The 57,671-nt window shown below is 65.7% G+C and carries 41 protein-coding genes and 2 pseudogenes (1 of these 43 running past the window's edge); 24 read left to right on the plus strand and 19 right to left on the minus strand.

Translation table 11 applies throughout. The features are described from left to right. A pseudogene (locus tag F7R02_RS27525) lies at positions 1-120 on the plus strand (IS30 family transposase); the annotation flags it as partial. On the opposite strand, the pseudogene F7R02_RS12370 reads toward F7R02_RS27525, so the two are convergent. The 3 genes and pseudogenes from F7R02_RS12370 to ggt form a co-directional block, all read right to left on the minus strand. Then, positions 95-639 (minus strand): annotated as a pseudogene (locus tag F7R02_RS12370) (IS5 family transposase); the annotation flags it as partial. The pseudogenes F7R02_RS27525 and F7R02_RS12370 sit on opposite strands and share 26 nt — an antisense overlap. A gap of 290 nt (positions 640-929) precedes the next feature. Further along, positions 930-2,786, minus strand: a complete 1,857-nt coding sequence (locus F7R02_RS12375; RefSeq protein ID WP_170912701.1) for a methyl-accepting chemotaxis protein — start codon at positions 2,784-2,786, stop codon at positions 930-932. Between the two features lie 59 nt (positions 2,787-2,845). Further along, positions 2,846-4,555 carry a gamma-glutamyltransferase gene (gene ggt, locus F7R02_RS12380; RefSeq protein WP_078588694.1) on the minus strand — a complete coding sequence of 570 codons (1,710 nt, stop codon included), beginning with the start codon at positions 4,553-4,555 and terminating at the stop codon, positions 2,846-2,848. 666 nt (positions 4,556-5,221) lie between these two features. Between ggt and ilvC the strand changes: the two genes are divergently transcribed. The 5 genes from ilvC (at position 5,222) to F7R02_RS12405 (ending at position 10,979) form a co-directional block, all read left to right on the plus strand. Then, a complete protein-coding gene (gene ilvC, locus F7R02_RS12385; protein WP_005928690.1) occupies positions 5,222-6,223 on the plus strand; it encodes a ketol-acid reductoisomerase in 1,002 nt (333 codons plus the stop codon). Positions 6,224-6,263: 40 nt separating this feature from the next. Continuing rightward, positions 6,264-7,985, plus strand: a complete 1,722-nt coding sequence (gene ilvG / locus F7R02_RS12390; protein WP_078567015.1) for an acetolactate synthase 2 catalytic subunit — start codon at positions 6,264-6,266, stop codon at positions 7,983-7,985. Beyond that, a complete protein-coding gene (locus F7R02_RS12395; RefSeq protein WP_003483347.1) occupies positions 7,969-8,226 on the plus strand; it encodes an ACT domain-containing protein in 258 nt (85 codons plus the stop codon). Before ilvG ends, F7R02_RS12395 begins: the two co-directional genes overlap by 17 nt. Positions 8,227-8,349: 123 nt before the next feature. Beyond that, positions 8,350-9,420: a threonine dehydratase gene (locus tag F7R02_RS12400; protein WP_005912014.1), complete on the plus strand. Its 1,071-nt coding sequence runs from the start codon at positions 8,350-8,352 to the stop codon at positions 9,418-9,420. Beyond that, positions 9,417-10,979: a 2-isopropylmalate synthase gene (locus F7R02_RS12405; RefSeq protein ID WP_078588693.1), complete on the plus strand. Its 1,563-nt coding sequence runs from the start codon at positions 9,417-9,419 to the stop codon at positions 10,977-10,979. The genes F7R02_RS12400 and F7R02_RS12405 overlap by 4 nt, the downstream gene beginning before the upstream one ends. Before the next feature lie 345 nt (positions 10,980-11,324). Here the strand turns inward: F7R02_RS12405 and leuB are convergent, their stop codons facing one another. From leuB to leuC, 3 genes are all read right to left on the minus strand, one after another. Continuing rightward, the gene (gene leuB, locus F7R02_RS12410) at positions 11,325-12,398 is read right to left on the minus strand and encodes a 3-isopropylmalate dehydrogenase (RefSeq protein ID WP_005928695.1); all 1,074 of its coding nucleotides are present in this window, start codon (positions 12,396-12,398) and stop codon (positions 11,325-11,327) included. A gap of 93 nt (positions 12,399-12,491) precedes the next feature. Next, on the minus strand, positions 12,492-13,139 hold the full coding sequence (gene leuD, locus F7R02_RS12415; RefSeq protein WP_003483355.1) for a 3-isopropylmalate dehydratase small subunit: 648 nt from the start codon (positions 13,137-13,139) through the stop codon (positions 12,492-12,494). A 71-nt stretch (positions 13,140-13,210) separates the two neighbouring features. Continuing rightward, complete coding sequence (gene leuC / locus F7R02_RS12420; protein ID WP_033485058.1) at positions 13,211-14,650, minus strand: 3-isopropylmalate dehydratase large subunit; 1,440 nt, start codon at positions 14,648-14,650, stop codon at positions 13,211-13,213. A gap of 120 nt (positions 14,651-14,770) precedes the next feature. Here leuC and F7R02_RS12425 point away from each other — a divergent pair, with 120 nt between their 5' ends. Then, on the plus strand, positions 14,771-15,655 hold the full coding sequence (locus F7R02_RS12425) for a LysR family transcriptional regulator (protein WP_015463581.1): 885 nt from the start codon (positions 14,771-14,773) through the stop codon (positions 15,653-15,655). Between the two features lie 231 nt (positions 15,656-15,886). Here F7R02_RS12425 and F7R02_RS12430 read toward each other — a convergent pair whose 3' ends face one another. Then, on the minus strand, positions 15,887-18,901 hold the full coding sequence (locus F7R02_RS12430; RefSeq protein ID WP_078588692.1) for a ligand-binding sensor domain-containing diguanylate cyclase: 3,015 nt from the start codon (positions 18,899-18,901) through the stop codon (positions 15,887-15,889). A 216-nt stretch (positions 18,902-19,117) separates the two neighbouring features. Here F7R02_RS12430 and F7R02_RS12435 point away from each other — a divergent pair, with 216 nt between their 5' ends. The 3 genes from F7R02_RS12435 to F7R02_RS12445 all read left to right on the plus strand — a co-directional run bounded on the left by F7R02_RS12435 (position 19,118) and on the right by F7R02_RS12445 (position 21,959). Continuing rightward, positions 19,118-19,771: a TetR/AcrR family transcriptional regulator gene (locus F7R02_RS12435; RefSeq protein ID WP_003483364.1), complete on the plus strand. Its 654-nt coding sequence runs from the start codon at positions 19,118-19,120 to the stop codon at positions 19,769-19,771. A 128-nt stretch (positions 19,772-19,899) separates the two neighbouring features. Continuing rightward, the gene (locus tag F7R02_RS12440) at positions 19,900-20,556 is read left to right on the plus strand and encodes a protein-L-isoaspartate O-methyltransferase family protein (RefSeq protein WP_033485061.1); all 657 of its coding nucleotides are present in this window, start codon (positions 19,900-19,902) and stop codon (positions 20,554-20,556) included. A gap of 20 nt (positions 20,557-20,576) precedes the next feature. After that, positions 20,577-21,959 carry a TolC family outer membrane protein gene (locus F7R02_RS12445; protein WP_007967744.1) on the plus strand — a complete coding sequence of 461 codons (1,383 nt, stop codon included), beginning with the start codon at positions 20,577-20,579 and terminating at the stop codon, positions 21,957-21,959. Positions 21,960-22,241: 282 nt separating this feature from the next. On the opposite strand, the gene waaA is transcribed toward F7R02_RS12445, so the two are convergent. Then, on the minus strand, positions 22,242-23,558 hold the full coding sequence (gene waaA / locus F7R02_RS12450; RefSeq protein ID WP_003483369.1) for a lipid IV(A) 3-deoxy-D-manno-octulosonic acid transferase: 1,317 nt from the start codon (positions 23,556-23,558) through the stop codon (positions 22,242-22,244). A gap of 291 nt (positions 23,559-23,849) precedes the next feature. Here waaA and F7R02_RS12460 point away from each other — a divergent pair, with 291 nt between their 5' ends. Continuing rightward, positions 23,850-24,770: an LpxL/LpxP family Kdo(2)-lipid IV(A) lauroyl/palmitoleoyl acyltransferase gene (locus F7R02_RS12460; protein ID WP_003483371.1), complete on the plus strand. Its 921-nt coding sequence runs from the start codon at positions 23,850-23,852 to the stop codon at positions 24,768-24,770. Positions 24,771-24,859: 89 nt separating this feature from the next. Here the strand turns inward: F7R02_RS12460 and F7R02_RS12465 are convergent, their stop codons facing one another. From F7R02_RS12465 to F7R02_RS12475, 3 genes are read right to left on the minus strand one after another with little or no spacing between them, the layout of a single operon-like run. Continuing rightward, positions 24,860-26,191: an O-antigen ligase family protein gene (locus F7R02_RS12465; RefSeq protein ID WP_078588691.1), complete on the minus strand. Its 1,332-nt coding sequence runs from the start codon at positions 26,189-26,191 to the stop codon at positions 24,860-24,862. Further along, on the minus strand, positions 26,172-27,284 hold the full coding sequence (locus F7R02_RS12470; protein ID WP_078588690.1) for a glycosyltransferase: 1,113 nt from the start codon (positions 27,282-27,284) through the stop codon (positions 26,172-26,174). The genes F7R02_RS12465 and F7R02_RS12470 overlap by 20 nt, the downstream gene beginning before the upstream one ends. Positions 27,285-27,294: 10 nt before the next feature. Continuing rightward, positions 27,295-27,492 carry a zinc-finger domain-containing protein gene (locus tag F7R02_RS12475; RefSeq protein ID WP_003483377.1) on the minus strand — a complete coding sequence of 66 codons (198 nt, stop codon included), beginning with the start codon at positions 27,490-27,492 and terminating at the stop codon, positions 27,295-27,297. Between the two features lie 310 nt (positions 27,493-27,802). Between F7R02_RS12475 and F7R02_RS12480 the strand changes: the two genes are divergently transcribed. Continuing rightward, complete coding sequence (locus tag F7R02_RS12480) at positions 27,803-31,150, plus strand: GH92 family glycosyl hydrolase (protein WP_078588689.1); 3,348 nt, start codon at positions 27,803-27,805, stop codon at positions 31,148-31,150. 338 nt (positions 31,151-31,488) lie between these two features. On the opposite strand, the gene F7R02_RS12490 is transcribed toward F7R02_RS12480, so the two are convergent. Then, positions 31,489-33,798, minus strand: a complete 2,310-nt coding sequence (locus F7R02_RS12490; RefSeq protein WP_078588688.1) for an NADP-dependent malic enzyme — start codon at positions 33,796-33,798, stop codon at positions 31,489-31,491. A gap of 196 nt (positions 33,799-33,994) precedes the next feature. After that, entirely contained in the window at positions 33,995-35,368 is a 1,374-nt protein-coding gene (locus F7R02_RS12495) for a dicarboxylate/amino acid:cation symporter (RefSeq protein ID WP_003483384.1), read from the minus strand. Positions 35,369-35,651: 283 nt separating this feature from the next. Here F7R02_RS12495 and F7R02_RS12500 point away from each other — a divergent pair, with 283 nt between their 5' ends. The 4 genes from F7R02_RS12500 to F7R02_RS12515 all read left to right on the plus strand — a co-directional run bounded on the left by F7R02_RS12500 (position 35,652) and on the right by F7R02_RS12515 (position 42,257). Further along, positions 35,652-36,824: an OprO/OprP family phosphate-selective porin gene (locus F7R02_RS12500; protein WP_003483386.1), complete on the plus strand. Its 1,173-nt coding sequence runs from the start codon at positions 35,652-35,654 to the stop codon at positions 36,822-36,824. 369 nt (positions 36,825-37,193) lie between these two features. After that, a complete protein-coding gene (locus F7R02_RS12505) occupies positions 37,194-39,839 on the plus strand; it encodes a hybrid sensor histidine kinase/response regulator (RefSeq protein WP_078588687.1) in 2,646 nt (881 codons plus the stop codon). A 292-nt stretch (positions 39,840-40,131) separates the two neighbouring features. After that, positions 40,132-41,481 carry an MFS transporter gene (locus tag F7R02_RS12510; RefSeq protein WP_078588686.1) on the plus strand — a complete coding sequence of 450 codons (1,350 nt, stop codon included), beginning with the start codon at positions 40,132-40,134 and terminating at the stop codon, positions 41,479-41,481. 8 nt (positions 41,482-41,489) lie between these two features. Next, positions 41,490-42,257, plus strand: a complete 768-nt coding sequence (locus tag F7R02_RS12515) for a substrate-binding domain-containing protein (RefSeq protein ID WP_078588684.1) — start codon at positions 41,490-41,492, stop codon at positions 42,255-42,257. Here F7R02_RS12515 and F7R02_RS12520 read toward each other — a convergent pair. Next, positions 42,249-43,151 carry a LysR family transcriptional regulator gene (locus tag F7R02_RS12520; RefSeq protein WP_011052303.1) on the minus strand — a complete coding sequence of 301 codons (903 nt, stop codon included), beginning with the start codon at positions 43,149-43,151 and terminating at the stop codon, positions 42,249-42,251. The genes F7R02_RS12515 and F7R02_RS12520 overlap by 9 nt on opposite strands. 310 nt (positions 43,152-43,461) lie before the next feature. Between F7R02_RS12520 and F7R02_RS12530 the strand changes: the two genes are divergently transcribed. The 3 genes from F7R02_RS12530 to F7R02_RS12540 are packed head-to-tail and all read left to right on the plus strand — an operon-like array spanning position 43,462 to position 45,474. Continuing rightward, a complete protein-coding gene (locus F7R02_RS12530) occupies positions 43,462-44,532 on the plus strand; it encodes an aldo/keto reductase (protein WP_078588682.1) in 1,071 nt (356 codons plus the stop codon). 16 nt (positions 44,533-44,548) lie between these two features. Then, positions 44,549-45,094, plus strand: coding sequence for a nuclear transport factor 2 family protein (locus F7R02_RS12535; protein ID WP_078588680.1), 546 nt, complete (start codon positions 44,549-44,551; stop codon positions 45,092-45,094). Between the two features lie 11 nt (positions 45,095-45,105). Next, positions 45,106-45,474, plus strand: a complete 369-nt coding sequence (locus F7R02_RS12540; protein WP_078588679.1) for an Atu4866 domain-containing protein — start codon at positions 45,106-45,108, stop codon at positions 45,472-45,474. Between the two features lie 127 nt (positions 45,475-45,601). Here F7R02_RS12540 and F7R02_RS12545 read toward each other — a convergent pair whose 3' ends face one another. The 4 genes from F7R02_RS12545 to F7R02_RS12560 form a co-directional block, all read right to left on the minus strand. Beyond that, positions 45,602-46,240: a response regulator gene (locus F7R02_RS12545; protein ID WP_003483405.1), complete on the minus strand. Its 639-nt coding sequence runs from the start codon at positions 46,238-46,240 to the stop codon at positions 45,602-45,604. A 309-nt stretch (positions 46,241-46,549) separates the two neighbouring features. Further along, positions 46,550-47,599, minus strand: a complete 1,050-nt coding sequence (locus F7R02_RS12550; protein WP_078588677.1) for an ABC transporter substrate-binding protein — start codon at positions 47,597-47,599, stop codon at positions 46,550-46,552. Further along, entirely contained in the window at positions 47,599-48,984 is a 1,386-nt protein-coding gene (locus F7R02_RS12555) for a sensor histidine kinase (RefSeq protein ID WP_078588675.1), read from the minus strand. The genes F7R02_RS12550 and F7R02_RS12555 overlap by 1 nt, the downstream gene beginning before the upstream one ends. Next, positions 48,977-49,678 (minus strand): response regulator transcription factor, encoded by a 702-nt coding sequence (locus tag F7R02_RS12560; RefSeq protein ID WP_003483413.1) that lies wholly within the window; start codon positions 49,676-49,678, stop codon positions 48,977-48,979. The genes F7R02_RS12555 and F7R02_RS12560 overlap by 8 nt, the downstream gene beginning before the upstream one ends. Before the next feature lie 250 nt (positions 49,679-49,928). On the opposite strand from F7R02_RS12560, the gene F7R02_RS12565 reads away from it, so the two are divergent. The 4 genes from F7R02_RS12565 (at position 49,929) to F7R02_RS12585 (ending at position 54,860) form a co-directional block, all read left to right on the plus strand. Continuing rightward, the gene (locus F7R02_RS12565) at positions 49,929-51,122 is read left to right on the plus strand and encodes an OprO/OprP family phosphate-selective porin (protein ID WP_078588674.1); all 1,194 of its coding nucleotides are present in this window, start codon (positions 49,929-49,931) and stop codon (positions 51,120-51,122) included. 226 nt (positions 51,123-51,348) lie between these two features. Next, positions 51,349-52,677, plus strand: coding sequence for a CitMHS family transporter (locus F7R02_RS12575; RefSeq protein ID WP_003483418.1), 1,329 nt, complete (start codon positions 51,349-51,351; stop codon positions 52,675-52,677). A gap of 170 nt (positions 52,678-52,847) precedes the next feature. Then, positions 52,848-53,588: an acetoacetyl-CoA reductase gene (gene phbB, locus F7R02_RS12580; RefSeq protein ID WP_078588672.1), complete on the plus strand. Its 741-nt coding sequence runs from the start codon at positions 52,848-52,850 to the stop codon at positions 53,586-53,588. A gap of 240 nt (positions 53,589-53,828) precedes the next feature. Further along, entirely contained in the window at positions 53,829-54,860 is a 1,032-nt protein-coding gene (locus F7R02_RS12585; protein ID WP_033485075.1) for a LacI family DNA-binding transcriptional regulator, read from the plus strand. A 125-nt stretch (positions 54,861-54,985) separates the two neighbouring features. On the opposite strand, the gene F7R02_RS12590 is transcribed toward F7R02_RS12585, so the two are convergent. Further along, positions 54,986-56,305, minus strand: a complete 1,320-nt coding sequence (locus F7R02_RS12590) for an MFS transporter (RefSeq protein ID WP_011052309.1) — start codon at positions 56,303-56,305, stop codon at positions 54,986-54,988. Between the two features lie 266 nt (positions 56,306-56,571). On the opposite strand from F7R02_RS12590, the gene F7R02_RS12595 reads away from it, so the two are divergent. Next, positions 56,572-57,671: the beginning of a TonB-dependent receptor gene (locus tag F7R02_RS12595; RefSeq protein WP_167521024.1), read on the plus strand. The gene runs 1,357 nt beyond the window's last position; the window shows 1,100 of its 2,457 coding nt (coding positions 1-1,100); its start codon is at positions 56,572-56,574; its stop codon lies beyond the right edge, outside the window.

Raw genomic sequence — 57,671 nt, forward strand, 5'->3', positions numbered from 1 at the left:
AATCACATCGCGTTACTGATGAACACCCGTCCTCGCCAGACACTGGGCTGGAAAACGCCTAGCGAAGCAATGGAAGCGGAAATCGCCGCCTTCAAATCATCTGTTGCACTTGAATCTTGAGACCGCCACGGTCCATCAACAAATGAATCGGCCGCTCCACTGGCCCCAGGTGTTCAAGCAACGCGCGGCCTGCAGGTGCGTCATGCACGTTGCCAGGCGTCAATCCAAAGGTGATGGCTGTTCGAGCATCTGCGGCAACCATATGAATCTTGGTGTTCCATCCACCGCGAGACTTGCCGACGGCCTGCGGGCCGTTTTTTTTAATGCACCCGTGCCATCGGGATGGACCTTGACGCTGGTGGAGTCCAGCGAGACTGCTTCGATCTTGATGCGCACGATCTGGGACTTCTGCAATTGGGCGAACATCCGGTCCAACACACCCGCCTTGGCCCAACGGTTCATGCGTGTGTAGACCGTATGCCAGTTGCCAAAGCGCTTGGGTAGGCCGCGCCATTTGCAGCCATGCTCGGCAACGTAAAGGATGGCGTTGACCACTTGCAGGTTGGTCATGCTGACATTGCCGCGCTGCGCCGGCAGGCAGTGTTCGATCAGAGAAAATTGTGCTGGCGTGATCTCCATGCCCAATAGTTTAATCGCTCGGGCCATTAGTGTTAACAGGCCCTAATACACGTGTTGTCACAACGGCCTCCTTCGGGAGGCCGTTGTCTGTGTGGCACGGCTAACACGCAATCGGGCGACTGGCACACGGCAGGGCGAAGGCGACATGCACAGACATTTCCACGGCACATCGCACCGCTAGCCTGCAGTCACTACAACAAGAAACCTGCTCTCTCTCCCTGCCGCCGATCTTCGGCGGCTTTTTTTGTCCGGGTTGACGCACAGCAGCCAGGCCCCCGGCCGGGTAACCATCACTCCAGCGTATAACCCACCCGCAAGCCGCCCCAGTGCTTGCCGCCGACGAAGATCGGCGTGGACAGGTCGAACATGATCTGACCGGTATCGCGACGATAGACCTGCAGGCGGTAAGGGTCGGTATGCGCGCCCACGCTGCGCCCAACACGGTCGGTGAACTTGCGCTTGGTGCGGTTGCCGACCAGATCGCGCTTGGCATCGCCGGTCAACGGCTGGGTGAAGCGCAGATTGTGCGTGGGCACATAACCGTCGGGATTGGCGCAGATCGCGAAGACGATCCACGGGTGCGCCTCCAGCAGCGGCTCTTGCAAAGCGGGCAGCAGCTGGTCGCAGAGCGCATCGAAGTCGGTACTGAACTTGGGCGGCTCCACGCCGGCGATCGGCGTATAGGTGCGCGCAAACAATGCGGCTTGCCCGATCTGCCCGCGCGCGATGGCCTGCGCCAGGGCACTGCCGATCTTGCCGGACGTGGCAACGGCCAGCTGCTTGACCAGCGCGTGCCTGGGCACTTGCAGTGGGTCCGGCGGCAACCGGAACAAGCCCACGCAATCGCGCAGGGTTTCGGTGCCGCGCTCCAGCGCTTCGCTGCGTTCGGCCACGTGCGCGGCGTGCTGCAGATTGCTGCGGCCCAACGCCACCACGCCATCTACCGCACGCTCGATCCCGCGAATTTCGCCGTCCTGCGCGTGGATGCGCCCGGCCACCGTGGTCATCGCGCTGCTGGCCTGCCCGAGCACGCGAGTGATGCCATCGAGTACCGCTTCGGTGCCACGTGCAGAGGCTGCGCCCTCCCCCACTGCAGCGCTGGTTTCGGCCAGGATCGCGCGCACGTCGCGTGCGGCAGCGGCGGCGCGCTCGGCCAGCCGCCGGATCTCGGTAGCCACCACCGCAAACCCGCGTCCGGCATCGCCGGCATGCGCGGCTTCGATGCTGGCGTTGATCGACAGGATATTGGTCTGGAACGCCACCGAGTCGATGACTTCGATGACTTCGCCCGCGCGTGCCGCGCGACGTTCCACTTCATGCATGGCCTGGCCCAGCGCATGTGCCGCAGCGACACCTTGCCGCGCGCTGTCATCGGCGCTGGCGGCCAACGCGATGACCTGCGCCAGTTCGGCATTGACGTCCTGCAGGCTCGACGACAGCCGCTCCACCGCGGCGCGCGCGCCGTCCAGCGCCTCGTTCTGGGCTTGCGACTGGCGCACCATTTCATCGTTTTCGGCCACCAGCGGTGGCACTCCGGCGGCGATCTGCACCGACAAGGCCACTGCCTGGCGGATGGCCTCGGCCAGATTGCCGAACCCGGCTTGCAGCCGCCGGCCCATCTCGGTTTCTGCCAGTCCCGGCGGCAACAGGAGTTCGAGTTCGCAACCGGCCAACGCCTGGGCAGTGCGCTCGAGCACCGTGCGGTCTTCGTGCTCGGCTTGCAGGCGCGCAACCAGCGGCTGCAGCAAGGGCGAGATCGGCACCGGCCGGCTGCCGTCGGCCAGACGCGTGGCCTCGCGCAGCAGGATCGCGGTTTCCACATGCGGCAGCGACAGCATCCAGCCGCCATGTTCGCGATCGCGTACATAGCGCACGCGCTGCGCCGGGTCGTCGCCCGGGGCAGCCCAGACGCCGTCTTCGCCAACCAGGTCGGCGGCGCTCAACCCCCACACCACTGAGGCCGGCGCCCCCTGCAGCTCGACCGCCGTTTTGCCCAGCACATCCAGGCCGACGCGGTTGCAGGCCACCACACACGCCTCCGCAGACAACCGCAGCAAGGCGACCGGCGCATCCGGGAGCACGGCCATCTGGGCCTGCGACGGCGGATCGGGCTGTTGCATCGAATTCATGAGGGGCTCCTGCTCCATCCGGTGATTATCGGCGCGCTGCGCGGGGAATTGAGGCGCGGGCCGGCGCGCCGGCGCGCTCAGTATCCGGCCGCCTGGCCGTCCTTGCGGCTTTCCGAAGCACCGTAGTAAACGCCGCTGACCGGGTCGCGGGCGATGGCCTGATACCCACCGTACGGGCCGTCGGCAAAGATCACCCGATGGCCTTTGCGCATCAGCGCGCGGATGGTGTCGTAGGAGAAGCCGGTTTCCAGATTCACCTCGCCGCCATCGCTCATCGCGGTGGCCTGCCCGGTCGGTTCGGTGGACCCTTCATGCTGGATGCGCGGCGCGTCGCCGGCTTCCTGCAGGTTCATGTGGAAGTCCACCAGGTTCATCACGATCTGCACATGCCCCTGCGGCTGCATCGCCCCGCCCATCACGCCGAAGCTAAGCCAGGGCTTGCCGTCCTTGGTGACGAAGGCCGGGATGATGGTCTGAAACGGCCGCTTGCCCGGCGCATAGCCGTTGGGATGATCCTTCTTCAGCACGAACATCTCGCCGCGGTCCTGCAGGATGAAACCCAGCCCCGGCGGCGCCATGCCACTGCCCATGCCGCGATAGTTGGACTGGATCAGCGAGACCATCATGCCGTCGGCATCGGCCACGGTCATGTAGATGGTGTCGCCTTCTTCCAGCTGCTTGGGTGTCCCCGGCTGTACTTCCTTGAGTGCCTTGTCCATCGAAATCAGCGCGCGCCGCCGGTTGGCGTAGTCCTTGGAGATCAACTTGGCCAGCGGTGCCGGCTGAAACGCCGGGTCGGCGTAGAAGCGCGCGCGGTCGGCGAACGCCAGCTTCTTGGCCTCGGTGAACAAGTGCACGTGCTCAGCCGAGCCGAACGGAATCTTGGAGAAGTCGTAGCCTTCGAGGATGTTGAGCATCTGCAACGCGGCGATGCCCTGGCTGTTGGGCGGCAGCTCCCATACGTCGTAGCCGCGATAGTTGGTGCTGACCGGCTCGACCCACTCACCCTGGTGGCTGGCCATGTCGTCGTAACTCAGATACCCGCCATTGGCCTTGAAGTAGGCACCGATGGTACGGGCGATGTCGCCCTTGTAGAACGCATCGCGACCGCCGTCGGCAATCTGCTGCAGCGTGTTGGCCAGGTTCGGGTTCTTCCACAGCTCGCCCTTGCGCGGGGCGTGGCCGTCGATGGTGAATTGCTCCTTGAAACCGGGGTATTGCGACAGGCGCGGCACCGAACGGTCCCAGTAATAGGCGATGGTCTCGGCGACCGGATGGCCTTCGCGCGCGTAGCGGATCGCTGGCGCCAGGTTCTGTGCCATCGGCTTGCGCCCGAAGCGCGCGTGCAGCGCGAACCAGCCGTCCACTGCACCCGGCACCGACACCGGCAACGGGCCGGTCGGCGGAATGTCCTTCAAGCCACGGCGCTGGAACTCGGCCAGGGTCAGCGATTTGGGCGAGCGGCCGGAGCCGTTGTAGCCGTAGAGCTTGTGGGTCTTAGGGTCCCAGACGATCGCAAACAGGTCCCCTCCCACGCCATTGCCGGTCGGCTCCATCAGGCCCAGCGCCGCATTGGCCGCGATCGCTGCATCCACCGCCGAGCCACCGTCCTTCATCACATCCAGCGCGATCTGGGTGGCCAGCGGTTGCGAAGTCGCGGCCATGGCATGCGGCGCAATGACTTCCGAGCGGGTGGCAAACGGCTGCCCGGTGACGCGGTCGGCAGCGCCGAGAGGCGGCGCGAGCAGCGCCAGAGCAGACACCAACAACACAGGTACGCGACGCATCACCGATGGCCCCTAAGAGATGGCCCCTAAGACACTGAGAATGAGGTGCCAACCATACCAGCGGGCTGTGCCCTGCCGTCCAATCGACACTTGCCAGCGCGCTCAATACCGCGCAGATGGTGATCTTCGTCAGCGCTTCTTGTGCTGTATCGATCATGTTTCATCAGTAACCATGCAGCTGCCATGGGGCTTTGCAGGCGACTCGGCACATCGATGCGGATGTTTCATGCGCAAGGGTTGACACCCTGGTTGCCGCGGTGGTTATCTCAGGCCCATGCCGCACCACTCCACGACCTCGAACGCCCCCATGTCCGCGCCCTCCGGCGCGTTGGCTGCGTCGCTTCTCGTGCTCGTACTTATTACCTCGCCAACCGGTGCGGGACGAGACTTCGTGTAGGCAACAGACACACAAGGCTTCGATCAGACCCCGCACCGGCAACGGCGCGGGGTTTCGCGTTTCAGGGATCACCAAAAGTTTCGAATGACATGAACGACATCGCTGCCACATCCGCAACATCGCCATGCGCCCAGCCGCGCATGGGCGCCTGTGGTTGCCTGCGCAGTGCCATCGCTCGTCCCCGCTTTGCTCAGCCGGCCAGTGCACGCACTGCCGGCTGATCCATTTATCCACTGCCCATCTCCACTGCCAACCCGCAAGGACATTCCATGAGCAACGACACCCAACCGAAAATCGCGATCATCGGCTACGGCAGCCAGGGCCGCGCACATGCGCTGAACCTGCGCGATTCCGGCTTCGACGTCACCGTCGGCCTGCGTCCCGGTGGCCCGACCGAGGCCAAGGCGCAGGCCGATGGCTTCACCGTCGTGGCGCCGTCCGAGGCGGTCAAGAGTGCTGACCTGGTCGCCATCCTGACCCCGGACATGGTGCAGAAGAAGCTCTACGAAGAGGTCATCGCCCCGAACATGAAGCAGGGCGCCTGCCTGCTGTTCGCGCATGGCCTGAACGTGCATTTCGACATGATCACCCCGCGCGCCGATCTGGACGTGGTACTGGTCGCGCCCAAGGGCCCGGGCGCATTGGTACGTCGCGAATATGAAATCGGCCGCGGCGTGCCGTGCATCTATGCGGTCTACCAGGACACCAGCGGCAAGGCCGAGCAGTTCGCGTTGACCTATGCCGGCGGCCTGGGCGGCGCGCGCGCCAACATCATCAAGACCACGTTCAAGGAAGAAACCGAAACCGATCTGTTCGGCGAGCAGGCCGTGCTATGCGGCGGCGCCTCCTCGCTGGTGCAGGCCGGTTTCGAAGTGCTGGTCGAGGCCGGCTATCAGCCGGAAATCGCATACTACGAAGTGCTGCACGAATTGAAGTTGATCGTGGACCTGTTCTACGAAGGCGGCATCACCCGTATGCTGGAATTCGTTTCCGAAACCGCGCAATACGGCGATTATGTCAGCGGCCCGCGCGTGATCGATGCCGGCACCAAGGCGCGCATGAAGGATGTGCTGACCGACATCCAGAACGGCACCTTCACCAAGAACTGGGTGGCCGAGTACGACGCCGGCCTGCCGAACTACAACAAGTTCAAGCAGGCCGATCTGGAGCACCCGATCGAGGAAGTGGGCAAGAAGCTGCGCGCCAAGATGGTGTGGCTCAACGGGCAACAGCAAGCCGCTGCCGCACCTGCGAATCAACAGGCGGCATAACGCCGCCTCCCCCACCGCTTAAACCGAAGGTCCGCAACGCATGAACACCTCCGCACACAGCACGCCCCGCAATGGCGCGCGCTGGCTGACGCAGGCCCTGGAAGCCGAAGGCGTGGAAACGCTGTTCGGCTATCCGGGCGGCACCATCATGCCGTTCTACGACGCCCTGGTGGATTCCAGGCTCAAGCACATCCTGGTTCGTCACGAACAGGGCGCTGCACTGGCTGCCAACGGCTATGCCCGTGCCAGCGGCCGGGTCGGCGTGTGCGTGGCCACCTCCGGCCCGGGCGCATCCAACCTGGTCACCGGCATCGCCGATGCGATGCTGGACTCGGTGCCGATGATCTGCCTGACCGGCCAGGTCGCCACGCCGCTGCTGGGCACCGACGCATTCCAGGAGCTGGACGTGTTCGGCATGACCATGCCGATCGTCAAGCACAGCTTCCTGGTGCGGCGTGTGGAGGAGCTTCCGGAGATGGTGCGCGAGGCGTTTCGCATTGCGCGCGAAGGACGTCCTGGGCCGGTGCTGATCGACCTGCCCAAGGACGTGCAGGTGGCCGACGCCTCGCATCTGCCCCTGCATGTTCCGGCAGCGGTGTCGCCGCCGCCGGCGCCGGCGGACGCGAAACTGGCCGACGCGTTGGCAGCAATCGCCAGCGCCGAACGCCCGGTGGTGTACGGCGGGGGCGGGATCGCGCTGGCCGGCGCGGTGGAAGCCTTCCGGCATTTCGTCGAGGCCACCGGCATCCCGACCGCGCTGACCTTGCGCGGCCTGGGGGCATTACCGCATGCGCATCCGGACTATCTGGGCATGTTGGGCATGCACGGCACCCGTGCGGCCAATATGGCCATCCAGGAATGCGATCTGCTGGTGGTGGTCGGTGCGCGTTTCGACGACCGTGCCACCGGCAAACTGAGCGAGTTCGCACCGTTCGCACGCGTCATCCATCTGGATGCCGACGCATATGAGATCTCCAAGCTGCGCACCGCCGATATCGCGGTGCCCGGCGACGTGGCAGTGAGTCTGAAAGCCTTGAGTGCGGCGCGCGGCAACTGCCAGGCCTGGCGCACGCGCTGTTTCGCCAACCGCGAAAAGTTCGGCGCGCGTTACGACGCGCCCGGCACCGACATCTACGCACCGGCGCTATTGAAGCGCCTGAGCGAAGTGGCTCCGGCCGACACCATCATCGCCTGCGATGTGGGTCAGCATCAGATGTGGGTGGCGCAGCATTGCCGCTTCAACGACCCGCGCAATCACCTCACCAGCGGCGCGCTGGGCACCATGGGCTTCGGCCTGCCGGCCGCGATGGGCGCACAGTTCGCCTGCCCTGACCGCACCGTGGTGCTGGTCTCCGGCGACGGCAGTTTCATGATGAACGTGCAGGAGCTGGTGACGATTGCACGCTGCAAGCTGCCGGTGAAGATCGTGCTGCTGGACAACAGCTCGCTGGGCATGGTGCGGCAGTGGCAGGAACTGTTCTTCGCCGAGCGTTACAGCGAAATCGACCTGTCCGACAACCCGGATTTTGCGGCGTTGGCGCACGTGTTCGGCATTCCGGCCAAGCGCATCATCGCCCGCGGCGATGTGGACGCGGCACTGGCCGACTTGCTGGCGCAGCCCGGTCCCGGCCTGCTGCATGTCGCGATCGACGCGCGTGCCAATGTGTGGCCGCTGGTGCCGCCCAACAACGCCAACAGCACCATGCTGGACAGCAATCCCGCACATGCGGCCAAGGAGACATCGCATGCGTTACCGGCTTGATCTGGTGCTGAAGCCGGCAGAAGGCGCATTGGTGCGGGTGATCGGCATGACCGAACGCCGCGGCTTCCGCCCATGCGCGATCCAGGGCGCAGCAGCGCCAGACGATGCCGGACGCTGGCATCTGCTGCTGGATGTGGACAGCAACCGTCCGCCGGAAACGCTGCGTCTGCAGCTGGAAAAGGTCTACGACTGCGAATCGGTGGTGATCACCGCACTGGAATCGGTCGAGGCTGCGGCATGAGCATGCAGACCTCGCGCGACCATCAGACTGCTGTCCGGAGGTGTCTTCTTCCGGATCGCCCGCGCGCGTGCCGCAATGCCTGATTCCGGCCGCCCTTCCGCACAGGAGCCAGAGGTAGGCGACGTGGCCGTGAGCGTGGCCGACGTGCTGGCCGCACAGGCGCGCCTGCGCAAGTACCTGTCGCCCACGCCGCTGCACTACGCCGAACGCTTCGGTGTGTGGTTGAAGCTGGAGAATTTGCAGCGCACCGGCTCCTACAAGGTGCGCGGCGCATTGAATGCGTTGCTGGCCGGGCTGGAACGCGGCGATGAGCGCCCGGTGATCTGCGCCTCGGCCGGCAACCACGCGCAAGGTGTGGCGTGGTCGGCGTACCGGCTGGGTGTGCAGGCCATCACGGTAATGCCCTATGGCGCGCCGCAGACCAAGATTGCCGGTGTCGCGCATTGGGGTGCCACGGTGCGCCAACATGGCAACAGCTACGACGAAGCGTTCGCGTTTGCGCGCGAGCTGGCCGACCAGAACGGCTATCGCTTCCTGTCCGCCTTCGACGACCCGGACGTGATCGCCGGCCAGGGCACGGTGGGCATCGAGCTGGCGGCGCATGCGCCGGACGTGGTGATCGTGCCGATCGGCGGCGGTGGCCTGGCCTCCGGCGTGGCGCTGGCATTGAAGTCGCAAGGCGTGCGCGTGGTCGGGGCGCAGGTGGAAGGCGTGGATTCGATGGCGCGCGCCGTCCGCGGCGATCTGCGCGAAATCGCTCCGGTCCCAACGCTGGCCGATGGCGTGAAGGTCAAGATTCCAGGCCTGCTCACGCGCCGCCTGTGCTCGAGCTTGCTCGATGATGTCGTGATCGTGCGCGAGGCCGAATTGCGCGAAACATTGGTGCGCCTGGCACTGGAAGAACACGTCATTGCCGAGGGCGCTGGCGCCCTCGCGCTGGCCGCCGGTCGCCGCGTTTCCGGCAAACGCAAATGTGCGGTGGTCTCTGGCGGTAATATCGACGCAACCGTGCTGGCCACACTCTTGTCCGAGGTGCGGCCGCGTCCGCCACGCAAGCCGCGCCGCCGCAATACCGAGCGACTCCGCAACGAACGCAGCGCCAATCCGCCACCCGCCACACACGTTCTTTCCCGCCCATCCGCAGTCGCTTCAACGCCTGTCACCGCCATCGCCGTAGAGGAGTCTTCCTGGTGAACACGACCGTATCCAACCAGACCCCGCGTATCCGAATTTTCGACACCACCCTGCGCGACGGCGAGCAATCCCCCGGCTGCAGCATGACGCCCCAGCAGAAGCTGGTCATGGCGCGCGCGCTGGACGAACTCGGCGTGGACATCATCGAAACCGGTTTTCCTGCCAGCTCGCATTCGGACCGCGAAGCGGTGGCGATGATGGGCCGCGAACTGCGCCGCCCCACCCTGGCGGTGTTGTCGCGCTGCCTGCAGGCCGATATCGAAACCTCGGCCAAGGCGCTGGAGACAGCCGCAAACCCGCGCCTGCATGTGTTCCTGTCCACCAGCCCGCTGCACCGCGAGCACAAGCTGCGCATGAGCCGTGAGCAGGTGCTGGAATCGGTGCACCGGCACGTGACGCTGGCGCGCGGCTATGTCGACGATGTGGAATTTTCTGCCGAGGATGCAACCCGCACCGAAGAAGACTTCCTGGCCGAGGTCACCCGCGTGGCGATCGCCGCAGGCGCCACCACGATCAATTTGCCCGACACGGTCGGCTTCACCACGCCGGAAGAAATCCGTGGCATGTTCTCGCGCCTGATCGCCAGCGTGGAAGGTGCCGACAAGGTCATCTTCAGCGCGCACTGCCACAACGATCTGGGCCTGGCGGTGGCCAACTCGCTGGCAGCCATCGAAGGCGGTGCGCGCCAGGTGGAATGCACCATCAATGGCATCGGTGAGCGTGCGGGCAATTGCGCGCTGGAAGAAATCACCATGGCGCTGAAGGTGCGCGGTGCCTTCTACAACATCGATTCGGCGATCAATACGCCGCGTATCGTGTCCACCTCGCAATTGTTGCAACGCCTGGTCGGCATGCCGGTGCAGCGCAACAAGGCAGTCGTGGGCGGCAACGCCTTCGCGCACGAATCGGGCATTCATCAGCACGGCATGCTGCGCCATCGCGGCACCTACGAAATCATGCGCCCGGAAGATGTGGGCTGGGAATACTCGCAAATGGTACTGGGCCGCCACAGCGGCCGCGCCGCGGTCGAGCAGCGGCTGCGCGCGCTGGGTTATCTGCTGGAGGAGGAAGAGGTCAAGCTGGTGTTCGAACAGTTCAAGGCGCTGTGCGAGAAGCAGCGCGTGGTGACCGATGCCGATCTGCAGGCATTGATGCAGGACGCCACGGTGCAGGAAGGCTATCGCCTGGCGTCGATGACCATCAGCGACGTGGGCAGCCGCGCCAACGCGTTGGTGGAGTTGTCCGACCCGGAAGGCAATCGCGTGGCCGAAACCGCGCAGGGCAACGGGCCGGTGGATGCGCTCTTCGGCGCACTGGCCTCGGCCACCGGCGTGAAGCTGGAGCTGGACAGCTACCAGGTGCACAGCGTGGGCATCGGTGCGGACGCGCGCGGCGAAGCCAGCCTGAGCGTGCGCCACGACGGCGTGGAATACGAAGGCACCGGCACCAGCAAGGACATCATCGAAGCCAGCGCGCTTGCGTGGCTGGATGTGGCCAACCGCTTGTTGCGTCAGCGCGAGCGTGGCGTGGTCGCCGGCAAGACGGCTGCGGTGGCGTAACGCTGCTCATTGGGCAGATGATGCAAGCCTCACGGCCAGCAGCGTGATCTGCTGGCCGTTCCGGTTTTTGCGTGCGAACTTTTTTACAAGTGTGTCGGTTAGATGCTTACGCGCTTGCCGACGTGGCAAAGCTCCGGCCTACTGCAGGCACTTGCACGCATACCGGCCTGGGACACGCCGCGAGTACGTCCATGTAGGCTCTGGCGCGGCATCCATGCCGCTCAAGGTGCCACACCGGTCCGCGAGCAAGTACCACCGGCTGCTGTCGGCAGCTGAGGACACGGATGCGCTATCGCGCTAGCGACCGTTCCTGCGCACTACAACGCTTCGGGACTGCGAGCGCTTTTACAGCGCGGCCACCACCGCATCGCCCATCGCCACGGTACCGACCTTGGTAGTGCCTTCCGACCAGATGTCGGCAGTGCGCAGGCCTTGATCGAGCACCTTGCCAACCGCATGTTCGATGGCATCTGCTGCAGTGGCCTGCGCGAAGGTGTAGCGCAACATCATCGCCACCGACAGGATCGTGGCCAATGGATTGGCGATGCCCTTGCCGGCGATATCCGGTGCCGAGCCATGGCAGGGTTCGTACATACCCTTGCTGTTGGCATCCAGCGAGGCCGAAGGCAGCATGCCGATGGAACCGGTGAGCATGGATGCCTGGTCGGACAGGATGTCGCCGAACATGTTGTCGGTCACGATCACGTCGAACTGCTTGGGAGCACGCACCAACTGCATCGCTGCGTTGTCCACGTACATATGCGACAGCGCGATATCCGGGTAGTCCTTGGCCACTTCTTCGACTACTGCACGCCATAGCTGGCTCGATGCCAGCACGTTGGCCTTGTCGACCGAACACAGCTTCTTGCCGCGCAGGCGTGCCATGTCGAAGCCGGCCTTGGCGATGCGACGAATCTCGCTCTCGCTATATGGCAAGGTGTCGTACGCCTGGCGTTCGCCGTTGTCCAAGGTGCGGTTACCACGCGGCTGGCCGAAATAGATGCCGCCAGTGAGTTCGCGCAGGATCAGCAGATCCAGCCCGGCCACGACCTCCGGCCTGAGCGTGGACGCATCGGCCAGCTGCGGATACAGCAATGCCGGCCGCAGGTTGGCGAACAAGCCCAGCTGCGAGCGGATCTTGAGCAACCCACGCTCCGGCCGCAGCGCCGGGTCGATGGTGTCCCACTGCGGGCCACCCACCGCACCCAGCAGCACCGCATCGGCGCCACGCGCGCGCTCCAGTGTTTCATCGGCCAATGGGCTGCCGTATTTGTCGTACGCAGCGCCGCCCAGCTCGTCATACACCAGCTGAAAACCCAGACCGTGTTGCGCGTCAATGCGCTTCAACACCTTGACCGCTTCGGCCATGATCTCCGGCCCGATCCCGTCGCCGGGAAGAATCAGAATCTGCTTGCTCATGCCACCCTCGTGAAGTGACGCCGCAGCGTCATTGACATCAATCCAATGCAGTCCGCACGCAGCGCGGTGAGCGCGCGCATCTGCGGCTCGACATTACTGCAACGCGCCAAACAACCACGGTTGGCGCGCGCGATGGCCTTGCTCGAAGCGCCCGATGGCATCGGCGTCCTGCAAGGTGAGGCCGATATCGTCCAGGCCATTGAGCAGGCAGTGTTTGCGGAAGGCATCGATGTCGAAGCCGTACTCCACGCCATCGGGGCGGCGTACGCGTTGCGCGGCCAGATCTACGGTGAGCCGGTAGCCCTCGGTCGTCAGGCATTGTTCGAACAATGCATCGACCTGCGCTTCGTCCAGCACGATCGGCAGCAGGCCGTTCTTGAAACTGTTGTTGTAGAAAATGTCGGCAAAGCTCGGCGCGATCACGGTGCGAAAGCCGTATTCGTCCAGCGCCCACGGCGCATGCTCGCGCGAGGAACCACAGCCGAAGTTTTCCCGGGCCAGCAAGACGCTGGCGCCCTGATAGCGCGGGAAATTGAGCACGAATTCCGGATTGAGCGGGCGCGTGCTGTTGTCGCGACCAGGCTCGCCGATATCCAGATAGCGCCACTCGTCGAACAGGTTCGGACCGAAACCGGTGCGCTTGATCGACTTGAGGAACTGCTTGGGAATGATCTGGTCGGTATCGACATTGGCGCGATCCAGCGGCGCGACCAGTCCGGTGTGTTGGGTGAAAGGAGTCATTGGAATGCCGGGAATTGGAAGTGGAGAATGGGGAATTGGCAGGGCGGAGAAGGGACGGACGTTGCCATTCTCTATTCCCGACTCTCGATTCCCTGCAGTTCACGTACATCGACAAAATGACCGCTCACCGCCGCAGCCGCCGCCATCGCCGGGCTGACCAGATGCGTGCGGCCGCCGGCGCCTTGGCGGCCTTCGAAGTTGCGGTTGGAGGTCGAAGCGCAATGTTCGCCGCTGCCCAGCTTGTCCGGGTTCATGGCCAGACACATCGAGCAGCCTGGCTCGCGCCATTCGAAGCCGGCATCCAGAAACACCTTGTCCAGGCCTTCGGCTTCGGCCTGCGCCTTCACCAGCCCAGAGCCCGGCACCACCAAGGCCTGCTTGATGGTGGAGGCGACCTTGCGGCCCTTGGCCACTGCGGCAGCGGCACGCAGGTCTTCGATGCGCGAATTGGTGCACGAGCCGATGAACACGCGATCCAGGCGGATGGCGGTGATCGGCTGGTTGGCCTTCAGCCCCATGTATTTCAGCGCGCGCTCGATCGAATCGCGCTTGGTCGGGTCCTGCTCGATGGCCGGATCGGGCACGTGCTGATCGATGGCCAGCACCATTTCCGGCGAAGTGCCCCAGCTGACCTGCGGCTTGATGTCTTCGGCACGCAACTCCACCACGGTGTCGAAGTGCGCGTCCGGGTCGGAGACCAGCGTGCTCCAGAGCGCCACCGCCGCATCCCAGTGGGCGCCCTTGGGGGCGAACGGGCGCCCTTTGACGTAGGCAATGGTCTTCTCGTCCACCGCCACCATGCCCACGCGGGCACCGGCTTCGATGGCCATGTTGCAGATGGTCATGCGGCCTTCCATCGACAGAGTCCGAATGGCGCTGCCGGCAAATTCCAGCGCATGTCCGTTGCCGCCGGCGGTGCCGATCTTGCCGATCACCGCCAGCACGATGTCCTTGGCGGTCACCCCGAACGGCAGCGTGCCTTCCACACGCACCTGCATGTTCTTCATTTTCTTGGCGATCAGGCATTGGGTGGCCAGCACGTGCTCGACCTCGGAGGTGCCGATGCCGTGCGCCAGCGCGCCGAACGCGCCATGCGTGGAGGTATGCGAATCGCCGCAGACCACGGTCATGCCCGGCAAGGTGGCGCCCTGCTCCGGGCCGACCACATGCACGATGCCCTGCCGCGCATCGTTCATCTTGAACTCGAGGATGCCGAAGTCGTCGCAGTTTTCGTCCAGCGTCTGCACCTGCAGGCGCGAGACCTCGTCGGAAATCGACTCCAGCCCGCCCTGGCGTTCGGCGCGCGTGGTCGGCACGTTGTGATCGGGCGTGGCGATATTGGCGTCGATGCGCCACGGCTTGCGCCCGGCCAGGCGCAGGCCTTCGAAGGCCTGCGGCGAGGTCACTTCGTGCAGGATGTGGCGGTCGATGTAGATCAGCGACGAGCCATCGTCACGGCGTGTGACCTCGTGCAGTTCCCACAGCTTGTCGTACAGGGTCTTGGCAGTCATCGCGGCAATCCGAGTGGCGGATGGTGGGTGCGCCCACCTGGCTGAGATCGATGCTAGGAGCTTGCCTTGGATTACGCAAATTCATATTGTTTATTCAAGAAATGAATTTTAGGAATAGCAATGGACCTGGCGAGCCTCAATGCCTTCGTGGCGATCGCCGAGAGCGGCAGCTTTTCGGCAGCCGGCGAGGCCTTGCACCTGACCCAGCCAGCGGTGAGCAAACGCATCGCCCTCCTGGAAGCGCAATTGTCGGCGCGGCTGTTCGATCGCCTGGGCCGGCAGGTGGTGCTGACCGAAGCCGGACAGGCGTTGCTGCCGCGCGCGCAACGCATCCTGGCCGAGCTGCAGGACACCCGCCGCGTGCTGGAGCATTTGGGCGCAGCCGTTGGCGGCCGCTTGAGTCTGGCCACCAGCCACCATGTGGGTCTGCACCGCCTGCCGGCCTTGTTGCGCGGTTTTGCCACGCGACATCCGCAGGCGGCGTTGGACATCCAGTTCCTGGATTCGGAGTTGGCGTACGCCGCTGTGCTGCGCGGGGAGGTGGAACTGGCAGTGACAACCCTGGCACCGGACACGCGCGCTCCGCTGCGCGCGCAGCCGATCTGGCATGACCGCTTGCAGTTCGTGGTTGCACCCGACCACCCGTTGGCAGCACTGCCTGCGGTGTCGCTGGACGATGTGGTGACGCACCCGGCGGTATTGCCCGATCCGGGCACCTTCACCCATCGCATCGTTGCCAATCTGTTCGCCGAGCGCGGTCTGGTGCCGAGTCTGCGCATGACCACCAATTACCTGGAAACGATCAAGATGCTGGTGTCGGTGGGCCTGGCGTGGAGCGTGCTGCCCGAGCGCATGATCGACCATCAGATCGTGGCGCTGCCGCTGGCCGATGTCGCGTTATCCCGCGAGCTGGGTTGCGTCACCCATGGCGGGCGCACCTTGTCGCGTGCTGCGCAGGCATTTGTGGCGTTGTTGCACGGGCAGGCGGATCTGGCGCAGGCGTAGGCTGCGGGCGATATGTCTGCAGCGTGCCGCACGCGTCGGCGAAAGATGACGTCAGCCGGTCGATCTCGGCACGACCGCATGGGAAGTGCGATGCGTCATGCATACGCGGCTTGCTGACTCGGCGATGCCGCGGCCCGGCCGGCAATGCCGCGATTGTTCTTCGCCACACACCCCCCGTGCGCCGTAACAACACGTGTGCTGCATCGATCCAGCATCCAGCAGTTCACGGGCCTAAACAACGTCTTCCGGCCCGATCAAGCGATCCCGCCCCTGCCGCTTGGCTTCGTACAGACGACGGTCGGCCAACGCCAGCAATTCGCGCCGGCTGGGCGCCTCCTCGCTCATCGCCATGCCCATGCTGGCGGTACAACGCACCGTCATGCCTTGCGCATCGACTTCGATGTCGGCCAGTCGCTGTCGCATGCGCTCGAACAGCGCGCGCGCCTGTACCGCATCCAGCCCGGTGGCCGCCAGCAGGAACTCTTCGCCGCCGTGACGCGCGGCGAAGCAGTGCGCCTGATCCTGCTCGCTCAACACCTCGCCGATGGCAGACAGCACCGCATCGCCGACCTCATGGCCGTAGTCGTCGTTGATGCGCTTGAAGTGATCGATATCCATCAACGCCAGCGCCAACGCCGCGCCACCGGCGTGCGCCTCGTCGAACCATTGCTGCAACACGCGCTCGGCTTCGCGCCGGTTCGGCAGCGCGGTCAGCACATCGTGGCTGGCGCGGTATTCGAGCTGGCGCATCAACGCTTCGCGCTCCTGGCTGGCCTGCTGCAGCGCCAGGTTCTTGTCGCTCAGTTCGCGCGTGCGCCGGTCGATGACGGTATTGAGCTGGCGCTGACGCAGGCGATAGCTGGCGGTACGCCATAGGTAGAACCCGTAGATCACGCTGGCCAGGGCGAGGATGCCCAGGCCGATCACTTCGCCCCGGCGCCACCACGGCGGCGCCAGTTCGATGACCAGGCTGGCTTCGCCCAGCAGGTCGTTTTGCCGCCAGTCCACCGGTAGCGACATCGCTTGCACGCGGAAGCGGAAACGGCCCGGCGGCAAATTGGTGTAGACCGCTTCGCTGGCATTGTCGGCATCCACCCAGTCCGGGTCGAAGCCTTCCAGCCGATAGCGATACCGCACCTTGTCCGGGCCGCGGAAATTCAGCCCGGCGTACGCGATCGCGATACGCCGCGTCTCGGCACCGAGCCGGTGCGGGCCACTGAGCGGCTGCACCATGCCATCGACCAGCAGACGCTCGAAGACGATCGGCACCCGATGGCCTTGCAAGGTGCCCACGCGGGCCGGGTCGATCACGCCCAGGCCCGCAGCGGTGGGGAACAGCAACTGCCCGGACCGGGTCAGCCAGCCGGCCGGCGCGCTGCTGCCGTTGCCCTGGTTACTGGGCATGCCGTCGCTGCGGTCGACCACTTCCACGCTCAATTGCTCGCGCGTGCCCGCATCGAGCTGGTCGAAGTTATCGCGTGCGATGCGGAACACCCCGTGGTTGCTGGACAACCAGAAATAGCCACGGCCGTCGTCGATCACCCGAAACACCTTGTCGCGCGGTAGCCCCACCCGGTGGTCGTAGACGCGGAAGCTGTCGCCGCGCAACCGCAGCAGGCCGCGATCGCTGGCGATCCACACATCGCCAGCGGCATCGCGCAGGAAATCGAAGGCGTTCTGCCCCGGGAAATCCTGCTCGCCCAGCCAGGCGCGGGTGCTGCCGTCCGGCGACAGCGCGGTCACACCGCGATCGGTGCCGATCCAGACGATGCCCTGCGCATCGCGGTACAACACCTGCACCGAGCCATCGGGTACGCCATCGGCTGCGGTGTAGCGACGCGCCTTGCCATTGCGCCAGCGCACCAACCCGGCGGTGGTGCCGATCCACAGATCGTCGCCGTCCGACAACACCGCACGCACCGACATGGAGGGCAGGCCATCGGCCGCGCCGATGCGCACCAGCACGTGGCCTTGCGCGTCCAGACGCACCACGCCCTCGCTATAGGTACCGGCCCAGACGCCGCCATCGCCAGCATCGGCCAGCGCCAGCACCGATTGCTCCAGCACGCGCCCACCTTCGCTGGGCGACAGCGACACGCGGCTGATGGTGCCGTCGCGCCAACGATCCAGGCCGACGGCGTTACCCACCCATACCGTGCCCTGGCCGGTCTGCAGCACGCAGCGCACGTAGTCCGAACTCAGGCCTTCGTCGTGGGTGACACCATGCGCGGCGCCCTCGGCAATACGGAACAGCCCGTGGGTGCTGCCGACCCAGATCAGGCCTTCGGCGTCTTCCAGCAGCGCCGGGCTGGCGACGCCGGAGATGGCGATCTGCTCGTCCGGGTCGTTCTGGCCGCTGTGCACCACCAGCATTCCCGAAGACAGGCTCATCCACAGGTGCCCACGGCGGTCCAGCAACACCGAATCGACGCGTTGGCCCTGGCGGAAACGCTGCAGGCCACCGCCGCGGCTCCACCACCACACGCCGTCGTTGCCAGCGACCAACAGGCCCCCCTGCCGGTCGCTGGCCAACCGCCGCACCGGCGCATCGCGCATCCCGTGCACCCTGCCCCAGGCCGCAGCCTGGCCGCCATCGCGCGGCAGGCGATACAGGCCGACCTCGGTGCCACCCCACAGGTCGCCGCTTTCGTCTGCAGACAGGGCCGTGACGCGCGCACGCGGCAAGCCGGTCTGGCGGCCGACGTCGACCACCCGCCCGTCGCCCTCGATGCGGTACAGCGTCTGCGGCGTGCCCACCCACAGCGCGCCATCGGCACGCCGCAGCAGGGCACTGACCGCAAGATGCCGCGCCGACGCATCGCCGAGCTGCTGCCAGTGACCATCCTGATAGTGGTAGACACCGTCGAACGCAGTACCGAACAGCATGCCGCCCGTGCTGTCGCGAACCACCACGAATACCCCGCCCAGCTCGACGCCGGGAGTGTTCTGGCGGTCGTATACGGTGAAGTCGCGCCCATTGAAGCGCGCCACGCCTTCCCAGGTACCCAGCCAGATCAGCCCGTCTTCGCCCTGGGCCACCGCGTGCACCAGGTTGTGCGGCAGGCCGTCGTCCATGTTCCAGCGCGTGACGGTGTGGTACGCGGTGTGTTTGAGCACCTGAGCGCCGGCCGGCCAGGCGTTGAGCACTGCGCAGCACCACAGCAGCCACAGCCACGCCTGCCCGATCCGCCGCACGCACGTGCTGCGAACGCAGCTTGTGTGCGCCTGCGTACCGCCCCTTCCCACGCTCCCGGTCCCCTCGTCCGTGCCTGCTGGAGATACCTGCCGTATGCACCGGCAGGCCTACGGCAAATTTATCACCGGGGTTTTTGCGCTGCCTTCGGTGGATCCCTGACAGCTGCCGGGAGCGGCACGACACCGGGAACCGGGCAGACGGAACCGTTAACGTACCGGTTCGGCGCCGAGTATAAATATAGAACCCGATGGTCTAGTATTGACGGCATGTCCAGCTCGTCCCCTCTCAATTCCAAGACCAAGAGCAACGGCCCTGGTCGTCCCAAGGATCTTGGAAAGCGTGCCGCCATCCTCGGTGCCGCCCGCACCATGTTCATGGAGCAGGGCTATGCAGGGGTCAGCATGGATGGGATCGCCGCACAGGCCGGCGTCTCTAAACTGACCGTGTACAGCCACTTCGGCGACAAGGAGAGCCTGTTTTCCGAGGCGATCCGCGCACAGTGCCAGCACATGATGCCGGACGACCTGTTCGATCACGCGCCCAAGGGCGCATTGCGCGACCAGCTCACCGAGATCGCCCATGCGTTCTTCGCCATGGTCAGCACCGAATCGGCCATCTCCACCCACCGCATGATGATGGCGCCGGGGACCGGCGACGTGCATATCCGCGAGATGTTCTGGGATGCAGGCCCCAAGCGCACGCAGCGGGCGCTGGCGGATTTCCTGTCTGCACGGGTGGCCGACGGCCAGCTGGAGATCCCGGACGTCGCACGCGCCGCCTCGCAATTCTTCTGCCTGCTCAAGGGCGAGCTCTACGCCTTGATGATGTGCGGCCTGCACGGCCAGCCCACCCGCGCCCAGGTCAATGAGCACATCGACACCAGCGTGGACTTCTTTTTGAGGGCCTATGCGCCGCGCTGAGCGCCCCCGGCCTTTGGTGGCGATGACTTCCGGCACTGCGCCGGATGCCAGCGCGCGGCGATGCTAGATGCGCCAGGTGCCTCGCGCACCGGTAAAATGTTCGCCCCACCGCGTTGGATACCCGCACCATGACGATCGATTTCACCCAGGCCCGCGAAAAGATGGTCGAGCAGCAGATCCGGCCGTGGGACGTGCTGGACCTGCGCGTACTCGACGTGCTGGCGCGCATGCCGCGCGAAGCCTTCGTGCCGGAGGCGTACAGGACGCTAGCCTATGTCGACGTGGAAATTCCGCTGTCGGCCGGCCACAAGATGATGAAGCCGGTGGTCGAAGGCCGCATGTTGCAGGCACTGGATCTGCAACCAGGCGAGGACGTCCTGGAAGTCGGCACCGGCAGCGGCTTTGCCACCGCCTGCCTGGCCGCACTGGCACGCGAAGTCCTCAGCCTGGAGATCGACCCGGCGCTGGCCGCGGCCGCACGCGCCAATCTGGACCGCACCGGCCTGGGCAGCAACGTCCGCATCGAAACCGCCGACGTCTTCGGCTGGCAGAGCGAGCGTCGCTTCGACGCCATCTGCGTGACCGGTGCGGTCGACACGCTGCCCGTCCAGTGGCTGCAGTGGTTGCGCCCGAACGGCCGGCTGTTCGTCGTGCGCGGTCACGATCCGGTGATGGAAGCGGTCCTGCTCCGTGGCGACGTCAACGCCCCGCGCATCGAATCGTTGTTCGAAACCGACCTCGCCTATCTCCAGGGCGCCGCACCGACGCCCCGATTCCAATTCTGATTCCCAAGGAAGCTTCCCTGATGATCCGCCGATCCCTCGTTCTGGCCCTGGCCGCCGCCCTGTCCCCCATGGCTGCGCACGCCACCGACCTGCTGCAGGTCTACGAAATGGCCCGCAACGGCGATCCGCAGCTGGCCGTGGCAGAGTCCACGCGTCTGGTCAATCGGGAAGGTCAGGTGCAGGCGCGTGCGGCGTTGTTGCCGCAGCTGGACGGTAGCGCCGGCTACACCCAGTCGCATCGCGAGCTGGAGGGCGTCGATGGCCGCTCCACGACCAAGCAGCGCCAGTACGCGATTCAAGGCAGCCAGACCATCTTCAACTGGGCGCAGTTTTCCAACCTGCGTGCGCAGCGCGAAGTGGCCAAGGCTGCGGATTTCACCCTGGCATCGGCCAACAACGACCTGATCACCCGCACCTCGGCGGCGTATTTCCAGGTACTGGTGGGGATCGAGTCGCTGGCGGCAGCCGAGACCAACGAAGCGGCCGCAAAGAAGCAGTTCGACTACGCCGACAAGCGTCTGGAAGTGGGTCTTGCGCCGATCACCGACGTGCACGAAGCCCGCGCCCAGTACGACCAGGCGCGTGCAGACACCATCACCGCGCGCAATACGCTCAAGGACTACTACCAGGCGCTGACCGAGCTGACCGGCCAGCCCGTGGTCGGCTTGCGCGCATTGCCGGATGAGTTCCGCCCCGAAGTACCGGCCGCCTACAGCAACGTGGATCAGCTGGTTGCCACCGCGATCGCCGACAATCCCGCGCTGAAGGCGCAGCAGTTGCAGGTCAGCGCTGCCGAGGCGCAGGTCAGTGCTGCGCGTGCCGGCCATCTGCCCACGCTGAGCCTGGGTGCCAATGTCGGCCGCAGCAATAGCTGGGGTGGCCAGGGAACGGTCGACGAGGCGGCGGGCAACTTCACCACCGCAGGCCGCAATATCGATACCGATTCGGTCGGCATCACGCTGACGATTCCGATCTTTGCCGGCGGTGCGACCCAGTCGGCCGTGCGCCAGGCATTGTCGCAACGCGACATCCAACAGGACACCTACGAGCAGCAGAAGCGCGCGCTGGATCGCAACACCCGCAACGCCTACCAGACCGTCGTTGCCGGCATCAGCGAAGTGGAAGCCCGCCGTCTGGCCGTGGTGTCGGCGCAAGCCGCCTACGACGCCTCGCAGGTGGGCCTGGAAGTCGGCACGCGCACCGTGCTGGACGTGGTGCAGAACCAGCGCACGCTGTTCCAGGCGCAGCTGAACTACGCACAGTCGCGTTACAACTTCCTGCAGAACCGCCTGCTGCTGGGCCAGGCCATCGGCAAGCTCGACATCACCGACCTGCAGGATGTGAATCGCCTGCTATCGCAGGACGCCGAATCCAAGCTGCAGGGCAGTGGTTCGTTGCAGTAAGACCCACGGGATGCACGAGCACGGGATGCACGAGAAAGCGGGCCCAGGCCCGCTTTTTTTGTGCGCGATGCAACTGCATGCGCACCTGTTGTGAGGTCTGTTGCAGGTGCGGTGAACCGGCAACTCCGGCGTGCAGCATCCGACCCGAGCGATCCAACCACGCGCGTCTCACCCCCTGGCGCACGCTCTCACCACTGAACGCAACGAAGGCGGCAATCCGGCCGCAGGCCTCGGTGGAATGCGGCACGTCCATGCACGCAGCCACGCACCGAGCGACAAACCTCACGCCGCAACGCCCTCGTTCGCCAGCGGCGGCAGATCGGGAGCGATCCGCACCAATGTGCGGGTCACGGCGCCCTTGCCATTGGCGACCAGCGCCAGGCCCGCAGCGGCCATCGCCTCGCGTTGTGCGGGGTCGGCGAGCAGGCGCGCCAACGCCTGGTAGACGCACTCGGCATCCTCGCAGATGGCAACGGCATCGGCTTGGCGCATGCGCCGCGAAATCTCCGAGAAGTTATGCAGATGCGGGCCAGTGATTGCCGGCGTGCCGACGGCGGCCGGCTCGAGCAGGTTGTGTCCGCCAATTGGCTGCAAGCTGCCACCGACGAAAGCTACCTGCGCGCACGCATAGAAGCTCATCAGCTCGCCCAGGGTGTCGATGACGAATACCTTGTCGCCTGCCTGCGGCCATTGCTGGGTCTTGCGCGTGGCAACGCGCCAACCGCGCTCGCGTGCCAATGTCTCGACCTTGGGAAAGCGCTCGGGATGGCGCGGCGCCCACAACAGCAGCAAGTCCGGAAATTGCAGCAGCACACGTGCGTGGATATCGGCGACGGCCGCCTCTTCGCCTTCGTGCGTGCTGGCGGCGATCCACACCGGGCGCGTGGCCGGCACGTGCATGCGGAACTGCGCGACCAACGCCTGCAATTGCGCCGGCGCGGCGATATCGAACTTGAGATTGCCCAACGCGATCACCTGATCCGGGCGCGCGCCCAGGGTGACGAACCGCTCGGCATCGTCCTGCGACTGCGCCGCCACGCAGGTGACGGTGCGCAGCGCACGACTGATCAACGGTGCCAGCAACCGATAGCCGCGCAACGAACGCGCCGACAACCGCGCATTGAGGATGTACACCGGAATCTGGCGATCGCGGCAGCCGAACAACATGTTCGGCCACAGCTCGGTTTCCAGGATCAACGCAAGGCGCGGGCGGAAGTGTTCGAGAAACCGCCCCACGCTGCCGGGTACGTCGTAGGGCAGGTACACATGGTCCACCGCATCGCCCCACAGCGCGCGCACGCGCTCGGAGCCGGTAGGGGTGATGGTGGTGATGACCCAACGGATATCCGGGCGCTGCGCACGTAGCGCGTTGACCAGCGGCGCGGCCGCGTTGACCTCGCCCACCGACACCGCGTGCACCCATACCCGTGGCCGCCCGCAGGCATGCGTGTAGGACGCATAGCGCTCGTTCCAGCGATTGAAGTATTCGCGCACGCGAAAGCCACGCCATACCAGGTGGTACACCGTGACCGGCAACAACAAGTAGAGCAGCGCCGAGTACAGCCCGCGCAACAGCCATTCGATCGGATCTTTCCGCATCGGTGCAGGATACGGGAGCGTCCGTGCGTGCGCATGTGCACGCTGCCCGCTGGCTGCAATCCCTGAGAGCGTGTTATGTACGTTGAGGTGAGTACGAAGCGCCCTGTGGCGCGTCGAGACGAGGCGTGCGCCTTGCCCAGGCTGGCCGCCTGGGCAAGGCGCGCAACGCAGTATCGGTGCGCCACAGGGCGCTTCCGGAGGGTTGGCCGTCAGCGGCGCGGAGCGGGCGCCGCGCCACTGGCGGCCAACGCATCTCATCTCAAAGTGCATAACACGCTCTAGAATTGGCGCATGTCCGAGTCCGCCAACGTCGCCGTCCGCCCTTCCCTGCGCAACCCCAAGCATTGGCCGATGTATCTGGGCCTGGCGGTGATGGTGGTGGCGGGGCGCCTGCCCTGGACGCTGCAACGTGCAATAGGCCGCGGCGTGGGCTGGATTGCGATGCGCCTGGCGGGCACACGTCGGCGCGCGGCCGAGGTCAACCTCAAACTGTGTTTCCCCGAGCAGGACGATGCTTGGCGAGCGCGGCTGTTGCGCGACAGTTTCGACGCGCTCGGCGTGGGCCTGTTCGAGTTCGCGCGCGCCTGGTGGGGCAGCATCGATGCCATTCGACCTGGCGTGCAGATCGAGGGCCTGGAGCATCTGCGGCAACTGCAACAGCAAAAGCGCGGCGTGTTGCTGGTGTCCGGCCACTTCATGACGCTGGAAATGTGCGGGCGCCTGCTTTGCGACCACGTGCCGCTGGCCGGCATGTACCGCCGGCATCGCAACCCGGTGTTCGAGTGGGCGGTCAAGCGTGGGCGCTTGCGCTATGCCACGCACATGTTCGCCAACGAAGACCTGCGCGCCACCATCAAGCATCTCAAGCGCGGCGGTTTTCTGTGGTATGCGCCCGACCAGGACATGCGCGGCAAGGACACCGTGTTCGTGCCGTTCTTCGGACATCCGGCCTCCACCATCACCGCCACCCATCAGCTGGCGCGGTTGACCGGCTGCGCGGTAGTGCCCTACTTCCATCGTCGCGAAGGTGGCCGTTACATCCTCAAGATCGCACCACCGTTGGCCGACATTCCGTCCGATGACGTCATCGCCGATACCACGCAGGTCAATGCCGCGATCGAAGACATGGTGCGCGAAGCGCCGGACCAGTACCTGTGGATCCATCGGCGCTTCAAGCGCCAGCCGGGTGGACGTAGCGCGTTCTATCGCTGACGCCGGCCCGGCACGCCTGCAAAGCAGGTGTGGGCATTGCCGCTGCAAGCGCCGCAGTAACGCGGTGCCGATCACCCGTACGCACCGCGTTACTGCGGCGCGCGGTCCGCATCGTCGTTGAGCAAGGCGCCGGCATACAGCCCGGCCAGCATCAGGCTCAGCCCGCCCCAGAAGCTGGAATAGAACGCCAGATGGGTGTTGAACGGAAAGACCGTGGCCACCAGCGCGATCATTGCCGGCCGCGCCTGCTCGCGCGCCACCACGCTTGAGTAGCGCCACGCGCGCCACGCCTGCGCCGCGCCGGTCAGCCACAGCAGCAAGCCGATCACGCCGGTTTCGGCCAGGATTTCGAGCACGATCTGATGCGCATGAAAGGCCGGCCCGTCGCCCCATGCCGGCGCTTGGCCAGGTGCCGGATTGCAGGCCGGATAGGCCTGCCGGAACCCGCGCGCACCCACTCCGTCGAGCGGATGCTTGCGGATCATGCACAGCGCCGCGCCCCAGATCTGGGCGCGCCCGGACAAGGCCTGGTCCACGCCCTGTTCGCCATTGCCGAACGCCAGCGTGGTGCGCTGGATGCGCTCGCGCGCTTGTGGCGCCACCGCCACCACCGCCACGGCCAACAGTGCGCCGGCCACCGCCACAGCCAGCAAACGACGCCCGCCCAGCAGCTGCCAACCCGACAGCAGCATGATCACGCCATAGGTGATCCACGACGCGCGCGAACCAGCCAACACCAACACGATGCCGACCGCCGCCGCACCGACAAGCCAGGCCAAGACATGACGCCGCCCCAACGCCAGCAACAGGAACGGCGACAGGCTGGCCAGGGTCTGCCCGAACTTCAGATTGCAGGGGCCCAACACGCCGCTCAACCGGTCCACCAACGCCAGCTCCTGGGCCGTGCACAGGCCATGGCCGCTGATTAGCTGCTTGATCTGATCGATGCCAAAGAACAACGGGCTGGTGCCGAAGGCGGCCTGCAGCAGCGCGTCCAGCGTCCACACTCCACCGATGACCGCCAGCCCGGTAAAGGTGCGACGCCGACGCTGCGCATTGGCCGCGGCGATGGCGCATAACCACATGAACGGCAGGTAGCGCAGATCGGTGGCCGACTTGCGCAGCGCGCGGCCGGCATCCACCGCGTCGAACGCCGACAGCATCTGCGGCAACCAGTACGCCAGGAACAACACGCTGGTCAGCGCCCAGGCCGCGCCGCTGAGCAGGCGCGTGCCGCCGCGAAAACGCGCGTGCAACAGGCGGTATGCCGCGAACAACGCACCCAGCGACAACACCGTTTCGGCCAGGCCGGGCGTAGGCCACAGCGCCACGAACACGATCACCCACAGCGGCGCCCAGCGGCCGGCATCGGGCGTCAACACGGGCGCCCGCGGGAGGGCCTCAGCGGCGGAGTTCGTCATAGACCTTCAGAGTGGCCGTTTGCATGGCCTGCAATGTGTAGGGGATCACGGCCGGCGCTGCCGGGGCGCGCTGCAGCAACTGCAGCGCCTGCGTGCATAAGGCCTGGGCATCGAAGGCGGCAACCGCACCCCCGGGTTGCAACTCGGCCAGCAGTTCGCCCACGCCGCCATGCGCCCAGCCCAGTACCGGACGGCCGACCGACAGCGCCTCCACCACGGTGCGGCCGAAGGCTTCCGGCTTGCGCGAAAGCTGCAGCACCAGATCGCTGGCCGCATAGGCCTCGGCGATGCGGGCGGTGGGCTCGGTCAGGGCGACGGCCTCGGCAACGCCCAGCCTGGCAGCTTCTGTCTCCAGCTCCCGCACATACGCCTCGCGCCCGGGCTCGCGTGCGCCTGGCAACCACAGGAAGGCCGGCACGCCGGCTGCACGGATGTCGGCGAGCAGCTGCAGACCGTCGGCATGCCCCTTCAGGCGCGTGCCGCGGCCCGGCAGCAATAGCAGCGGCGCATCGGCCGGCAGACCGGGCAGCAGCGTCTGTGCCCATACACGTGCGCGGCGGTCCGGCTGCAGCCGGCGCGGGAACTGTGCGATATCCACCCCACGCGGGATGGTGCGCAGGCGCGCCGGATCGGTCTGTGGGTAGTGCGTGCACACGTACTCGCGCACCGTCTTGGACACGCAGATCACGCGCTCGCCGTAGGTCATCACCGCGCTGTAGCGGCTGGGCGAATTAAGCCCGTGCACGGTGGTCACCAGGCGCGGCCGCGCCGCCTCGGGCATCCCACGCAGCGCGTACCAGCCCAGCCAGGCCGGCAGCCGCGAACGCGCGTGGACGATGTCGGCCCCGAGTTCGGCGAACAGGCGACGCAGGCTGGCCACATGCCGCAGCGTCAGCAGCGATTTGCGGCCGATCTCCAGCGTGAGATGCTCGCCGCCAGCGTCCAGCAACGGCTGGACCAGGCGACCGCCCGCCGACACGACGACGGCGCGATGACCGGCGCGCACCAGCGCGGCAGCGATTTCCAGGGTGGAGCGCTCGACGCCGCCGGACTGCAGTGCCGGCAGCAGCTGCACCACGGTCAGGCGGTGCATCCGGCCAGTATCAGTCGGCGAGAACGAACAGCGCGCCGCAATACGGGCACTTGGCTTCGCCGTTGGGCTCGTCTTCGATCGGCAGGTACACGCGCGGATGCGAGTTCCACAGCGCCATCGCAGGGGTCGGGCAGCTCAGCGGCAGGTCGCCGCGGTGCACGGTGTAACGCTTTTCGGCATTGGCGGGCGCGGTGGCGGTCTGGCTCATGGCGGTGCGATCGGAAGGCAAAGGCAGAGCGCGGATTCTAGCAGCCTGCGTGGTGATCGGCCCATCGACCGGGCGGTGCAGGTCCGCGCGGAGTCAATTGCAGGAGTTGCCAATGCAATCGCCGAGGCCGCTGCGGACGCCGCGATATGCAGCGCATGCCAATGGGCAGCGCTGCGGCGCAACGACACCGCACCGCGCATGCCGCCTATCATCGGGAGTCAGCGTTTAGCCAACCGGCGACGTGAACCGTAACGGGCGCAACATCGGCCCAACGTACGTGCCGCTACATGCCCCAAGGAGACACTGCCCCGTGACCTTGCCTGTTGTCCTGCTGCATCCGCGTGGTCTGCCGCGCGCCATCGCCATTGCCCTGCTCTGTCTCGCCGCGCTGCCGGCGATGGGCGCCACGCACTTCGCAAGCGCGTTCGAGGACGGCGCGCCCTTAGCGATGCCGGCGACCGACACTCCCGTGCAGGTTGCCATCGGCGCCGGCCCGGCAGCGCCGTACGCCGCCAAGCCAGACGCCGGCTACAGCGGAGCGCATGCGTTGCATTACGCGAGCAACGGCGCAGGTGGGCGGCGTGCGTTGTTCACCACCGATCTGCTGATCCAGACGCAAACCACGTTGTCATGGATGGTCTTGCCGGAAAGTGTCGGCAACGACCATGTGGCATCCACGTATGTCTCGTTGGACCTGGTGCTGGACGACGGCACACGCGTTTCTGCCAGCGCAGCGCGCGATCAACACGGCGTGGCATTGGGTGCGCAGGCGCAAGGCGAGTCGAAGACGCTGTACCCGCAGCAGTGGGCGCGCAAGCAGGTGCGGTTGGGAGATGTGCCCGGGCTGCGTGGGCGGCGGGTGCGTGGGATCGAGCTGGACCTGGCGCCGCCCGCGGGCGCGCGCGCTGCCGGGTGGATCGACGATATCGCCATTGCCGAGGTGCCGCTGGCAACGCCAGGGCGGCCCTCGGATCGGGTGCTGACCACGCGCGGCACGCAATCCAATGGCACGTTTTCGCGCGGCAATAATTTTCCTGCGACGGCCGTGCCGCACGGTTTCAACTTCTGGACGCCGGTCACCGATGCGGGAACGCTGACCTGGCTATATCGCTGGAACGAACACAACGGTGCAGACAATCGTCCGCGTCTGCAGGCGCTGTCGCTCAGCCATCAACCGAGCCCGTGGATGGGCGACCGGCAGACGTTTCAGGTGATGCCCTCGCTCACTGCCGGCGTGCCGGACGCCGATCGCAGCAAGCGTGCACTGGGGTTTTCGCATGACGACGAACAGGCCCGCCCCTATCGCTACGCCGTGCAACTGGACAACGGCATCCATGCCGAGATCGCGCCGACCGACCACGCGGCGCTGTTTCGTTTTCGCTTCCCGGCGCGGGGCGATGCCAATCTGCTGTTCGACAACGTGGATGCGCGCGGCGGGCTGAAGCTGGATGCGGCGACCCAGACACTCTCCGGTTACACCGATGTGCGCAGCGGTCTGTCGACGGGCGCAACCCGCATGTACGTCTATGCCAGCTTCGATAGGCCCTGGCACAGCAGCGGCCTGCTCGACACTGGCCGCCCGACCGGCTGGATCAAGTTCGATGCCGGCAGCGCGCGACAGGTGCAGATGCGCATTGCCACTTCGCTGATTTCGGTGGAGCAGGCCAAGCACAATGCGGAACTGGAGATTGCCGCAGACGCAAGCTTCGAGCAGGTCGCCGCGCGCGCGCAGGATGCCTGGGATGCATTGCTGGGGCGCTTCGACGTGCCCGATGCCACTGCCGACCAGACAACCACGCTGTATTCCAGCCTGTACCGGTTGTACCTGTATCCGAACTCGGCGCATGAAAACGTGGGCACTGCGACTGCGCCGGATTGGCGCTACGCCAGCCAGAACAGCTGGTCGGACGACAATATCGACGGCAGCGCGGTGCGCAGCTTCGCACCGATCCGCGACGGCCGGGTGTACGTCAACAACGGGCTATGGGATACGTTTCGCACGGCGTGGCCTGCGTATGCGCTCTTTGCGCCCGATGATGCCGGCGTCCTGGTGCAGGGGTTTGTCGAGCAATCGCGGGCCGGCGGCTGGATCGCGCGCTGGTCGTCGCCCGGCTATGCAGACCTGATGGTGGGCACCAGCTCGGATGTGGCGTTTGCTGATGCATGGCGAAAAGGCGTGCAAGGCTTCGACCCGGCCGAGGCCTACGCCGCTGCACTGAAAAACGCCACGGTCGTTGCGCCGGACCGGCATGTCGGTCGCAAGGGCATGGCGCGTTCGACCTTCCGCGGCTACACCGATACCGACACGCACGAAAGCATGTCGTGGTCGATGGAGGGCGCCCTCAACGACTTCGGCATCGCCAACATGGCCGATGCATTGTCCCGCCAGGCCAGCACCGCGCAAGCGCGTGAGCGCTATGCGACCGAGGCGCTGTATTTTCGTCGCCGCGCAGCCGGGTATGCGGCATTGTTCGATCCGGCGGTCAGCTTCTTCCAGGGGCGCAAACCCGACGGCACGTGGCGCGTGGATGCGGCGCAGTACGACCCACGCGTGTGGGGCAACGATTACACCGAATCCAGCGGCTGGACGTTTGCATTCACCGCGCCGCACGATGGCGAAGGCCTGGCTGCGCTCTACGGTGGCCGCGCGGCATTGGCCGCCAAGCTGGACATGTTTTTCTCCACGCCCGAGACTGCCCAAACGCAGTTTGCAGGCTCGTATGGCAACACCATTCACGAGATGACCGAAGCGCGCGATGTGCGCATGGGCATGTACGCGCACAGCAACCAGACCGCGCACCACATCCCATGGATGTATCTGTATGCCGGACAGCCGTGGAAAACACAGCGCATTACCCGCGAGATCCTGGCGCGCCTGTACCTGGGTAGCGAGATCGGCCAGGGTTACGCTGGCGACGAAGACAATGGCGAGATGTCGGCGTGGTATCTGTTCGCCGCGCTGGGGTTGTATCCGTTGCGGATGGGAGCGCCGGAGTATGTGATCGGCTCGCCGCTGTTCAAGCAGGCGCGCGTGCGCTTGCCGGGCGGCGGGACGCTGATGGTCAATGCGCCGCAGAATTCGCCGGAAAATGTGTATGTGCAATCGCTCAGGCTCAACGGCAAGCCGTGGCGCAAGACGTGGTTGCCGCATGCGGCGATCGCCAAGGGTGCGACGCTGGACTTCGAGATGGGGCCCACGCCCTCGCGCTGGGGGAGCGCATCGGACGATGCGCCGCCGTCGTTGACCGCGCCAGGCAAGCGCCCTGCCCCGTTGGTCGATCTGCTGGGCACCGATGCGCACGTTGCGTTGGCCGACGGTGGCGAGGCGACCGCATTGCACGACGACGATGCGGGCACGGTGGTAGCGGTGTCGCGTGCGCCCACCATCACCTTAAGTGGACTGCAGCGCGGCACGCCGATGCTGTACACCTTGACCAGCGGCAATGCGGCAATCGGCGCCAGTGCGTGGACGCTGGAAGGGCGCAAGACAGGCGGTGCATGGAAGATCGTCGATCAACGCAGCGACGAGCGGTTTGCCTGGCCGCTGCAGACACGTCCGTTTCGGATGACGACGCCCGGTGCATATGCGGAATATCGGCTGCGGCTGAAGATGCCTGCCCGCGCCGAACTGGCGGAAATCGAGTTGCTGGGGGATTGAGCGCAGACGCAATGAAGTTGGACGTCGTCGGCGCGAGTGGTGTTGGTGAAATTAGAAGCGGCACGCGTTTTTTACTCGCGCCTGGATTGGGGTTTCGGCGTTCGAGGTCGATTTGGTGCCGAGGGCAGGCCTTACCCTCACCCCAACTCCCGCTCCACGCCCCGGCCCGCGCTAGGCGCGGGCGCCCCAATGCACGCGCGCCATTGGCGCGCAAGCCGTACCTTCTTGCCCCAGGGGAGAGGGGCCTTCAAGCGCCGTCGTACGGCGCTCAGTGCTGCGATCGCGACTAACGGCTTGGAGGCGCGTCAGTCATCGGCTGCTTCCGGCAACCAGCGACCTCAGTCGTTGCCCTTGTCGGCAGCCGCTTTTTCCGCATCGCGCTGTCTGCGGATCTGTGCGTCCACCGCGGCGATGGCGGTCATGTTCATCACCCGGCGCGAGGTGGCGCTGGTGGTGAGGATATGCACCGGCTTGGAGATACCCATCAGGATCGGGCCGATCGCCACGCCGTCGGTGAACACGCGCACCAGGTTATAGGCGATGTTGGCCGCTTCCAGGTTCGGCAACACGAACAGGTTGGCACGGCCCTTCAAGGTGCTGTTGGGCATGATCTGCTTGCGTAGCGCTTCGTCCCAGGCGGTGTCGCCCTGCATTTCGCCGTCGATGTTGAGCTCGGGCTTGCGCTTGAGCAGCGCTCCGCGCACCTGGCGCATCTTCAGCGCGTCACGCGAGTCGTGGCTGCCGAAGTTGGAATGCGACAACAAGGCGATATTCGGCTCGATGCCGAACAGCTTGAGGCGATACGCCGCCTGCAACGTCGCTTCCACCACCTGCTCGACGGTGGGGTCTTCCTGCACATGGGTATCCAGGAAGAAGAACACGCCAAGCTGGTTGATCACACCGGTCATCGCCGAGGTGGAGCTCACGCGCGGTTCCAGCGGGATCACGCTGCGCGCATAACCGAGCTTCTTGTGGAAGCGGCCGACCACGCCGGACAGCATCGCGTCGGCTTCGCCGCGCGCCACCATCACCGCCGCGATCAAGGTCGGGCGCGAGCGCATCAGCTCCTTGGCCGCGGTGACGGTCACGCCACGACGCTCGGTGAGTGCGTGGTAGTACTGCCAGTAATCGTTGAAGCGAGGGTCGTCGAGGATGTTGGTGATTTCGAAATCCACGCCGGCGGTCAGGCGCAGGCCCATGCGTTCGATACGCGCTTCGATCACGTCCGGGCGGCCGATCAGGATCGGGAAGGCCAGGCCTTCGTCGACCACGTTCTGCACCGCGCGTAGCACCACTTCTTCTTCGCCCTCGGCATACACCACGCGCTGCTTGTCGGCACGCGCGCGGTCGTAGACCGGCTTCATCATCAGGCTGGTGCGGTAGACGAACTGGCCGAGCTTGTCGCGGTAGGCCTCCATGTCGGTGATCGGGCGCGTGGCCACGCCCGAATCCATGGCCGCCTGCGCAACCGCAGACGACAGCTCCACCAGCAGGCGCGGGTCCAGCGGACGCGGAATCAGATATTCGGGGCCGAAGCTCGGGGTCTCGCCGCCATAGGCCGCACCCAGGTCGGAGGCCTCGCGCCGCGCCATTGCCGCGATCGCCTTGACGCAGGCGATCTTCATTTCTTCGTTGATGCCAGTGGCGCCCACGTCCAACGCGCCGCGGAACAGGTAAGGAAAGCACAGCACGTTGTTGATCTGGTTCGGATAGTCCGACCGACCGGTGCCGATGATGCAATCCGGGCGCACGGCCTTGGCCACTTCCGGGGTGATTTCCGGATTGGGGTTGGCCAGCGCGAAGATCACCGGCTGGCGCGCCATGCTGGCGACCATCTCCGGCTTGAGGATGCCGGCGGCCGACAGGCCGAGGAAAATATCCGCGCCTTCGACGATTTCGGCCAGGGTGCGCTTGTCGGTATCGCGGGCGTAGCGCTGCTTGTCCGGATCCAGATCGGTGCGGCCGGTGTGGATCACGCCATCGCGGTCCAGCGCCAGGATGTTCTCCGGCTTCAGGCCCAGCGACACCAGCATGTTGACGCAGGAAATACCGGCCGCGCCCATGCCGGTGGTGGCCAGCTTGACCTCTTCGATCTTCTTGCCGGTCACCACCAGCGCGTTGAGCACGGCGGCGCCGACGATGATCGCGGTGCCGTGCTGGTCGTCATGGAAAACCGGGATGTTCATGCGCTCGCGCAGCTTGCGCTCGACGATGAAGCATTCCGGCGCCTTGATGTCTTCCAGGTTGATGCCGCCGAAGGTGGGCTCCAGGCTGGCGATGATGTCCACCAGCTTGTCCGGGTCGTTCTCGTTGATTTCGATATCGAACACGTCGATGCCGGCGAACTTCTGGAACAACACGCCCTTGCCTTCCATCACCGGCTTGGAGGCCAGCGGGCCGATGTTGCCCAGGCCCAGCACCGCCGTGCCATTGGTGATGACCGCCACCAGATTGCCGCGCGCGGTGAGCTCGCTGGCCTGGGTGGCATCTTCGACGATGGCCTCGCAGGCGAACGCCACGCCCGGCGAATACGCCAGCGACAGATCGCGCTGGGTCAGCATCGGCTTGGTCGCGGTGACCTTGATCTTGCCGGCCGGCTGCTGGCGGTGGTAGTCGAGGGCGGCCTGTTTGAAGTCGTCGGTGGACATCGGTGGTGTGGTTCTCGAAGGCGCAGGAGGCTGAATTCTACCCTCCTGCCTGAACAAGGGCCTGTCGCGCAGCTGTCAGCGCGGCAGGGAAATCACGGATGCGGCGTGGCGGGCGGCGCAGCCGGCGTGGCGGCCAAACAAGAACGGCCCTGCATCCCGTCGTTAACACCGACAGAAGACAGGGCCGTAGGAAGCATCAACGCAGGCTGGCAGGTGCCACGCCGGGTTGGCCGACCGGGGCCAGCAGCGGTGGTTCGCCGCCGTCCAGCACCAGCTTGAGCCGGTCGCGGTCCAGGGCGTTTTCCCAGCGCGAGACCACCACGGTGGCCACCGCGTTGCCGATGAAGTTGGTCAGCGAGCGGCATTCGCTCATGAAACGGTCCACGCCCAGAATCAGCGCCATGCCGGCCACCGGCACTTCGGGTACCACCGCCAGCGTGGCGGCCAGGGTGATGAAGCCGGCACCGGTGACGCCGGCCGCGCCCTTGGAGCTGAGCATCGCCACGGCCAGCAGTGCGATCTGGTGGCCCAGGGTCAGTTCGGTATTGGTGGCCTGGGCGATGAACAGCGCCGCCAGGGTCATGTAGATGTTGGTGCCGTCCAGATTGAACGAGTACCCGGTCGGCACCACCAGGCCCACCACCGACTTCTCGCAACCGGCTTTTTCCATCTTCTCCATCAGCGACGGCAACGCCGACTCCGACGAGGACGTGCCCAGCACCAGCAGCAGCTCGGCCTTCAGGTAGCGGATCAGCTTGAGTACCGAAAACCCGCATAGCCGGCTCACCAGCCCCAGAATCACCAGCACGAACAACAGGGATGTCAGATAAAACGAGCCCACCAGCCAGGCCAGGTTGACCAGCGACTCCACGCCGTACTTGCCGATGGTGAAGGCGATGGCGCCGAAGGCACCGATCGGGGCGGCACGCATCAGGATGTGCACCAGCTTGAACACCGGCGCGATCAGCGCTTCCAGCAGGTTCAGCACCGGCTTGCCGCGCTCGCCCACCAACGCCAGCGACACCCCGAACAGCACCGCCACGAACAGCACCTGCAGGATGTTCGGCCCGGTCAGCTTGCCGTTGACGACCTGATCGCCGGTGAATGCGCCGATCAGCGAGTTGGGGATGATGTCCATCAGGAAGCCGACCAGGGTCAGGTCATGCGACTTCTCGACATAGCTCTTGACCGCACTCTGGTCCAGATCGGCCGGATTGATGTTCATGCCGGCGCCGGGCTGCACCACGTGGGCAACGACCAGACCGACCACCAGGGCCAACGTGGAAAAGAACAGGAAGTAGGCCATCGCCTTGCCGAACACCCGGCCCACCGTCTTGAGATGGGTCATGCCGGCGATGCCGGTGACGATGGTCAGGAAGATCACCGGGGCGATGATCATCTTCACCAGCTTGATGAAGGCGTCGCCCAGCGGCTTGAGGCTTTCGGCGAAGGCGGGCTCGAAATGGCCCAGCAGGGCACCGAGGACGATCGCCACCACCACCTGAAAATACAGTTGGCGATAGAAGGGGACGGACGCCGGCAGGGGGCCGGCAGGCTTGCTGATGTGCATGACACCACTCCGAGAGACGAGAGAGGGTGCCGAGCAGGCACCCGTTGCACGCATTCTGGCCGCACGTCACAGCCCCGGCCGATAGCCCATTGGTACTACCCCATGTCCAGCGGCTGAACGTGGGCTTACACTTCAGCCGCGCCGCCGCCGGCCGTTAATTCCGTTTAACGCAGACACGGTTTCTGTGCTGCCGTCGTCCGGATCCTGCGCGCTTGCTGAAGACATTCATTGCGACCGCCATGGCAGGACGCCCGGCCCCTTCTCATTGCCGAAGACCATACCTATGCGCCTCAATCTGCTTGTCCTGGCGTTGGCTGCTGCCATCGTCCCCGCCGCTGCCAATGCAGCCACCTCGATCGAAAACTGGCCGACCAAGTACACCTTCGGTGACGGCACCGAGCTGGGCCTGACCGGCAACTACGCCTACGACGACAACAACTTCTCCGGCGACGACCGCCTGGAAGACCGCAACGATTTCCGCCGCAAGGAATTCGGCGCCACCATCAAGAAGAAGGGCGTCTACGACGCCATGGTGTACTACGACTTCGAGTCCAAGCTGTGGCTGGACGTGTTCTACCGGTTCGAGACCAAGGCCCTGTTCGGCCAGGATTACGGCCGCGTGCGCCTGGGCTACATGAAGGTGCCGGTGGGCCTGGAAGCGGTGCAGAGCTCGCGTGCGGGCAGCTTCATGGAACTGGGCCTGCCGATCCAGGCGGTGTTCCAGGGGCGCCGTACCGGCGCGGAATGGACGCTGGAACGTCAGCAGTACCTGCTGCAGGCCGGCGCTTACGGCGGCAAGGATCTGCAGGGTGACAACCCGGGCACCACCCAGGCCGTGCACGCGGCATGGACCCCGTTGAAGGCCGAAGGCGACGTGCTGCACCTGGGCATCGCCGGCTCGATCGAAAACCCGCGCGGTTACAGCGACGGCCGCGGCGTGTCGTTCAGCCCGCGTGTGCGCCTGCGTGCGCGCCCGGAAGCCGGCCTGACCGATGTGCGCCTGATCGACACCGGCACCATCCTCGATGTGGACCATGTGATCCGCACCGGCCTGGAAGCGGTCTGGATCCATGGCCCGTTCTCGCTGCAGAGCGAAGCCCTGCGCGCCGAAGTGGCACGCAACGCGAACCAGCCGCACTTCATCGCCCAGGGCCAGTACGTCTACGGCACCTGGACGCTGACAGGCGAATCGCGCAGCTATGCCGGCGGCGTGCCGGGCAACATCAAGCCGTCGCACGACTACGGCGCGGTCGAGCTGACCGCCCGCTACAGCCGCCTGAACCTGGAAGACAACAATGTGCATGGCGGCCGCCAGCACGACACCACCATCGGCGCCAACTGGTACCTCACCAGCCACTTCAAGTTCCAGGCCAACTACAGCTGGGTGGATTCCTCGCGCAATGGCGTGCATGAAACCCCGCACGTGATGGAACTGCGTGCGCAGGTGCAGTTCTAAGCCGCGCTGAGCAAGGGCAGCGCGCCGGCGATTCGCTCCGGCGCGCTGCCGCGCGTCATGGCCACGCGCCGGTTCGCCGACGCGCCGCCGGCATCGCGTCGCAACAGGCATTCGACACGGCCGCATCCACCACGGGTGCGGCCGTTGTCGTATTCGGCGCTTGCACAGCGTGCGATGAGAGCGGCTGACACATGCCGCGAACGGTCGCCGGGCAAATGCGGGCGGAGCGCCCGGAACCGTCGCTGCGCGTGGCACACGCGATGGCACCGTCTGCCGGCCGCGCCCATCTGGCGATGAGCGCAACCGGTTTTGTCAGCCATTGCAGGCTGATGGCTGCGCGATCCGGCGACAGACCGCCATACTTGCGCCATGTATGCATCGCAACGCCGCCGCCTGCTGCTCACCTTGTTCATCGTGCTGGGCGGGATGGTGGTGGCCATGGTCGCGGCCGGGCACTTCGTCGAACAGAGCGCCCTGCACGATGAAAGCGCCACCGTGCGCCGCCAGCTGCGGCTCTACGCGCAGGCGCTGCAGCAGCGCGTGGACCGCTATCGCACCTTGCCGCAGATTCTGGCGCTGGACCCGGAACTGCGCGCGGCCGTGTCCGGCCCGCTGTCGCCGGCCCAGGTGGATGCGCTCAACCGCAAGCTCGAACGCGCCAACAATGTCACCCAGTCGTCCACGCTGACGTTGATCAGCCGCGACGGCGTGGCACTGGCCGCCAGCAACTGGCGGGCGCCACGTAGCAACGTGGGCGTGGATTACGCCTTCCGTCCGTATTACCAGCAGGCGCTGGCCACCGGCAGCGGCAGCTTCTACGGCATCGGCATGACCACCAGCGAGCCGGGCTATTTCCTGTCGCAGGCCATTGTCGATGGCGCCGGCCAGGTGCAGGGCGTGGTGGTGATCAAGATCGCCCTGGCTGCACTGGAGCGTGAGTGGCTGCAGACCCCGGATATCGTGCTGGCGTCGGACGCGCACGAGGTGGTGTTTCTGGCCAGCCAGCCGGAATGGCGCTACCGCGTGCTGGCCCCGCTCAGCGACCGCGACCGCCGCGAACTGCAGAGCACCCGCCAGTACGCCGACCAGGAATTGCTGCCGCTGCGGCGCCGGCTGATCGAGCAGACCGGGTACGGCGGCGTGCTGGCCGACGTGCGCGACCCGCCGCTCGGCGCGCAGGTGCTGTGGCAGACCCTGGAAGTGCCCGAAAGCGGCTGGCGCCTGCATCTGCTGCATGACACCCGCGCCAGTGCCGCTGCCGGCCGCGCCGCGGCGATTGCCGCCGCCGGCGCGTGGCTGGCCTTGGCCCTGCTGTGGTTGTTCGTACAGCAACGGCGGCGGCTGTCGGCGTTGCGCCAGCGCAGCCGGCACGAACTGGAAACCTTGCTGCAGCAACACGCCGAAGAACTGCGCACCGCACAGGACGGCGTGGTCACCGCCGCGCAGCAGGCCAATGCCGGCCTGAGCCGCAGCCTGGAACATCTGCCGCAAGGCGTGGTGGTGATCGACGAGGCGCTCAATCTGGTGGCGTGGAATTCGCGCTATGTGGAGCTGTTCCGGTTTCCGCCGGAACTGCTCAAGATCGGCCGCCCGATCGAAGACCTGTTTCGGTTCAATGCACGCCGCGGCCTGCTGGGGCCAGGGCCGATCGAGGCGGCGATCGAGCGGCGCCTGAACCACTTGCGCAGCGGCAAGCCGCATATGCGCGAGAGCGAAAAAGAAGACGGCACCGTGCTGGAAATCCGCGGCAACCCGCTACCCGATGGCGGCTTTGTCACCAGTTACGCCGACATCACCAGCTACAAGAACGCCGCACGCGAACTGCGCTCGCTGGCCGACGCGCTGGAACACCGCGTGGCCGAGCGCACCCGCGACCTGGCAGCGGCCAAGCGCGAAGCCGAAAGCGCCAACCGCTACAAGACCCGCTTCGTCGCCTCGGCGGTGCACGACCTGCTGCAGCCGCTCAACGCCGCACGCATGTTCGTCTCGGTGTTGCGTGGGCAAGTACGCGAGGCTGGCAGCGCGCGCGTGGTCGACAACATCGACGGTGCGCTGGCTGCGCAGGACGCCATCCTCAACAGCCTGCTCGACATATCGCGCCTGGAAGCCGGCAGCCTGAAGACCCAGGTGCGCGACTTTGCGCTTGCGCCCTTGCTGGACACCCTGGCGCGCGACTTCGGCATCCTGGCCGAAGACCGCGGGCTGGTGCTGGAATCGGTGCCGACCTCGGCGGTGGTGTTGAGCGATGAAAACCTGCTGCGCCGCATCCTGCAGAACTTTCTCTCCAACGCCATCCGCTACACGCCGCGCGGACGCGTGCTGATCGGCTGCCGTCGCCGCGGCGGCTGGCTGCGTATCGAAGTGCACGACCAGGGCCCCGGCATTCCCGAAGCCCTGCAACACGAAATCTTCGAAGAATTCCGCCGCCTGGACGACGGTGTGGCCAACGATCGCGGCGCAGGCCTGGGCCTGGCCATCGTCGAGCGCATCGGCCGTCTGCTCGGCCATCGCATCGGGCTGCGTTCCAGCCTGGGCGCCGGCAGCGTGTTTTCGGTGACTGTCCCGCTGGGCGATCGCACCGCCATCGCGCGGCGACCGCCAGCGCCGGCCAACACTGCCGAACACGGCAACGACCCCATCCTGCATGGCTGCCGGGTGTGGTGCGTGGACGATGAGCCATTGGTGTGCGAGGCCACCCGCACGCTGCTGGAGCGCTGGGAATGCCGCGTGGATTTCGCCGGCGGCCCGGATGAGGCATTGAGCGCTGCCAATGCCGAGGAGGTGCCAGAATTGCTGCTGCTGGATGTGCGCATGGGCGCGTACCGTGGCCCCATGCTGCTGTCGCAGTTGGTGGAACGTTGGCAACGCGAGCCACGGGTGATCCTGGTCACCGCAGAACCCGACCCTGTCCTGCGCGAGCATGCGCTGGATCTGGGCTGGGGATTTTTGTCCAAGCCGGTCCGCCCGCCTGCCCTGCGCGCGCTAGTGACGCAGATGTTGATGCGGCGCGGGTAGCGCGCTGCCAGCGTCCTCTCGCGTGCTCACCGGCAGCGCACGCACCGATCCGATCGGCGCATCGGCAGGCCACTAGAGCACTGCGGCGACGGCATAGACGGATCGACTCACGCCAGGCGGCCATGCCAGCCGCCGTTGGCGAATGCGGCGTGCGCGTCGTGGCGAGGTCACTGCGCGTCGCGCACTGCAGCCGCGCGGACCGATGTTCAACGCGCATCAATCGATGAGAAAGCAGCAATTATCAACGTCGACCATCTCGACCAGAATCGAGTGCCTCAGATGTCATACGTCCATGCATACCTATCGTGGAGGGCGATTTATGCAGAGTTCCAGCAGTGAGGCAACGCGCCAGTCGAAACTCGGGATGGTGCTGAGGGTGACCTCGGGCAACTTCCTCGAGCAGTTCGACTTCTTCCTGTTCGGCTTTTACGCAACGCAGATCGCCGCGACCTTCTTCCCTGCGAGCAACGAATTCGCGTCCCTGATGATGACCTTCGCCGTGTTTGGCGCGGGCTTTCTGATGCGGCCGCTGGGTGCGGTGATCCTGGGTGCCTACATCGACGATGTCGGGCGCCGCAAGGGCTTGATCGTCACCTTGGCGATCATGGCCAGCGGTACGGTGCTGATCGTGCTGGTGCCAGGCTACGCCAGCATCGGCTTGTGGGCACCGGCCCTGGTGCTGCTTGGCCGCCTGCTGCAGGGCTTTTCGGCCGGCGCCGAAATGGGCGGCGTGTCGGTGTATCTGGCCGAGATGGCCACACCCGGTCGGCGCGGCTTCTACGCCAGTTGGCAATCGGCCAGCCAGCAGCTTGCCATCGTCGCTGCGGCCGCAATCGGGTATGCGCTCAACCAGCTGATGGCGCCGCAGGACCTGGCGCAGTGGGGCTGGCGAATTCCGTTCGGCATCGGCTGCGTCATCATTCCTTTCATCTTCTTGCTGCGGCGAAGCCTGGAAGAGACTGCAGAATTTGCCCAGCGCCGGCAGCCGGTCACGATGAAGCAAGTGATGCGCGGGCTTGCGAACAATGCCGGCATCGTGATCGCCGGCGGCTTGATGGTCGCGCTGACGACGACCGCGTTCTATCTGATCACCGTCTACGCCCCCACCTTCGGCAAGAGCGTACTCAAACTCAGCACCGGCGATGCGTTGATCGTCACGCTGTTGGTAGGCGTCTCCAATTTCATCTGGCTGCCGATCGGTGGCGCGCTCAGCGACCGCTTCGGCCGCAAGCCGCTGCTGGTGAGCATGGCGGTGGTATGCATGGTAACGGCCTATCCGGTGCTTGCGTTTCTCGCGGCCGCACCGAGCTTTACGCATATGTTGCAGGCGCTGCTGTGGCTGTCCTTCATCTACGGCCTCTACAACGGCGCCATGATTCCGGCGCTCACCGAACTCATGCCGGCACATGTGCGGGTCGCCGGATTCTCGCTTGCCTACAGCCTGGCGACCGCGGTGTTTGGCGGCTTTACGCCGGTGATGTCCACCTGGCTGATCCATGTCACCGGCGACAAGGCCGCGCCTGGCTACTGGCTGGTCTTCGCGTCGGTGTGCGCGCTGGGGGCCACGCTGTTTCTGTATCGCCGCCAGAGCAATCCCGCGACGGCGACCGGCCTGGATACCGCGGCAGGAGCGACGAAATGATGCGGACCATGTGGAAAAAGTGGCTGGGTGCGATCGTTGCAACGGCTCTGCTGTCGACAGCGGCAGGCGCGCAGGAATTGACCGTGATGACCTCCGGCGGTTTCACGGCCGCCTTCGATCGCCTGGCCCCGCGATACACCAAGCAGAGCGGGGTGAAGGTCACCACCCTGCTTGGCCCTTCCATGGGCGAAACGCCACAAGCCATTCCCAACCGGCTCGCACGCGGCGAGCATGCCGATGTGGTGATCATGGTCGGTAGCGCGCTGCAGAAGCTGGTCGACGCCGGCGTGGTCGACCCGGCATCGCGGGTGGAGCTGGCCGATTCCAGGATCGGCATGGTGGTGCGCAGCGGTGCACCCAAACCCAAGATCGACAGCGTCGAGCACTTCAAACAGACGCTGCTGCACGCCGATTCGGTGGCCTATTCGGACAGCGCCAGCGGCGTCTATATCGAGACCACGCTGTTCAAGCAGTTGCAGATCCAGGGCCCGATGATGGCAAAGAGCAAGAAGATTCCGCGTCTCCCGGTGGGCACGGTGGTGGCCGATGGCAGCTATCAGCTCGGCTTTCAGCAGGTGGCCGAGCTGCTTCCGGTGGCAGGCGTGGCGTTTGTCGGCAAGATCCCCGAACCGTTGCAGTCGATCACGCGCTACGCCGCCGGTGTTCCGGTCAACGCGCAGCACCCCGAAGCGGCCAGGCGCCTGCTTACGTACCTGCAGTCGGGCGAGGCGCAGGCGGTTGCACGCGTGACCGGCCTGGATCCGGTGTCACCTTGAACGTGCGGGCATCCGTCGCACCAGTTCCGCCAGTTCCAGCGCAGTCGGTGTCAGCGTGCGTCCGCGACGTTTGAGAAGTCCCACGTTGCGCGATACCTCCGGTTCGACCAGCGGCACCGCCGCCAGCACCGGATGCGGGCCGGAGGGCATGGCAATGGAAGGCACGGCGGCAATACCGACGCCGGCCTCCACCAACCCCAGCAACGTGGTGACATGGCGGGTTTCGCAGATGCTGGGCTTGTCCGGCGTGAATGCAGCCAGCGCCCGATCCAGCACCAGCCGGTTGCCCGATGTCTTGTCCAACGTGATGTAGTCGTAACCGTAGGCCTCCTGCCAGCTGACCTGTGCGCGCCCGGACAGCGGATGGTCCTGGCGGCAGGCAATCACATAGCGCTCCTGCAACAACGGCTCGAACTCCACCTCCGGCGCCAGGTTGCCGCTGAAGCTGACCCCGAAATCCGCTTCGCCGGAGGCCACTGCCGCACTGACATGACTGGCGCTGCCGTCGAACAGCCGGATGCGGATCTTCGGAAACAGCTGATGCAGCCCGTGGATCGCCTGCGGCATGAAGTAGTACGCCGCAGACGGCACGCAGGCCACGGTCACCGTGCCCATCCTGCTGGACCCTGCATCGCCGATGTTCATCAGCGCCATATCCAGATCGTCGAGCATGCGCTCGACCTGCGGCATGAACGCCTGGCCGACGGTGGTGAGCGCAACCTTGCGCGTGGTGCGCTCGAACAGCTTGACGTTCAACGCCGACTCGAGCTTGTCGATCCTGCGGCTGAGCGCCGGCTGCGTGATGCGGATGCGTTCGGCAGCGCGGCGAAAGCTGCCGTTCTCGGCGACGGCACGGAATGCCTGCAGATCGTTGAGGTCGAATTTGATGGTCACGGTGCCGCAGCTTCAGTGTGCGATGGCGGTCGCCATAGCATAGACGCTTGCCTGCGGTGCTGCGTCTGACGCCGAAAAGTCGCTGCATTCGGACGCATTGCCTGCGTTGGAATTGGCAAAAGCCAGCACTGGCATCGAATTCGACGCGACGCCACACCACGCCTCACCAGACACTGCCTGTGCGATGGCGCTGCATCGGCCATTCGGACGATCAGGCAAGGATGCCGGATAACCAGGCTCACGCTCGACCCCCGCGCCGCGGCACAGTGGCTGGCAACACGCACCACGTCACTCCCGGGAGACATCACGCATGCATCAGCCACGCTCACTGGACCACTACCGCCTGCTCGGCCGCTCCGGCCTGCGCGTCTCGCCATTGTCGCTGGGCACCATGACCTTCGGCGAAGCCTGGGGCTGGGGCGCAGATGCAGGCGAAGCCAAGCGCATTTTGGACGCCTATGCCGACCGCGGCGGCAACTTCATCGACACCGCGGTGAACTACACCAACGGCGGCTCCGAACGCATCCTCGGCGAGTTGATCAAGGACCGACGCGAACGCTTCGTGCTGGCCACCAAATTCACCATGGCACGCGATGCGGACAACATCAATTCCGACGGCAATCATCGCCTGAACCTGATTCGCTCGGTCGAAACCAGCCTGCGCCAACTTGCCACCGACCGGATCGACCTGCTGTACCTGCACGCCTGGGATTTCACCACCGCGCCGGACGAAGTGATGCGCGGGCTGGAGCATCTGGTGCAATCGGGCAAGGTGCTCTATCTGGGCATCTGCAATACGCCGGCCTGGCGCGTGGCGCAACTGCAGACCCTGGCCGACCTGCGCGGCTGGTCGCCGTTGGTGGCGTTGCAGATCGAGTACAGCCTGGTCGAACGCAGCGTCGAACATGAGCTGCTGCCAATGGCGCGCGAACTCGGCCTGGGCGTGTTGCCGTGGTCGCCGCTGGGCGGTGGCATCCTCACCGGCAAATACAGCCGCGCCGATCTGACCGACGACAATGCTGCAGAAGTCTCGAGCAGCCGTAAGGGGGTGATCGCCTCGACAGGGCATCTCAATGCGCGCTCGCTGGAGATTGCGGATGTGGTCGGTGCGGTCGCCGATGAACTGGGCGCATCGCGCTCGCAGGTGGCGCTGGCCTGGACCTTGCGCAACCCGGCCGTCGTGTCGCCGGTGATGGGCGCACGTAACTTGCAGCAGGCCGAAGACAACTTCGGCGCGCTGGAGATCGTGCTTGCCGACGAGCAACTCGCGCGCCTGGACGCGGTCAGCGCAGTGCCGCCGATCTTCCCCGAACGCTTCATCGGCAGGCCGATGGCGCAGCAGTTGATCTACGGCAGCCATCACGTGCAGCTGCGCACCTGATCACCACGGAGCAGCCATGACCCGACCCTCCACCCTCGCGGCGGCAGCGCTGCTCGTCGCCGCAGCGTTCGCAGGCAACGCCGGCGCCACATCCAAGGACGCTGCATCCACAGACACCTGTGCAGAGCAACCGGTGCCCGCCTGCAACAAGCGTATCGTCGAAGCGGCCTTTGCGCAGTGGCAAAACGGGGGTAGCGGCATCTTCGAGACGCTGCTGTCGCCCGAGGTGGTGTGGACCATCGAAGGCTCCGGCCCGAGCGCCGGCATCTTGCGTGGTCGCGAGGTGTTGGTCGAGGCCGCGGTGCGCCCGCTGAGCGAGCGTCTGGCCTCGCCGCTGCGGCCGGCGCAGCAACGCATCTGGGCCGATGGCGAGCACGTCATCGTGCATTGGGAAGGCGTGGCCACGCTGCGTGATGGCGGAAGCTATCGCAATCGCTACGCATGGATCATGCGGATGGCCGATGGCAAAGCGGTCGAGGTCAACGCCTTTCTCGACCTGCCCGCCTACGACGCGGTGCTGCAGCGCGGCCATCGCCAACTGCAACGCAGGGCCAGCCCATGAGCGACAGACCGATGAAGGCCGCCATTGCGGTGGCGCTGGGCGCCGGCTCGGCGCTCGCCTGCCCGTTCGCGGCAGCTGCGCAACCGCCCACCGCGCCCACCGCTACCGCGACCCAACAACCAGGACATCCGATGCAAGCACACCCCTATCTCGGCATGTGGGTCACCGGCGACGGACGGATCCGGCAGCAACTCCTGCCGAACGGCCGCTACGACGAGGCTCGCGACACACGCCAGAGCGCCTACCAGGGCCGCTACGAAATCACCGGCAATCACATCGACTACTGGGACGACACCGGCTTCACTGCCGATGGGCGTTTCGTCAACGACGATGAGCTGCATTATGGCGGCATGGTGTTCCATCGGCAGCCGCCAGCCTAGAGCGACTGAAAAAAGGACTGCTCGCCATGCTTGATCGCCGGGCCTCGCGCGGCCGCACTGGCTGGCTCCGCGACGCGTTGCGCGTGCTGCAGACCGCAATACGCAGCAACCCATGCCGCACGCGGGATCAGCCCTCGCCTTCCGGCTCCAGCGCCTTGACCAACACCGCGGCCTGGGTGCGGCTGTAGCAGTCGAGTTTTTTCAGGATCGCGGTGACGTGCACCTTGACGGTGTTCTCGGCCAGGCCCAGTTCGTGCGCGATCTGCTTGTTGAGCAGGCCATCGGCCAGGCTCAGCAGCACACGGAACTGTTGCGGCGTGAGCTGGGCGAGTTTGGAGGCCAGTTGTGCGTCGGCCTCCGAGCGCTCGGCCGTCATCGGCGGGAACCAGGTGCCGCCTTCCAGCACGCTGGCCACCGCGGTGCCGATCGATTCGGCCGGCGTGGATTTGGGAATGAACCCGGCCGCGCCGAACTGCTGTGCACGCCGGATCACACGCGGATGATCGTTGGAGGAGATCACCACCACCGGAATGTCCGGGTGCTCGCCACGCACATGCAATAGCGCCGAAAAACCGCGTGCACCGGGCATGGCCAGATCCAGCAGCACCAGCTCGGCCTGCGGATGCGAACGCAGCATGGCACTCAAGGTGGCGGCGCTGGAGGCTTCCACCACGTTGGCCTGCGGCAGGGTCTGCTGGAGCACGTGGATGACGGCGGCGCGGAACAGCGGGTGGTCGTCGGCGACGAGAATAGTGAGATCGGCCATGGCGCCAAGTCTGGCACAGGGCCGCCGCCGATGCCTTTGCCCTAGAGCGTGTCATGTGCTTTGAGGTGAGTGCGAAGGGTCCTGTGGCGCGCCCAGACAAGGCGTGCGCCGCGGCCCAGGCTGGCCGCCTGGGCAAGGTGCGCAACGCGGTCTCGGCGCGCCACAGGGCGCTTCCCGGAGGGTTGGCCGTCAGCGGCACGGCGCGGGCGCCGCGCGGCTTGCCTTGGCGCCAGCCACGCCGGCGCCACGCAGCACCCGCGCCGCACCGCTGACGGCCAACGCATCTCATCTCAACGTGCATAACACGCTCTAGCGCGGCGGCTGCGTGCTCGCCCGCCAGGCATCCAGAAACTGGCGGCGTTTGAGCTTGTCCAGGTATACCAGCAGGCCGGGGCCGAGCGGGATCGGGCGGAATGGTGGCTGCGCCGAACCGCCGCGACCGCCGGCGGCCGGCAGGATCGGCATCAGCCGCGCCTCGCGCGACAGCACCTGCTGACCGCGCGGCGAGAGCAGATAGTCGAGAAACCGGCGCGCCTCCGGCGCATGCGGCGCCGTCTTGGGGATCACTGCCGTGCGCAACGCCACCAGCGTGTAGTCCTGCGGCTGCACGATGCCCAGCGGCGCCCCCGCATCGATGCGGGCCTGTGCGTAGGAGCCAAGCACGTTGTAGGCCAACAACAGCTCGCCACGGCTGACGCGGTCGAGCAAGCTGCCGGTGCGCTCTTCCAACACCACCCGGTTGGCCCCCAGCGCAGCGAGCAGCGCACCGGCGATACTGCCCACCTGGCCGTCCTGGGTAGCGAACAGATACCCCACGCCGCTGCGTTCGACATCGTAGGTGCCGACCTTGCCGCGCAGCGGTGCATCGGGCATGCGCAACAACGCCAGCAATTGCCGGCGCGTGCGCGGCACGCGGGCGGCATCCAGCTTGCGCGTGTTGTAGACGATGGCCACCGGCTCGTAACTGATGCCGAACACTTCATGGCGCCATTGCGCCCATGCCGGCAAGGCTTCGGTCTGTGCGGAGCGATGCGTCAACGCGTGGCCGTCGTTCACCAGTTTGGTCTGCAGATCCATGCTGGCGCTGATCAGCATGTCTGCAGCAGGTGCGCCATGGCATGGGTGCAGATAACGGTCATAGATGTCCCAGGCGATCACGTCTTCGTAGATCACCTCGGTGCCCGGATGCAACCGTTGGTAGTCCCGGATGACTGCACCGAACACTTCTAGGTCGGTGGAGCCCTGCACGCGCAGCTGCACACGCACCGGGCCCTGTACGGGAAAGCGACGCACATCGCCTGGCGCCGCGCAGGCGATGCCATGGACCAGCAGCAACACCAGCATCCACATCGGCCGCATCACGCCCCTCCTCCCGGAAAATGCATCGAGGCGATCAAGCCGCCACCGATGCGGTTGGCCAGATCGATGCGCCCGCCATGCGCTTCCACCACGCGCTTGACGATGGCCAACCCCAGACCGGCGCCGCCGACCGGCGCATCCGCCCCACGTACGAAACGCTCGAACACACGCTCGGCTTCGGCTGCCGGAATGCCGGGGCCATGATCGGCAATGGTCAGTACGTGATGGTTGCCGTCGCTGGTGAGCGCCACCTGCAGCGAGGCACCGGCACCGTATTTGCATGCGTTGTCGATCAGGTTTTTCAGCGCCTCGCGTAGCAGCAAGGCATCGCCACGCAGCAGCGCCGATTGCGGGTCGATCGCCAGCTGCACGCGCGGTGCGCCTGGGCTGCGCGGCAGCGCTTCGTGCAAGGCCTGATGCAACACCTCGGCCAGATCCACGGTGGCAAAGCGCTGCAGGTTGGCACGATGGATCACGCTGGCATCGCTGAGCAACTGATTGAGCAACCGGCTCATGTGGCTGGCGTTGCGCTCGATCGCCACCAGGCTGCGTTGCATCTCGCGCGGGTCGTCGTCGTCCATCGCCAGCTGCGCCTGCGCGCGCAAGGCCGCCAGCGGCGTGCGCATCTGGTGCGCGGCCTCGGCCATGAAGGCGCGCAAGGTTTCGTTGCTGGACGAAAGCCGCGCCATGAACCGGTTGAGCGCGGTCACCATCAACTGCATTTCCTGCGGCGCCGGCACGTTCAGCGGCTTGAGGTCGGAGGGCTCGCGCCGCGACAGATCGCCCTCGATGCGCTGCAGCGGCCGCAACGCGCGATAGACGCCCAGCCACACCAGGCCCAGCGCCAGCAGCGACAGCACGCCGATCGCGACCAAGGCGTTGAGCACCACATCGCGCGCCACCGCATCGCGTGCGCGCCGGGTCTGGCCCACCTGTACGCGCACCTCGCCCTGCCCAGACGCCGACGCCACCCGATGCATCACCACCGCAAAGCGCACCGGCTCGCCGCTGTACTGCGCATCGAACAACAGCGGCCGCTCGTCGCGCGGCGCACGCGGCGGCAGCGGCAGCGTGTCTTCGCCAGTGATGGTGCGGCCCTGCGCATCGAACACGCGATAGAACACGCGGTCCTCCGGCGCCATGCCGAGCAGATCCAGCGAGGCGTACGGCAGATCCACCTGCCAGTCGCCGCCGACCAACGCCACGCTGTCGATGATCGACAGGGCCGAGGACACCAGCAGGTGATCGTAGGACCGATTGGCCGCACGCTGACCGTAATCGCGTGCAGCAAAGAACAGCACCACCGCACCCAGCAGCGACAGGCTGCCCAGATACAGCAGCAAGGTGCGCCGGATCGACGGTGCCACCGTCAGCGGCTCAGCCATCGACGCCCGGCTCCATCGGCGCATGCGGGTCGGCTTCCTCGAGTTTGTAACCGGCACCGCGCACGGTGACGATACGCAACGGCGCGGCGGCCAGTTTGCGCCGCAGCCGGCCGACATACAGCTCGATCGCGTTGGGCCCGGCGTCGTCGTCGAAGCCGAACAACCCGTTGCCGATCTCGTCCTTGCCAACCACCTGCCCGAGCCGTCCGATCAGGATTTCGAACAGGCGATATTCGCGATTGGGCAACTCGATCGGCACGCCATCCAGCAGCAGCGTGTGCGCGGCATTGTCGAAGACGAATCCACCGATCTGCACCACCTCGCTGGCCTGGCCCCGATTACGCCGCAGCAATACGCGGCAACGCGCTTCGAACTCCCGGAAGTCGAACGGCTTGCCCAGGTAATCGTCCGCACCGACATCCAACGCCTGCACGCGGTCTTCGATGCCATCGCGCGCGGTCAGCATCAGCACCGGCGTGGCATCGCCCCGCTCGCGCATGCCGGCCAGCACCCGCAGTCCATCGAGTTTGGGCAAACCGATATCCAGCACCACCAGATCGAAGCTCTGATACCGCAACACACTCGCCGCCGCCAACCCATCGGCCTGCCAATCCACCGCATGCCCGCTACGGCGCATGCGCCGCACGATGGCATCGGCGAGGTCGGCATTGTCTTCGACTAGCAGAAGGCGCATCGGGTGGGGAATCGTGAATAGGGAATGGGGAATCGCAACGACGCTGGGCCGCGGCCGGAAGGTAACAGGCCCAGAGAACAAAAGCTTCTACACCTCGGCACCCGCTGTCGCGATCCCGCTGTTGCGATTCCCCATTCCCACGCACTGACAGGTCCATGACAGCTTCGCCGGACTAGGCTGCTGCCAACGCGCCGCGGCGGTTGTGCGGTGCATCGTCAAACGTGATTCACACATGTACCTGGGAGGGTCTGTGAGCAACGACACTTTGCGTTTGCGTGCCTTCGGCGCCTGCGCGGCGATCTGCCTGGCACCGGCGGCACATGCAGCCGACGAGGCCGGCCCGGTCACTGCCGAACTGGGCGGACGCGTGCATTGGGACTTCACCGTGTTCGACAACGACGACCGTGGTGCACGCGAGCACAACGACACCCAGTTCCGCCGCGTGTGGCTGGATGTGTCCGGCAAGTTCTACGGGTTCAATTACAAGGCCGAGGCGGATTTCGCCGGCCTGCAATACGAGGCAGGCAGCCACGGCATCCTGGCGCGCGATGTCTATATCGCCAAGAAGTTTTCGGCCGGTACGTTGACCGTCGGCCAGTTCAAGCAGTACTTCTCGCTCGACGATCGCACCGGCTCCAACTACGGCCCGTTCCTGGAACGCGGCTATGCCTCGACCACGCTGGCACCGATCTACCGCAAGGCCATTTCCTGGCAGACCAATCGCCCGGATGCGACTTGGTCCACGTCTGCCTACAGCCTGGAAAGCATCGATAATTCTTCGACCAAGGGCGGTGCGCTCGGCACGCGCCTGACCTACGCGCCGGAGATGGGCGAGGCACGCCTGCGCCACCTGGGTATCTCGCTGGCGCACGAGCGCTATTCGCATCCGGGCAGTGGTGGCGCTTCGTCGCTGCTGATCCGCCCACGTCCGGAAAACGATCTGGCCAACAATAGCCGCATCACCCTGGCGCGCTTTGCCGATGGGCGCGATACCGATTTCGATAAATGGTCGCTGGAATATGCCGAAGTGCTCGGGCCGTGGTCGTGGCAGAGCGAATTCAGCGGCGGCCTGCTCGACGATGGCGCGCAGCACGCCGAGGTGTTGGCCAGCTATGGGCTGATCAGCTGGTTCGTCACCGGCGAATCGCGCGGGTACGACCGCAAGACCGGCCGCTTCAGCCGCATCGCCACGCCCAACCGCCCCTCCGGTGCGTTCGAGCTGGCATTGCGCTACGACTACATGCGTGGCGACCAGCATCTGGACGGGCAACCTGACTTCATCAATGCCAGCACGCAGTCGTGGACGCTGGGCGGCAACTGGTATTTCAAGCCGAACCTGCGCGTGATGCTCAACGTGATCGATAGCCGCAACCGCAACCGCATCGCCAACGCAGTGGTCGACCACACGCTGGCGGTGACCGGCCGCTTTCAGTACGACTTCTGATGCGCAACTGCATCGTGTCGGCAATCGGAAAGACCGACGTGCGCACGCTATTCGCGCATATCTGCGCAACCCGCCGCTACGTCGGTACGCCCGCGTGCAACGCCGCGCTTGCGCCACCCCGCGTGCGTCCAGCCGCAACCGCGCACCTGCATCGTCGGCGCTGCGCACCTTGCGCAACGCTGAGCTCCACTCTCCCCCTGCTGTACGCCTCAAAGGATTCGCCCGCATGCTGACCGCGCTCGGTTTCGGAATGGTGATCACCTTCATGTACCTGATCATGAGCAAGCGGCTATCGCCGTTGGTGGCTCTGATCACGGTACCGATCGTGTTCGCGTTGCTGGGCGGCTTCGGCACCGGCATCAACGAGATGATGCTCGAAGGCATCAAGAAGATCGCGCCCACCGGCGTGATGCTGATGTTCGCCATCCTGTATTTCGGGGTGATGATCGATGCCGGGCTGTTCGACCCTCTGGTCGGCCGCATCCTGCGCCTGGTCAAGGGCGACCCGCTGAAGATCGTGATGGGCACGGCGATCCTGGCGATGCTGATCTCGCTCGACGGCGACGGTTCCACCACCTACATGATCACCGTCTCGGCCATGTTGCCGCTGTACCAGCGCCTGGGCATGAACGCGCTCAACCTCACCTGCGTCACCATCCTTGCCAGCGGCGTGATGAACCTGACTCCGTGGGGCGGCCCCACCGCGCGTGCGGCCACCGCGCTGCATGTGGAACCGGGCGATGTGTTCGTGCCGCTGGTGCCGGCCATGCTGCTGGCGATCGCCGGCATCCTTGCGCTGGCGTGGTATCTGGGCATGCGCGAACGCCGCCGCCTGGGCGTGGTGCGCCTGCCGGCGGACGGCAACTGGCTGGACACCAGCATCCCCGAAGACAACGACGCCCTGCCGCGCGTGGAAGACACCGAGGACATGAAGCGGCCCAAGCTGCTGTGGGTGAATCTGCTGTTGACGTTGGTCTTGATGGGCGCGCTGGTGAAGGGCGTGCTGCCGATGCCGGTGCTGTTCATGATCGGCTTCGCGCTGGCGCTGATGATCAACTACCCCAATCTGGCCGAACAGCGCCGCCGCCTGGTCAACCACGCCGGCAACGTGCTGTCGGTGGTGTCGCTGATTTTCGCTGCCGGCATCTTCACCGGCATCCTGTCCAACACCGGCATGGTCGAAGCGATGTCGCGCAGTTTTCTGGCCGTCATTCCCGATAGCTGGGGTCCGTACCTGGCGGTGATCACCGCCATCGTCAGCATGCCGTTTACGTTCTTCATGTCCAACGACGCGTTCTATTTCGGCGTGCTGCCGATCCTGTCGGAAGCCGCAGGCCATTACGGCATCACCCCGGTGGAAATGGCCCGCGCTTCGCTCGCCGGCCAGCCGGTGCACCTGCTCAGCCCCCTGGTGCCATCGACCTATCTTTTGGTCGGGTTGGCCAAGGTCGACTTCGCCGACCATCAACGCTTCACGCTCAAGTGGGCGGTGTTGATTTCGCTGTTGATGCTGGGCGGCGGGTTGTTGTTTGGTCTCTTTCCACTCGCGCGTTGACTGCCGCCGGGAATGGGGAATCGGGAGTGGGGAATCGGTAGGGCGGCGCTATGCAGTCGTTTCGATTCCTGACTTCCAAATACGAAAACAGATACCGAAAAGCGGCTCTTGTCTCTACCGATTCCCCAGTCCCGATTCCCCATTCCCAACTCCGAAGGAGTTAAACACCAATGACTCTCCGCATCGCATACGTCACCAGTGGCATGGGTAGTGTCGGTACCGCGATCTGCCAGAAGCTGGCACGCAGCGGGCATACCGTGGTTGCCGGTTGCGGGCCTAATTCGCCACGCAAGGCGTCGTGGTTGCGCGAGCAGCGCGAGTTGGGCTTCGATTTCGTGGCATCCGAAGGCAATGCCGCCGATTGGGAGTCCACCGTGGCTGCGTTCGCCAAGGTCAAGGCCGAAGTCGGCGAGATCGATGTGCTGGTCAACAATGCCGGCGGCAGCCGCGACACCTTGTTCCGGCAGATGACGCGCGACGACTGGAATGCGGTGATCGCCAGCAACCTGCATTCGCTGTTCAACATCACCAAGCAGGTGGTCGACGGCATGACCTCGCGCGGCTGGGGGCGCATCGTCAACATCGGCTCGGTCAGCGCACACAAGGGCCAGATCGGGCAGATCAATTTCGCCACTGCCAAGGCGGCAATGCATGGCTTCAGTCGCGCGTTGGCGCAAGAGGTCGCCTCGCGCGGGATCACCGTCAACACCATCTCGCCCGGCTATATCGCCAGCGCCTCGATCAGCAGCTTTTCACCGGATGTGCTCGATCGCCTGGCCACCTCGGTGCCGGTGCGCCGGCTCGGCAAACCGGCCGAAGTTGCCGGACTGTGCGCCTGGCTCGCCTCCGATGAGGCCGCCTATGTCACCGGTGCCGATTACGCGGTGAATGGCGGGCTCTACATGGGCTAAGCGAGCGCACAACCGACGGCCGTTGCGCTGTACGCACAACACGCTCTCGCCGCGCACCTCTGCATGTCCCGCTGCCCACCTGCCCCGCACGTCCGCCGCCCGATCTGCGGGAGCGCCCACCAGGCCAGCAGATCCGTGTGCGTGTGCGCCCCGCCCGCGTGCACAAGCAGCCGCCACCGTGCGGACGACCCGCCTCTAGTGCGAACTGATTACACTCTGGCTTTTCCGCAGCGCGCTGCCATGGCCAAACCTTCAGACCGCACAACGCCCACTGCCCGTCCGCAGATGGCCGACATCGCGCGCATGGCGGGCGTGTCCGAATCCACTGTGTCGCGTGCCCTGGCCGGCAGCCCGGTCGTGGCCGAACGCACCCGCGCCTACATCAAGCAGATTGCGGCCGATGCCGGCTACCAGGTCGACCCGGTGGCACGCAGCCTGCGCGCCAAACGCTCCAACACCGTGAGCGTGGCAGTGCCGATGATGCATGCGCTGGATCAGCCGCTCTCGGACCCGTTCCTGATGACCATGCTGGCGCTGCTGGCCGAAGAGCTCACCGGACGCGGTTACAGCATGCTGCTCTCCAAACTGGACCGGCATCAGGATGGCTGGGTGGAACAACTTGCGCGCGGCAGCCGCTCCGACGGCGTCATCGTGCTGGGGCAAAGTTCCGAACACGCCGCGCTGGATGCAGCCGCACGCGACGGCCTGCCGATGGCGGTCTGGGGCAGCCGCATCGATGGGCAGTCGTACATCAGCGTGGGCAGCGACAATTTCCAGGGCGGCGTACTCGCCACCGAACATCTCATCGCCAGCGGCCGCCAACGCATCGCCTTCTTGGGCGATGACCAATTACCAGAGGTGGCGCCGCGATTTGCCGGCTATCGCCACACGCTGGAACGGCACGGGCTGGAATTCGATACGCGGCTGCACGCGCGCAGCCATTTCGTCAGCGAAGATGCTTACCGCCTCACCCGCGCGATGCTCAAGAAAACCGACCCACCCGATGGCTTGTTCGCCGCTTCCGATGTGATCGCCGTGGGCGCAATCCGCGCCCTGGTCGAGGCCGGCCACCGCGTGCCGCAAGACATCTCGCTGGTGGGCTTCGACGATATCCCGCTAGCTGCCTATAGCCAACCGCCGTTGACCACCGTGCAGCAGGATCTGGGCTTGGCAGCGCGGCTGTTGGTCGATCGGCTGCTGGCGTTGATTGCAGGCGAGCAAGTGCAATCGGTTGAAATGCCGGTGAAGCTGGTGGTGCGCGAGTCGGCGTGAGGCCGGGAATCGGGAATCGGGAATCGGGAATCGCAAGAGCGTGCTTGACCGCGAGCCGAGCGCAACTGCGCGTGGTCGCTAGGGCATCGAACGGCGGCCGTTATGCAGCAACGCAGGCGGGGTGACTACGCCGCCACCGCCTTCGGCTTACGCAAGCGCACGCACAGCATCGCCGCTGCCGCTGCCAGCATCAGCGCGCCGGCCAGGCGGACCACGTTGCGCGGGTCGCCGTGCAGCACATGCTCGTAATACAGCGGCAAGGTGACGATCTGGATCAGCATCGGCAGCACGATGAACAGGTTGAACAAGCCCATGTACACACCGGTGCGCTCGGGCGGGATGCTGTCGGCCAGCATCAGATACGGGTTGCCCATCATGCTGGCCCAAGCCAGGCCAATGCCGATCATCGGCAGCAACATCAGCCAGCGATTTTCGATGCCAGGCAGTAGCCACATGCCGATACCGGCGGCGACCAGGCAGGCCGCATGCGTGTACTTGGGACCGAAGCGACGCACCACCGGCACCATCGCGAACGCCGCCAGAAACGCGACGAAATTGTAAAACCCGCCAATCTGCCCATTGACCAGGCCGGCCTCGCGGAAACCATGCGAGGTGGGGTCGGTGGTGCCGAACAACGTGGTCGACAGCGACAGCACGATGTATTGCCAGTAGCAAAAGATCGCGTACCACTGAAACAGCATGACCGGCGCCAACTGGCGCATGGTGGGCGGCATCTCGCGCAGCGCGCTGCCGATTTCGCGCACGGTCGCCCCCAGCCCGGCGCCGCTCTGGCGGATGCGTGCGATCTCTGCCGGCGCGATCGCCGGTTCGCGCACGCTGCGTGCCGTGAGCAGGATCGAGCCCGCTGAAAAGCCCGCGCCGATCACGAACGCAGCGATGGTGACGTAAGGGATGTGGTGTGCGTTGGCAGCGTCCTGGTTCATGCCCATCCCCACCAGCAACGGCGGCGTGAGATAGGCCAGCGTCTGCGCAAGGCCGGTAAATGCGCTCTGGGTGAGATACCCCAGCGGTCGCTGGGGCGGCGTCAGTACGTCGCTCACCAGCGCACGGTAAGGCTCCATTGCCACGTTGTTGGCCGCATCCAGCACCCACAGCAGGCACACCGCCATCCACAGCGCGGTACTGAATGGCATCGCCAGCAAGCACAGGCTGCACACCAACGCCCCCAGCACCATGTACGGCATGCGCCGGCCCCACCGCGTCACCGAGCGGTCGCTCCAGGCCCCTACGAACGGCTGCAGCACCAGGCCGGTGATCGGCCCGGCCAGCCACAGGTACGGCAGGTTGGCGTGGTCGGCGCCCAGATAGTTGTAGATCGGACTCATGTTGCTCTGCTGCAGCCCGAAGCTGTATTGCACGCCAAAAAAACCGGCGTTGAGCGCCAGGATGCGCGCGAAGGAGAGCGGAGGAACGGTCGACGACATGCAAAGCCCTGGGCATCGGTGCGGCTCCCAGCGGCCGCAGCGCACTGTACCTTGCCGCCTTTGCAATCGATTGTAACGCTGCGTCGCAGCACGTTTTCCTGCCCGGAATAAGGCAGATTTAACTTGGAATTTATGTTGCGCCGCAAGATTGCAATCGATTGTATTGCGGCGTATTACTGCGCTCGCACTGCAGGCCACATGGCCGCTCCCTGGGAGGGGACGATGCAGGCGTCGGCACACCACCATCTGTGAGAGAGAGAATCGCAATGTCCACCTTGCACACCATGCGCCTGCACGCCCTGGCCTGCGCGGTCGTGTCCTGCCTGTGCGCGCCCGCTGCGCTGGCCCAGGACACCGCCGCTGCTGCGCCGGCCACGCCGCCGGCTGCCGACAGCGCCGCGGTCAATCTGGATTCGGTGTTCGTCACCGGTACGTCCACCGCCACCACCAAACTCAAATCCAGCGTCTCGGTCAGCACCGTCGGTGCCGAGGCCATCGAACAATCGGCGCCGCGCAGCACCGCAGAAATCTTCCGCAATATCCCCGGCATCCGCTCCGAATCCAGCGGCGGCGAAGGCAATGCCAACATCGCCGTGCGTGGGTTGCCGGTGGCCTCCGGCGGCGCGAAATTCCTGCAGCTGCAGGAAGACGGCCTGCCAGTGATGGAGTTCGGCGATATCGCCTTCGGCAACTCGGACATCTTCCTGCGTTCGGATTTCACCCTGGACCGCATCGAAGCCATCCGCGGCGGTTCGGCGTCGACCTTCACCAGCAACGCGCCCGGCGGCATCATCAACTTCATCAGCAAGACCGGCGACACCGCCGGCGGCAGCGTCGGCGGCAGCCGCGGCCTGGACTACGACAACACCCGCATCGATTTCAATTACGGCGCACCGTTCGCCGAGCAGTGGCAGTTCAACATCGGCGGTTTCTTCCGACAGGGCGATGGGGTGCGCGATGCCGGTTACACCACCGACAAGGGTGGCCAACTCAAGGCCAACCTCACCCGCCTGTTCGACAATGGCTATGTGCGCGTGTATGGCAAATACCTCAACGACCGCGCCGCCGGCTACCTGCCGGTGCCCACCTCGGTGCGCGGCCGCGATGGCTCGCCAGACCTGGGCGGCTTTCCCGGTTTCGATCCCGGCAACGACACCTTGTACAGCCGCAACTTCCGCACCGACGTGGGCCTGGACGGCAACAACCAGCCGCGCCGCACCGATCTGGGCGACGGCATGCACCCCATCTCGCGCACCATCGGTGCCGAGGCCTGGTTCGACCTGGGCAATGGCTGGAACCTGAGCGAGAAGTTCCGCGTCGCCGACAACAGCGGCCGCTTCGTCAGCCCGTTCCCGGTCGAAGTCAC

It is taken from the genome of Xanthomonas cissicola (assembly GCF_008801575.1).
GTDB classification, from domain to species: Bacteria; Pseudomonadota; Gammaproteobacteria; order Xanthomonadales; family Xanthomonadaceae; genus Xanthomonas; species Xanthomonas cissicola.

Coding starts and splice junctions, on each gene's coding strand:
- F7R02_RS12375 (WP_170912701.1), bottom strand. CDS start 2,786: ATGGAGCAGGAGCCCCTCATGAATTCGATGCAACAGCCCGATCCGCCG.
- ggt (WP_078588694.1), bottom strand. CDS start 4,555: ATGCGTCGCGTACCTGTGTTGTTGGTGTCTGCTCTGGCGCTGCTCGCG.
- ilvC (WP_005928690.1), top strand. CDS start 5,222: ATGAGCAACGACACCCAACCGAAAATCGCGATCATCGGCTACGGCAGC.
- ilvG (WP_078567015.1), top strand. CDS start 6,264: ATGAACACCTCCGCACACAGCACGCCCCGCAATGGCGCGCGCTGGCTG.
- F7R02_RS12395 (WP_003483347.1), top strand. CDS start 7,969: ATGCGTTACCGGCTTGATCTGGTGCTGAAGCCGGCAGAAGGCGCATTG.
- leuB (WP_005928695.1), bottom strand. CDS start 12,398: ATGAGCAAGCAGATTCTGATTCTTCCCGGCGACGGGATCGGGCCGGAG.
- leuD (WP_003483355.1), bottom strand. CDS start 13,139: ATGACTCCTTTCACCCAACACACCGGACTGGTCGCGCCGCTGGATCGC.
- leuC (WP_033485058.1), bottom strand. CDS start 14,650: ATGACTGCCAAGACCCTGTACGACAAGCTGTGGGAACTGCACGAGGTC.
- F7R02_RS12425 (WP_015463581.1), top strand. CDS start 14,771: ATGGACCTGGCGAGCCTCAATGCCTTCGTGGCGATCGCCGAGAGCGGC.
- F7R02_RS12435 (WP_003483364.1), top strand. CDS start 19,118: ATGTCCAGCTCGTCCCCTCTCAATTCCAAGACCAAGAGCAACGGCCCT.
- F7R02_RS12440 (WP_033485061.1), top strand. CDS start 19,900: ATGACGATCGATTTCACCCAGGCCCGCGAAAAGATGGTCGAGCAGCAG.
- F7R02_RS12445 (WP_007967744.1), top strand. CDS start 20,577: ATGATCCGCCGATCCCTCGTTCTGGCCCTGGCCGCCGCCCTGTCCCCC.
- waaA (WP_003483369.1), bottom strand. CDS start 23,558: ATGCGGAAAGATCCGATCGAATGGCTGTTGCGCGGGCTGTACTCGGCG.
- F7R02_RS12460 (WP_003483371.1), top strand. CDS start 23,850: ATGTCCGAGTCCGCCAACGTCGCCGTCCGCCCTTCCCTGCGCAACCCC.
- F7R02_RS12465 (WP_078588691.1), bottom strand. CDS start 26,191: ATGACGAACTCCGCCGCTGAGGCCCTCCCGCGGGCGCCCGTGTTGACG.
- F7R02_RS12470 (WP_078588690.1), bottom strand. CDS start 27,284: ATGCACCGCCTGACCGTGGTGCAGCTGCTGCCGGCACTGCAGTCCGGC.
- F7R02_RS12475 (WP_003483377.1), bottom strand. CDS start 27,492: ATGAGCCAGACCGCCACCGCGCCCGCCAATGCCGAAAAGCGTTACACC.
- F7R02_RS12490 (WP_078588688.1), bottom strand. CDS start 33,798: ATGTCCACCGACGACTTCAAACAGGCCGCCCTCGACTACCACCGCCAG.
- F7R02_RS12495 (WP_003483384.1), bottom strand. CDS start 35,368: ATGCACATCAGCAAGCCTGCCGGCCCCCTGCCGGCGTCCGTCCCCTTC.
- F7R02_RS12500 (WP_003483386.1), top strand. CDS start 35,652: ATGCGCCTCAATCTGCTTGTCCTGGCGTTGGCTGCTGCCATCGTCCCC.
- F7R02_RS12505 (WP_078588687.1), top strand. CDS start 37,194: ATGTATGCATCGCAACGCCGCCGCCTGCTGCTCACCTTGTTCATCGTG.
- F7R02_RS12510 (WP_078588686.1), top strand. CDS start 40,132: ATGCATACCTATCGTGGAGGGCGATTTATGCAGAGTTCCAGCAGTGAG.
- F7R02_RS12515 (WP_078588684.1), top strand. CDS start 41,490: ATGTGGAAAAAGTGGCTGGGTGCGATCGTTGCAACGGCTCTGCTGTCG.
- F7R02_RS12530 (WP_078588682.1), top strand. CDS start 43,462: ATGCATCAGCCACGCTCACTGGACCACTACCGCCTGCTCGGCCGCTCC.
- F7R02_RS12535 (WP_078588680.1), top strand. CDS start 44,549: ATGACCCGACCCTCCACCCTCGCGGCGGCAGCGCTGCTCGTCGCCGCA.
- F7R02_RS12540 (WP_078588679.1), top strand. CDS start 45,106: ATGAAGGCCGCCATTGCGGTGGCGCTGGGCGCCGGCTCGGCGCTCGCC.
- F7R02_RS12545 (WP_003483405.1), bottom strand. CDS start 46,240: ATGGCCGATCTCACTATTCTCGTCGCCGACGACCACCCGCTGTTCCGC.
- F7R02_RS12550 (WP_078588677.1), bottom strand. CDS start 47,599: ATGCGGCCGATGTGGATGCTGGTGTTGCTGCTGGTCCATGGCATCGCC.
- F7R02_RS12555 (WP_078588675.1), bottom strand. CDS start 48,984: ATGGCTGAGCCGCTGACGGTGGCACCGTCGATCCGGCGCACCTTGCTG.
- F7R02_RS12560 (WP_003483413.1), bottom strand. CDS start 49,678: ATGCGCCTTCTGCTAGTCGAAGACAATGCCGACCTCGCCGATGCCATC.
- F7R02_RS12575 (WP_003483418.1), top strand. CDS start 51,349: ATGCTGACCGCGCTCGGTTTCGGAATGGTGATCACCTTCATGTACCTG.
- phbB (WP_078588672.1), top strand. CDS start 52,848: ATGACTCTCCGCATCGCATACGTCACCAGTGGCATGGGTAGTGTCGGT.
- F7R02_RS12585 (WP_033485075.1), top strand. CDS start 53,829: ATGGCCAAACCTTCAGACCGCACAACGCCCACTGCCCGTCCGCAGATG.
- F7R02_RS12590 (WP_011052309.1), bottom strand. CDS start 56,305: ATGTCGTCGACCGTTCCTCCGCTCTCCTTCGCGCGCATCCTGGCGCTC.